The sequence below is a fragment of the Flavobacterium sp. Arc3 genome (genome assembly GCF_041431375.1).
Taxonomy (GTDB): Bacteria; Bacteroidota; Bacteroidia; order Flavobacteriales; family Flavobacteriaceae; genus Flavobacterium.
On sequence record NZ_JASMRI010000018.1, the window covers coordinates 57,672 to 98,417 of the forward strand.

34 protein-coding genes (1 of these 34 cut by a window edge) are annotated in these 40,746 nt (G+C 34.4%); 20 read left to right on the plus strand and 14 right to left on the minus strand.

Annotation, left to right across the window (positions count from 1 at the left end; translation table 11 throughout):
• Both QO200_RS13475 and QO200_RS13480 read left to right on the plus strand, forming a co-directional pair.
• On the plus strand, positions 1-102 hold the final stretch of the coding sequence (locus QO200_RS13475; protein ID WP_371540970.1) for a carboxypeptidase-like regulatory domain-containing protein. The gene continues 666 nt to the left of window position 1, outside the view; only the last 102 of its 768 coding nucleotides appear in the window; its start codon lies beyond the left edge, outside the window; its stop codon occupies positions 100-102.
• 128 nt (positions 103-230) lie between these two features.
• Positions 231-569: a DHCW motif cupin fold protein gene (locus QO200_RS13480; protein ID WP_371540971.1), complete on the plus strand. Its 339-nt coding sequence runs from the start codon at positions 231-233 to the stop codon at positions 567-569.
• A gap of 247 nt (positions 570-816) precedes the next feature.
• Here the strand turns inward: QO200_RS13480 and QO200_RS13485 are convergent, their stop codons facing one another.
• The gene (locus QO200_RS13485; RefSeq protein ID WP_371540972.1) at positions 817-2,280 is read right to left on the minus strand and encodes an aminoacyl-histidine dipeptidase; all 1,464 of its coding nucleotides are present in this window, start codon (positions 2,278-2,280) and stop codon (positions 817-819) included.
• 906 nt (positions 2,281-3,186) lie between these two features.
• Between QO200_RS13485 and QO200_RS13490 the strand changes: the two genes are divergently transcribed.
• Together QO200_RS13490 and QO200_RS13495 are read left to right on the plus strand one after the other, a co-directional pair.
• Positions 3,187-4,434 (plus strand): MFS transporter, encoded by a 1,248-nt coding sequence (locus QO200_RS13490; RefSeq protein WP_371540973.1) that lies wholly within the window; start codon positions 3,187-3,189, stop codon positions 4,432-4,434.
• A 478-nt stretch (positions 4,435-4,912) separates the two neighbouring features.
• Complete coding sequence (locus tag QO200_RS13495) at positions 4,913-5,893, plus strand: DUF3810 domain-containing protein (RefSeq protein ID WP_371540999.1); 981 nt, start codon at positions 4,913-4,915, stop codon at positions 5,891-5,893.
• 33 nt (positions 5,894-5,926) lie between these two features.
• On the opposite strand, the gene QO200_RS13500 is transcribed toward QO200_RS13495, so the two are convergent.
• Positions 5,927-7,231, minus strand: coding sequence for an NAD(P)/FAD-dependent oxidoreductase (locus QO200_RS13500; RefSeq protein ID WP_371540974.1), 1,305 nt, complete (start codon positions 7,229-7,231; stop codon positions 5,927-5,929).
• 255 nt (positions 7,232-7,486) lie between these two features.
• On the opposite strand from QO200_RS13500, the gene QO200_RS13505 reads away from it, so the two are divergent.
• Together QO200_RS13505 and QO200_RS13510 are read left to right on the plus strand one after the other, a co-directional pair.
• On the plus strand, positions 7,487-7,981 hold the full coding sequence (locus QO200_RS13505; protein WP_074723875.1) for an RNA polymerase sigma factor: 495 nt from the start codon (positions 7,487-7,489) through the stop codon (positions 7,979-7,981).
• A gap of 5 nt (positions 7,982-7,986) precedes the next feature.
• A complete protein-coding gene (locus QO200_RS13510; protein WP_371540975.1) occupies positions 7,987-8,619 on the plus strand; it encodes a hypothetical protein in 633 nt (210 codons plus the stop codon).
• Between the two features lie 92 nt (positions 8,620-8,711).
• Here the strand turns inward: QO200_RS13510 and QO200_RS13515 are convergent, their stop codons facing one another.
• Together QO200_RS13515 and QO200_RS13520 are read right to left on the minus strand one after the other, a co-directional pair.
• Entirely contained in the window at positions 8,712-9,521 is an 810-nt protein-coding gene (locus QO200_RS13515) for a lysophospholipid acyltransferase family protein (RefSeq protein ID WP_371540976.1), read from the minus strand.
• Between the two features lie 122 nt (positions 9,522-9,643).
• Positions 9,644-10,294 (minus strand): CoA pyrophosphatase, encoded by a 651-nt coding sequence (locus tag QO200_RS13520; protein ID WP_371540977.1) that lies wholly within the window; start codon positions 10,292-10,294, stop codon positions 9,644-9,646.
• Positions 10,295-10,378: 84 nt separating this feature from the next.
• On the opposite strand from QO200_RS13520, the gene QO200_RS13525 reads away from it, so the two are divergent.
• Complete coding sequence (locus QO200_RS13525; protein ID WP_371540978.1) at positions 10,379-10,813, plus strand: DUF4268 domain-containing protein; 435 nt, start codon at positions 10,379-10,381, stop codon at positions 10,811-10,813.
• A gap of 211 nt (positions 10,814-11,024) precedes the next feature.
• Here the strand turns inward: QO200_RS13525 and QO200_RS13530 are convergent, their stop codons facing one another.
• The 4 genes from QO200_RS13530 to QO200_RS13545 all read right to left on the minus strand — a co-directional run bounded on the left by QO200_RS13530 (position 11,025) and on the right by QO200_RS13545 (position 16,885).
• Positions 11,025-12,566 (minus strand): acyl-CoA carboxylase subunit beta, encoded by a 1,542-nt coding sequence (locus tag QO200_RS13530; protein WP_371540979.1) that lies wholly within the window; start codon positions 12,564-12,566, stop codon positions 11,025-11,027.
• Positions 12,567-12,569: 3 nt separating this feature from the next.
• On the minus strand, positions 12,570-14,012 hold the full coding sequence (gene accC, locus QO200_RS13535; protein WP_371540980.1) for an acetyl-CoA carboxylase biotin carboxylase subunit: 1,443 nt from the start codon (positions 14,010-14,012) through the stop codon (positions 12,570-12,572).
• Positions 14,013-14,016: 4 nt separating this feature from the next.
• Complete coding sequence (locus QO200_RS13540; protein ID WP_371540981.1) at positions 14,017-14,502, minus strand: acetyl-CoA carboxylase biotin carboxyl carrier protein subunit; 486 nt, start codon at positions 14,500-14,502, stop codon at positions 14,017-14,019.
• A 178-nt stretch (positions 14,503-14,680) separates the two neighbouring features.
• Positions 14,681-16,885 (minus strand): radical SAM protein, encoded by a 2,205-nt coding sequence (locus QO200_RS13545; protein WP_371540982.1) that lies wholly within the window; start codon positions 16,883-16,885, stop codon positions 14,681-14,683.
• A gap of 196 nt (positions 16,886-17,081) precedes the next feature.
• Between QO200_RS13545 and QO200_RS13550 the strand changes: the two genes are divergently transcribed.
• Both QO200_RS13550 and QO200_RS13555 read left to right on the plus strand, forming a co-directional pair.
• On the plus strand, positions 17,082-18,461 hold the full coding sequence (locus QO200_RS13550; RefSeq protein WP_371540983.1) for a T9SS C-terminal target domain-containing protein: 1,380 nt from the start codon (positions 17,082-17,084) through the stop codon (positions 18,459-18,461).
• Positions 18,462-18,470: 9 nt separating this feature from the next.
• Positions 18,471-19,175, plus strand: coding sequence for a T9SS type B sorting domain-containing protein (locus tag QO200_RS13555; RefSeq protein ID WP_371541000.1), 705 nt, complete (start codon positions 18,471-18,473; stop codon positions 19,173-19,175).
• Positions 19,176-19,248: 73 nt separating this feature from the next.
• On the opposite strand, the gene QO200_RS13560 is transcribed toward QO200_RS13555, so the two are convergent.
• Positions 19,249-20,529: an MFS transporter gene (locus QO200_RS13560; RefSeq protein WP_371540984.1), complete on the minus strand. Its 1,281-nt coding sequence runs from the start codon at positions 20,527-20,529 to the stop codon at positions 19,249-19,251.
• 240 nt (positions 20,530-20,769) lie between these two features.
• On the minus strand, positions 20,770-20,940 hold the full coding sequence (locus QO200_RS13565) for an SdpI family protein (RefSeq protein ID WP_371541001.1): 171 nt from the start codon (positions 20,938-20,940) through the stop codon (positions 20,770-20,772).
• Between the two features lie 433 nt (positions 20,941-21,373).
• Between QO200_RS13565 and QO200_RS13570 the strand changes: the two genes are divergently transcribed.
• From QO200_RS13570 to QO200_RS13605, 8 genes are all read left to right on the plus strand, one after another.
• On the plus strand, positions 21,374-21,982 hold the full coding sequence (locus tag QO200_RS13570) for an RNA polymerase sigma factor (RefSeq protein ID WP_371540985.1): 609 nt from the start codon (positions 21,374-21,376) through the stop codon (positions 21,980-21,982).
• A 90-nt stretch (positions 21,983-22,072) separates the two neighbouring features.
• The gene (locus tag QO200_RS13575) at positions 22,073-23,182 is read left to right on the plus strand and encodes a FecR family protein (RefSeq protein WP_371540986.1); all 1,110 of its coding nucleotides are present in this window, start codon (positions 22,073-22,075) and stop codon (positions 23,180-23,182) included.
• A gap of 161 nt (positions 23,183-23,343) precedes the next feature.
• Positions 23,344-27,057 carry a SusC/RagA family TonB-linked outer membrane protein gene (locus QO200_RS13580; protein ID WP_371540987.1) on the plus strand — a complete coding sequence of 1,238 codons (3,714 nt, stop codon included), beginning with the start codon at positions 23,344-23,346 and terminating at the stop codon, positions 27,055-27,057.
• Between the two features lie 9 nt (positions 27,058-27,066).
• A complete protein-coding gene (locus tag QO200_RS13585; RefSeq protein WP_371540988.1) occupies positions 27,067-28,548 on the plus strand; it encodes a RagB/SusD family nutrient uptake outer membrane protein in 1,482 nt (493 codons plus the stop codon).
• A gap of 13 nt (positions 28,549-28,561) precedes the next feature.
• The gene (locus tag QO200_RS13590) at positions 28,562-29,425 is read left to right on the plus strand and encodes a putative zinc-binding metallopeptidase (protein ID WP_371540989.1); all 864 of its coding nucleotides are present in this window, start codon (positions 28,562-28,564) and stop codon (positions 29,423-29,425) included.
• Positions 29,426-29,493: 68 nt separating this feature from the next.
• On the plus strand, positions 29,494-30,828 hold the full coding sequence (locus QO200_RS13595; RefSeq protein ID WP_371540990.1) for a DUF4302 domain-containing protein: 1,335 nt from the start codon (positions 29,494-29,496) through the stop codon (positions 30,826-30,828).
• A 183-nt stretch (positions 30,829-31,011) separates the two neighbouring features.
• Complete coding sequence (gene bshC, locus QO200_RS13600) at positions 31,012-32,601, plus strand: bacillithiol biosynthesis cysteine-adding enzyme BshC (RefSeq protein ID WP_371540991.1); 1,590 nt, start codon at positions 31,012-31,014, stop codon at positions 32,599-32,601.
• Positions 32,602-32,687: 86 nt separating this feature from the next.
• Positions 32,688-33,107, plus strand: coding sequence for a nucleoside-diphosphate kinase (locus QO200_RS13605; RefSeq protein WP_371540992.1), 420 nt, complete (start codon positions 32,688-32,690; stop codon positions 33,105-33,107).
• Positions 33,108-33,541: 434 nt separating this feature from the next.
• On the opposite strand, the gene QO200_RS13610 is transcribed toward QO200_RS13605, so the two are convergent.
• From QO200_RS13610 to QO200_RS13625, 4 genes are read right to left on the minus strand one after another with little or no spacing between them, the layout of a single operon-like run.
• Complete coding sequence (locus tag QO200_RS13610; RefSeq protein WP_371540993.1) at positions 33,542-33,973, minus strand: acyl-CoA thioesterase; 432 nt, start codon at positions 33,971-33,973, stop codon at positions 33,542-33,544.
• Positions 33,970-35,145 carry an acyl-CoA dehydrogenase family protein gene (locus QO200_RS13615; protein WP_371540994.1) on the minus strand — a complete coding sequence of 392 codons (1,176 nt, stop codon included), beginning with the start codon at positions 35,143-35,145 and terminating at the stop codon, positions 33,970-33,972. Before QO200_RS13615 ends, QO200_RS13610 begins: the two co-directional genes overlap by 4 nt.
• 28 nt (positions 35,146-35,173) lie before the next feature.
• Positions 35,174-37,321 (minus strand): 3-hydroxyacyl-CoA dehydrogenase NAD-binding domain-containing protein, encoded by a 2,148-nt coding sequence (locus tag QO200_RS13620; RefSeq protein ID WP_371540995.1) that lies wholly within the window; start codon positions 37,319-37,321, stop codon positions 35,174-35,176.
• 21 nt (positions 37,322-37,342) lie between these two features.
• Positions 37,343-38,548, minus strand: a complete 1,206-nt coding sequence (locus tag QO200_RS13625; RefSeq protein ID WP_371541002.1) for an acetyl-CoA C-acetyltransferase — start codon at positions 38,546-38,548, stop codon at positions 37,343-37,345.
• A gap of 137 nt (positions 38,549-38,685) precedes the next feature.
• Between QO200_RS13625 and QO200_RS13630 the strand changes: the two genes are divergently transcribed.
• The 3 genes from QO200_RS13630 to QO200_RS13640 all read left to right on the plus strand — a co-directional run bounded on the left by QO200_RS13630 (position 38,686) and on the right by QO200_RS13640 (position 40,682).
• Complete coding sequence (locus QO200_RS13630) at positions 38,686-39,342, plus strand: transglutaminase family protein (protein WP_371540996.1); 657 nt, start codon at positions 38,686-38,688, stop codon at positions 39,340-39,342.
• Positions 39,342-39,911, plus strand: a complete 570-nt coding sequence (locus QO200_RS13635; RefSeq protein ID WP_371540997.1) for a TetR/AcrR family transcriptional regulator — start codon at positions 39,342-39,344, stop codon at positions 39,909-39,911. Before QO200_RS13630 ends, QO200_RS13635 begins: the two co-directional genes overlap by 1 nt.
• A 420-nt stretch (positions 39,912-40,331) precedes the next feature.
• The gene (locus tag QO200_RS13640; RefSeq protein ID WP_371540998.1) at positions 40,332-40,682 is read left to right on the plus strand and encodes a DUF4339 domain-containing protein; all 351 of its coding nucleotides are present in this window, start codon (positions 40,332-40,334) and stop codon (positions 40,680-40,682) included.
• Positions 40,683-40,746 lie beyond the last annotated feature (64 nt).

Below are 40,746 nucleotides of genomic sequence, written 5' to 3' on the forward strand. Positions count from 1 at the left end.
TGTAATTACTCTGAATCGTTTATTAAAACTGCAAATGACCTACAAATAATGGACGCAATAAGCGGCTGTTATGAAGAATATAAAATTTTGAAGAAACGATAATTTAAACGTTTATTATCAATATTCAAAAATCAAGCAAAAAATTATCAATCCCCAATTACAAACGTAATTGGGGATATTTATTTAAAACACACTCCCTTTATTGTACTATTAATTATAACGCTAGAAACATGTCAAATATACCTTTCCAAACTATCGACTGGGGCACAATAGAAAAAATAGCATATCCTGGAGAAAAAGGAACTGCCTACTGGCAAACGATGCAGTTGGGCGGACTAAGGATTCGAAAAGTAACCTATTCCGCAAATTACTTGGCAGATCACTGGTGTCAAAAGGGACACATCGTGCATTGCCTCAAAGGAAACTTCATCAGTGAACTGGTAACGGGAGAAGAGATTAAACTTACGGCAGGAATGACATATGTAGTTTCAGATGATTTAAGTTCGCATCGCTCGATATCTGAGGCTGGTGTTGAATTATTAATCATCGACGGGGATTTTTTAAAATAATATTTAGAAGGAACCAAAATATTACATACATTTACTTACATTAAACACGAAAATCCAAATACTATTATCATGGCAAAAAGTCAAGACGCGAAGAAAACCGCCAAAAAAGAGCCTCTTAAAACGGCTAAAGAAAAGAAAGAAGAAAAAAGAGACAAAAAAAATGCTCCAAAAAGAGAGTAATTCTTTTAAATAACAAACCCTCATTTATTACTAAACGAGGGTTAATTTTTATAATTAAATCCAATTGCTATTTAACTGGAATATTAGCCAAAACCTCAACTAAGAATTTCCAGAATTTTTGAGATGACGAGATACTTGCTCTTTCATCTGGCGAGTGCGCTCCTTGAATAGTTGGACCAAAAGAAATCATATCCATATCAGGATAATTAGTTCCAAGGATTCCACATTCTAGTCCAGCATGACAAGCCACAACTCTTGGTTTTTCACCAACTTGTTTCTCATAAATAGGTATTAAAACATCCATGATTTCTGATTCTGTATTAGGAGTCCATCCTGGATAAGATCCTGAAAGTTCTACTTCACAGCCCATTAATTCAAAAGCTGATGTTAAGGCATTAGCCAAATTAAACTTAGCCGTTTCTACAGACGAACGCGTTAAACACTGTACAGACAACTTTCCTTCTCCTAAAACTACTTTGGCTATATTATTAGAGGTCTCTACTAAATCAGCAAAGTCAGCACTCATTCTATAAACGCCGTTGTGAGCAGTATACATTGCTCTTACAAAATAATACTGAGCAATAGACGGCATTACTTTTGCCGGTGTAGTATCCAGTTTCTCAAAAACCACCTCTAAATTAGGTTCAGTCGTTTTTAATTCTGTTTTTATATCATTAACCACTTGTTGCATGTCATACACAAAAGCTTCATCAAATACCGAAGCAATTATAACTTGCGCCACACTTTCACGAGGAATAGCATTACGAAGGCTTCCTCCTTTAATTTCTGATATTTGCAATCCAAAATTATCAAAACCATCAAATAATACACGGTTCATAATTTTATTCGCATTGCCAAGTCCTTTATGAATATCCATTCCTGAATGCCCACCGTTTAATCCTTTTACGGTAATTTTATATCCTACAGAACCTTCAGGAGTTTCCTCCTCATCATATTCAGCAGTAGCGGTAACGTCAATTCCACCAGCACAACCAATGTCGATTTCGTCATCCTCTTCCGTATCTAGATTTAAAAGAATTTGTCCTTGAAGAATACCTCCTTTTAAATTCAAAGCCCCTGTCATTCCAGTTTCTTCATCAATGGTAAACAAAGCTTCAATAGAGGGATGCGGAATATCCTTACTTTCTAAAACTGCCATAATTGCCGCAACACCTAAACCATTATCTGCTCCAAGTGTAGTTCCTTTAGCACGAACCCAGTCTCCGTCTACATACATATCGATTCCTTGTGTATCGAAATCAAAAACAGTATCTGAATTTTTTTGGTGCACCATATCCAAGTGTCCCTGCATTACTATTGCTTTACGGTCTTCCATTCCTGAAGTTGCTGGCTTACGGATAATCACATTGCGAATATCATCTTCAAAAGTCTCTAATCCAAGGCTTTTACCAAAGTTTTTCATGAACTCAATCACTCTTTCCTCTTTTTTTGAAGGGCGAGGAACTGCATTCAAATCGGCAAACTTATTCCAAAGTACTTTTGGTTCTAAATTTCTTATCTCTTGACTCATTTATTGTTGTTTGAAGTTTAACATTTTTAAACCTCAAAGTTACAAAGTTTAAATTCGTTTTCAGCCTTACAAAGCAATTTATCCCTTAAAATTAGTACAATCTTTTGGGTGTCCCAAAGTGTCGAAACCAACAAAAAAGGGCTTCCTTATCTCTTGCGTATATAAGCTGCCTTAGCAACCTTTAAAACACTGCACTTACTACTATATACATGTCTGCATACTACCATTTCTGAGAACAATGCAACCACATGAAGTGAGGTAAATTTAAAAAAACTCGAAGTTATGCTCCAACAGTGATTGCTTCGTTACTAACAATAAATAATTTTACAGTGTTTTTTCTTAATACTCTTCTATCGCTTTATTTTACCAGCAACTATTTATGCCTTTTTTATAATCAAGTAGCCTACTTGATAGTTTAAAGAAATAATAAATTGTGCAGCTATTCTTTGTATACGCTTACTACCCTTAAAGAGTTGCTGCGATATAAAACTCATATAATTTTCAATTTCTTATATGGTTTGAAAAAAATTCATGAATAACTAATCCATAATAAAAATTGCTTACAAATATTTATTTCCACTTTCTTAGAACAGACCGTAGTGATAATAAAAATGTATTTATTTACCTTTAAATTTTCCCTTTTAACAAAAAAACAACTTAAAAATCCAAATACTAAAAATGACACAGTATACAATTATTCTTAAATTAAGTTAATTCAACATAATTTTAAAAAAAATAGGAATTTAAAAAATAGGAGTCATTTTTTTATACCAAAAGAAAACCTAACCAACTAAATTTTATAGTGAGATGCTAAAAAGATAGATGTATTCGTAAATTTGAGAAAATATTATAAATTCATTTTCCACCCTATCTTCGTTGGCGGTTTTGAATTTTGGACTCCAAATTATGCAATCAAATACTACTACCGTTACCAAAAATCCTTACTTACTTGCTTGGGTTTTTGGATTGATCTTTTATCTTCTTGAATATGCCGTTCGTTCTGCACCAAGTGTAATGATTCCCGAGCTTTCACATGCTTTTACAACTTCAACAAAAGGAGTCAGCTCCGTTATAGGAATGTATTATTTAACCTATTCGATTACAAGCTTAATCGCTGGAATCGCTTTAGATAAATTAGGAGCAAAGTACCCATTATCTATTGGGACAATCATTGTAGGATTAGGTTGTATCTTATTTGCTGTATCGAGTATTTATGATGGCTATATTGGTAGACTACTACAAGGCGCTGGTTCTGCAATGGCATTTCCCGCTTGTGTTTATTTAGCTTCAAAAGCTTTTTCTCCACGTAAACTGGCGACTGCAATTGGCGTAACACAATCTTTAGGTATGTTAGGCGGATCTGCAGGGCAATTTATAATTGGACCCGCCATCAGAAACGGCTACAGCTTACCTTTTATATGGATTGGGTTAGGTCTCTTAATTATTGCTATCGGTATTTTCATTTTATACATTACTCCACAAGACAAGGTTGAATTGGCCGCTAAAAAGACAGAAAAAGGCGGATTACTATCCCCTTATAAAATTGTTTTCAGCAATTCGCAAAGCTATTTGTCTGGTGCGATTTCTGGATTATTATTTGCTCCCACAACTATTTTTGCAATGACTTGGGGTGTCGCCTTCTTTCAAAAAGACCGTATGATGGATTTTGAAACCGCTACACTTGTTAGCGCTTGTGTCGCCTTGGGATGGGCTGTTGGTTGCCCGTTAATGGGATGGATTGCAGATAAAATAGGTCGAAGAAAACCGGTTCTGATTGTAGGCGCATTATTCATGATTTTAAATTTATTGCAATTGCTTTATTTTCCAGAAATGTACCCCGCATATATAAGTACATTCCTTTTAGGAGTAGCTTCTGGAGCAGCAATGATACCCTATTCTATAATCAAAGAGAGTAATCCTGACAAAGTAAAAGGTAGTTCAACTGGAGCCATTAATTTCTTAACTTTTGGTGTAACGTCATTACTAGGACCTTTATTTAGTAATCTGTATGGAAACACTCTAGGAACAGCTATAGATAAGGAAATTCATTTTCAAAATGCAGGCTTGTTTTGGGTAATTTGTATTGGTATAGCTGTAATTTTTGCTTTCCTTTTGAAAGAAACTGGCAAGAAAAAATCGGAGATAGTTTTCTGAAAATTTAAGTTTACTTTTGCTGTGCCAAAGATTTAAACGCTATGGATATCCTTTATAAATCGTTGTTCTTTATCTGAGCAATAAAGCTAATATGCCCTTACATTTCTTATATGGTTTAATGAAACTTGAGGAGCCAACGGTTTCTAAGGCTATCCTTTTCGAAACAAAACTTACATAACTTATATCATAAACAAAAGTTTGCGTCTCTATGGGATTTCTCCTCAATTCACCGTGTAACAAAACTTATATGACTTATATGGTAAACAAAAGTTTGCATCTATCTGTATTTATCTTTCTGATTCTCTACGAAAAATAAATTTTCCGATTCTCTGCAAAACAAAAAGTTACTATATTTACCATTCACATAAAAATAGCAACGCCAATAAAATTTCGCTTCGTGAAACAAAAATTCATTCTTCCCTTTTTCCTAATTGTCCAAATAGTTCTTCTACAAATCATTTCTTTTTTCCCTGAAAGCGTGGAGCGTTATTATAGTAATGGCCTATATCTTAATATCTCTCACTTTTTAAGAACTATATTGGGGCGTATTCCTTTTTCGTTAGGAGATTGTCTTTATATTATTTTAATTTTCTTTTTTTTAAAATGGTTCTGGAACAAAAGAAAATCCTGGAAACAAAATTGGAAAGACAATAGTTTGCAGCTGCTCCGTTTTTTCTCCATATTTTATTTTTTGTTTCATATCCTATGGGCATTGAACTACTATCGCCAACCACTCTTTGAAAAAATGAAAATTAAAAGAGAGTACACGGATGCTGACTTGTTGGATTTTACAAAAAAATTGATTGCAAAAACCAACCAAATCCAAATCCAACTTACAAAGTCAGATAGCTTAAAAGTGGTTTTCCCTTATTCGCAAGAACAGGTTTTCACAATGAATTTAAATGGTTACAATAACTTGTCAAAGCAACATCATAACTTTCATTTTATAACTTTAAGCACTAAAAAATCATTGTTTAGTGTGCCCTTAACGTATATGGGATTTGGAGGATATTTAAATCCGTTTACAAATGAAGCGAATGTGAACTATTTAGGTCCGATGTATAGTTTCCCCATGACTACCAATCATGAAATGGCGCACCAAATGGGATTTGCTAACGAAACCGAATGCAATTTTATTGGTTTTCTAGCATCTGTGAAAAATGATGATTTGTACATAAAATATTCTGGCTACAGTTATGCTTTACGGTATTGTTTAGGCATTTTAGAATATAGCAATGAGGAATCATTTGACGAACTACTAAAAACAGTTCATCCCGGCATATTAAAAAACTATCAGGAAAGCATTAACTTTAGAAAGGAATACAAAACACCTATTGAAACTGGTTTTCATTTATTTTACGATCAATTCCTAAAACTGAATCAACAAAAAGACGGCATAGAGAGCTACAGTAAGTTTGTGAATTTGATGGTAAATTATTATAAAGACAATGAATTATAAAAATTGTTAATTATCAAAATTTAGAAATTATTTTTAAACCTCATCACTTGTAAATGCGGTGAAGCTCTTCTTTTTATAAGGTCTAATAATCAAACGCCCTTCCCGGTCAAAACGGATATAGTTGTAAACCCAATTTAAAAAAACCACAGCTTTATTTTTAAATCCGATGAGTGAAAATAAATGCACAAACATCCATACAAACCAAGCGAAAATACCACTGAAATGGTAATTAGGTAAATCTACTACGGCTTTATTACGCCCAATAGTCGCCATCGATCCCTTATCATTATATTCAAAAGGTTTCATTTGTTTTTTAGCTATTAATTTGATCAGGTTCTCCCCAAGCAATTTACCTTGCTGTAAAGCAGGTTGCGCCATCATAGGATGTCCTTGTGGGAACTCCTCTGTTTCCATAGAAGCGATATCTCCTACTGCAAAGATGTCATCATAGCCTTTTACCTGATTGAATTGATTCACACGGATACGTTCTACTCTTTCTACCAAAGAATTAGCATCCAGCCCCGCTATTACAGCTCCTTGCACTCCTGCTGTCCAGATTACGGTAGCAGTTTCAAAAGTTAAATCAGAATTAGTGGTTATGGTACGACCATCATAATTAGTCACCCGAACGTTCTTCCAAATTTTAACGCCAAGTTCCACTAAGAATTTTTCAGCAGCCAATGATGACTTTTCGGTCATGGTGTTAAGAATTCTATCCCCACTTTGAATTAGGTTAATTTCCATTTTTGCTATATCTAAATCAGGATAATCCTTTTGTAGAATCGCTTTTTTCATTTCGGCAAGAGCACCAGCTAGCTCAACTCCTGTGGGCCCAGCACCTACGAGTACAAAATTGATTAAACTATTCTTTTCGGCAACATCAGTAGTTAAGACTGCTTGCTCAAAGTTCTCCAGAATGAGGCTTCTGATATTTAATGATTGTGGTATGGTTTTCATCGCCATACTATAACGTTTAATATCTTTATTACCAAAATAATTAGTTTTTGACCCAGTAGCCATAACCAGATAATCATAGCTTAAATCCCCTATTTCGGCAATTATTTTTTTGTTTTTAGTATCTATTTCCTGAACATTTGTTAGACGGAAATAAAAGTTGTCATATTCCTGAATCACCTTACGAATGGGATAGGCAATAGAACCTGCCTCAAGACCACCCGTAGCCACCTGATATAATAAAGGTTGAAAAGTATGGTAATTGTGCTTGTCTAAAAGAACTACTTGTACTTTTTGATTCTTTAGTTCTTTGGCTAGTGCAATTCCTGCAAAACCACCACCAATAATTACGATTCTAGGTAAAGTTGAATTAGGGATATTCATAATTATTTTTTATTTCTAATTTTTAAAAATCAAATATACAAAGTTTAGTGTTTGTTGTTGAAATTTACGGCAACTGTAAATGTGATTTTGAAAAATATTCGTTGTAGGTAGCCCCGATGACAATGAAAATCCTCCCGTTTTTTAGGGAGATTGTAATGTACAGCGGGACGAGGCAAAAATGTTAAACTAACTCTTTGTGCTCCTAAAAATTGTGTTACTTTGTAACAAAATTGACTTGAAGTACACTAATCATTTATGAGTGAAAATCTAGAACATTCTTTTGTCACGCAATTGAAGGAAAATCAGAATATAATCCACAAAATTTGTAGATTATATACTGACTGTGAAGATTCTCATAAAGACTTATTTCAAGAAGTCACGATTCAATTATGGAAGGCTTTTCCAAAATTTAGAGGCGACAGCAAATTTTCTACTTGGGCCTATCGAGTAGCGCTGAACACGGCAATCACATTGTACCGAAAAAACAAACGATCATTATCTACCGTTGAGTACGAAGGCCGGCAACATTTTATTAAGGACGTAGAGTATAATTATGAGGAGGAAGAGCAAATAAAGCTTATGTATAAGGCTGTATATCAATTAAACGACATTGAAAAAGCATTAGTTTTTATGTATCTTGAGGATAAGGATTACCGCGAGATAGCAGAAACATTAGGGATTAGCGAAGTGAATGCTAGGGTAAAAATGAACAGAATAAAGGGAAAACTAAAAAAAATATTAAATCCTTAAGGAATATGAAAGAGCTGGATTTATTAAAAAAAGACTGGCAAAAGAACAAAGATTCTTTTGAGCAGATATCAGAAATAGAAATTTATAAAATGATTCATAAAAAATCGTCTTCTATTGTGAAGTGGATTTTAATCATCAGTATTATGGAGGTGTTATTGTGGACGTGTCTAAGCCTAATTTTTAATGCAGACGATTATCTTAAAAAAATAAATAGCGAGGGATTCGTTTCCTATTTAAAGATATTTACCTACTTAGGTTATGGAGTAATCGTAATATTCATTTATTTATTTTATAAAAACTACATCCGAATTTCAACAATAGCTTCCACAAAACAACTGATGAAAGATATTTTAAAAACTCGTAAAACGGTACAGTGTTATGTTTGGTACAATCTAGCAATGATAGTATTTGGTCTAATTATTGGATTTATAATCGCTTTATTTTACAATCCCGAAACTGTTGTTTTGAGAGAAAAAATTGAAAGTGATCCAAAAATTATGGCAATCACCGTTGGTATATTAGCCTTAATTACCATCGTATTATTTGGATTGTTTTGGTTGTTCTACAGACTACTGTATGGTATTTTACTGAGAAGGCTGCATGCCAATTATAAAGAACTGAAGAAGATAGACTTGTAGTAGAATTAATTATTTTTTTCAAATAAAAAACCCAGCAATTTTAAGTGATTGCTGGGTTTATATTATTATAAAAAAGGGATTTTCTTAAGTTATTAATATTCCCATTTACGAAGTGTATTTAATTTCTCTTGTTCTTCGACTTCTTCTAATGGAATTACTTTTAAGAAAGAGGAGTGTTGCTCGATTGCATACTCTACTTTCTCTACGATGTCGTCAATAGAATCATTTTCATAGTCAATTTCAAGAGGCTCTTTGATGATAAATGATTGAAGAATTCCCTTCTTTTTCATACGAAGCCCTTTTTTGTCAAATGAACGACGAAAACCGTCAATAACAATAGGAACCACTATAGGTCGGTGCTCTTTAATTATATGAGCCGTTCCCTTACGAACAGGTTTGAAAGATTTAGTTGTTCCTTGCGGAAAAGTGATTACCCAACCATCTTTGAGTGCTATTTTAATATTCTCCGTATCATTAGGGTTAACATCTTTTTTATCAGTAACATCCTTTCCTTTTTCACGCCAGGTTCTTTCTACCGTAATGGCACCAGCATAAGCCATTATCCTTGTCAACAAACCTGCGTGCATGGTTTCTTTGGCGGCCACATAATAGATGTTTAACTTGGGATTCCATAAGTACAATACATTTTTTATATTGTTTTCTCTCCCCTTTAAACTAGCGTTAAATACATGAAACATAGCAACAACATCAGCAAAATAGGTTTGATGATTCGATATAAAAAGCACGTTAGTGTCTGGTAAATTTCTAATAATCTCTGAGCCTTCAATCTGTAATTCATTGAAACCTCTATAACGCCTATGGGTAACGCCTCCGAAAATTCGAATCAACCATCTCTTCACAAAAAGAATGTGCCCAAAAGGATTTCTCTTAATTAACCCCATAAAATTGTGTGTTTATCTTGTAAATTTGGATTACAAACTTACGAAATTTATTTTTTGTACTCTATTGTTATAACTATGTGTTCGGTCGAAATAAGAAGCTTGATTACTCACTGCTTATCTAATCATTTCTCTGAATCCAAAACCGACTTCAACACATCTTTTAACTCACTAAGCATCATCGCGGTAGCGCCCCAAACAACATGCCCTTCAATCTCAAAAGCAGGAACATTAATATTCGTGGCATAAGAAGTCGTCATATTTGCCTCAATTATTATTTTGTCGCTCAGAAAGACCGATAATGGCAATTCAATGATACTAGAAACTTCAGTTGGATCAAGCACAAAACACACCTCCTCTTTACAGATACCAAAAAATGGATAGACCATAAAGTTACTTGGTGGTATATAGGTAGGCGTAAATAATTTAATAATTTCCATCTGATTAGGAAGTATTCCCACCTCTTCATGTGTTTCCCGTAAAGCCGTCACAGAATAATCTGCATCTTCTGTTTCCCATTTCCCTCCAGGGAATGCTATTTGCCCAGAGTGAACGCCTTCATAAGAGTTCCGTACAATTAAAACTAAATGTGTCATCCCATTCTTTGGGTAAAACAACATCATAACCGCCGCCATTCTTGGGTCTTTATTTTCACTAAATGCATTTTTTAAGCTTTCCATTCTTTCAAATGGAGCCATTTTAAGATGCGCCTCCATCGCAGGAAGTTTCGCTTGAGCGAAGTGAGGAACATATTCTAAAAAATGTTGAAAATCCATAATCAAAGTCTATTTTTGCATATTAAAGTAAATGTACTCTAGAAAATAATAGTTCGCAAATTTTCTAATAATCAAACAATCAAAATGTATAGCAAAGAAGAAACTCAAAAATTAAAGAGAGAGTTCTGGGTGACATTCGCAGAAAAATTCCCTCGTAAATGGGTGTTATATGACACAAAAATTAAAGACTTCTCTTTTAAGTTTTATGTAGACAATAAAAAAGCCCAAGTTTTAATTGATATTGAGCATCGAAATAACGAAACCCGAAATGCTTATTTTGATAAACTAGAAGCCTTAAAAAATATATTGGCAGACGAATTTATTGCCGATTTAGTATTTGAAAGAGACTACGTTCTTGAAAACGGGAAAACAATCAGTCGTATATGGGTTGAAAAACTAGGAGTAAGTGTTAGTAACAGAAACTACTGGGACGAAATATTTGCTTTTTATAATGAAAAAATGACTGCTTTGGAACTTTTCTATTCAGAATACGATGATTTTATAAAAGACATAGCATAGTCGAAAAAAACTGATTTTATTAATTTTGTTTTTCGTGCTTTCGACAGCACTGATATTATATTCTTACAAGTAAAAAAGCGATTATTAAATAGAATTTTTACTATTCAATAATCGCTTTTTTTTAATCCTAAAATAGAGTGCTAGTCGATCTTTAGAAACTACTTGTATCCTACAAACGAGAAGTGTAGTCTATTCTTATAACTTCTAAAGACTACAACGGAATATTTCCGTGCTTTCTATTAGGGGTAACACTTACTTTATTTTCAAGCATACTGTATGCTTTAATCAATTTTCTGCGTGTATCTTCTGGCAATATAACCTCATCCACAAAACCTCTTTGAGCTGCAGTATAAGGATTCGCAAATAACTTTGCATATTCCGCTTCTTTTTCTAAAAGTTTAGCTGCAGGATCTGCTGCTTCGTTAATTTCCTTCTTAAAGATAATCTCTGAAGCTCCTTTGGCTCCCATCACCGCAATTTCGGCAGTAGGCCATGCATAATTCATGTCGGCACCAATGTGTTTCGAGTTCATCACATCATAAGCTCCACCGTAAGCTTTACGGGTAATAACTGTAATTCTAGGCACGGTAGCTTCACTTAAAGCATAAAGCAGTTTAGCACCGTGTACGATAATGCCATGCCACTCTTGATCTGTTCCTGGCAAGAAACCAGGTACATCTACCAAGACTAACAAAGGAATATTGAAACAATCGCAAAAACGGGTAAATCGTGCCGCTTTTTTCGAACTGTTCACGTCCAAAACTCCGGCTAAGTACAAGGGCTGATTTGCCACAATACCAATGCTTCTTCCGCCTAATCTGGCAAAGCCTACAATAATATTTTCGGCATAATTTTTATGAACTTCATAAAAGGAATCTTCATCAATAATCCCTGCAATAACATTATGCATGTCATACGGCTTATTCGGATTATCAGGAATTATAGTTGCTAATTGTTCTCGTAGCTCATCGTTTAATTCATAAGGCAACTTTGCAGTCGTCTCTTTATTACTTTGTGGTAAATAGCTCAACAATTTTTTTAGATCTTCTAGACATTCTACATCATTTGCAGAAGTAATATGTGCCACACCTGACTTAGTAGAATGCGTACTTGCCCCTCCCAGTTCTTCTGAAGTTACGGTTTCATTAGTCACCGTTTTCACTACATTGGGTCCCGTCACAAACATATAACTGGTGTCTTCTACCATCATGGTAAAATCTGTCATAGCAGGAGAATATACCGCTCCACCGGCGCAGGGCCCCATAATAGCAGATATTTGCGGAATAACACCACTTGCTTGTACGTTTCTATAAAAAATATCAGCATAACCACCCAAAGAGCGAACACCTTCTTGAATACGAGCACCACCTGAATCGTTTAATCCAATCATAGGAGCACCCATTTTTACTGCCATATCCATAACTTTACAGATTTTTTCAGCATGTGTTTCAGACAAAGCTCCACCAAAAACGGTGAAATCCTGGGCAAAAACGTAGACCAATCTTCCATTGATGGTTCCGTATCCGGTAATTACACCATCGCCGTAATACTGCTCTTCTGCCATTCCGAAATCTGTCGTACGGTGTGTCACCAATATCCCAATTTCTTCAAAAGAACCTTCATCCATCAAATAGTTAACGCGCTCTCTGGCGGTTAATTTCTTCTTTTGGTGTTGTTTTGCAATTCTATCTTTACCTCCACCCATATGGGCTTGAACAATTTTATCGTTTAATTCTTTTATTTTAGACTCCATAATTTATTGATTTGGTAATCGTACTATTTTTTGATCTTCAAAATATTGCTTCAAAGCGATCATCGCGGCAATTTCAGCTTCTTGTGCCAATTGATTTTTCAACAAGTCAGCACTGTAATATTTTTTCACAAAGTGCGTGTCAAAATTACCAGAACGGAAAGCGTCGTGTTCACAAACAAATTTACCGAAAGGCAAAGTAGTTTGAACTCCTTCTACCAAATACCCATCAATTGCTTTGATCATAATTTGGATAGCCTCTTCTCGGGTTTCGCCATATGTGATCAACTTAGCAAGCATTGGGTCATAATAAATTGGTATATCCATTCCTTGCTCAAAACCGTTATCCACACGAATACCTTCGCCAACAGGCAATTGGTACACATCTAAATGTCCAACACTTGGAAGAAAATCATTCATGGGGTCTTCTGCATATACACGCAACTCTAACGCATGTCCCTTTATTTTTAAATCTTCCTGCTTGATTTCTAATGCTTCTCCCCTAGCAACCTTGATTTGTAGTTCTACTAAATCCAGTCCAGTAATCCATTCGGTCACGGGATGCTCTACTTGCAAGCGAGTATTCATTTCAAGAAAATAGAAATTATTATTTTCATCCAATAAAAATTCTACAGTTCCTGCTCCTAGATAATCACAAGACTTGGCAACTAATACGGCTGCTTCGCCCATTTCTTTACGCAATTCTGGTGTTAATACCGAAGAAGGAGCTTCTTCTATTACTTTTTGATGGCGACGTTGTATGCTACATTCTCTTTCGAATAAATAAAGAATATTCCCATGACTGTCAGCCATGATTTGTATTTCGATATGACGCGGAGATGCAACATATTTTTCTATAAAAACAGAACCATCACCAAAAGCATTTATAGCCTCGCTTATTGCTCTTTTCATTTGGCTTTCAAACTCTTCTTCATTCTCCACAACACGCATCCCTTTACCGCCACCACCAGCAGAAGCTTTAATCAAAATAGGAAAGCCTATTTCTCTGGCAACTACTTTTGCTTTTTCAATATCGGTAATCGCTTCGTCTAAACCGGGAACCATCGGAATGTTGTATGCTTTAACTGCTTCTTTTGCAGCTAACTTACTTCCCATTATATGTATGGCTTTCGATTTAGGCCCTATAAAAATGATGTTGTTTTGTTCTGCTTTTTCAGCAAAATCAGCATTTTCACTCAAAAAACCATATCCTGGATGAATGGCATCCACTCCTAATGATTTGGCCACTTCAATAATTTTATCCCCTAATAAATAAGACTGATTCGAAGGTGATTCTCCTATCCAAACTGCTTCATCAGCAAATTTGACATGTGGTGCATTTCTATCGACTGTTGAATAAACAGCCACTGTTTTAATACCCATTTTCTGGGCGGTCTTCATTACTCTAATGGCAATTTCTCCCCTGTTGGCAACTAATATCTTTTTCATATGCTTATTCAAATTCAATTAATAACTGCCCTTTATCTACAGCATCTCCTAACAGTACTGATATTGATTTAATAATTCCGTCACGTGGAGAAAGAAAACTGTTTTCCATTTTCATGGCTTCCAGAATTAACAGACTGTCGTTTTCTTTTACTGTCTGTCCCACTACCACACTAATTTCCAATATCAATCCCGGCATAGGTGCTTTGATCGCATTGATCTGCTTGGTCAATCCTACCTCAAATCCCAATTCATGTATAAGCTGATCTAAATCATTAGAAATAGCAACAGTATAGCTGTTGTTATTTACTTTTACAATATAGGTTTTATGATTAAAATCAGCCGAAAGAATCTCCGCTTTGTAGGGTTTGTTTTCGTGTAGTACATGGAATGTTTTAGCATCCATATTTACAGCGTCGAGCTGCGAAACTTGTTCTTTATCAAAATCAAATTGAAAAGAATCATTTACTTTTACTTTATAGCTATCACTCATTAATGCAATTTTTATGGTCGTAAAAATAAGTAAAAGAAAACGTTTTCGTAATATAAAAAGACAGATTTATGCTAAAAAGGTATAGTTATACAACTATATTTTGAAAATATAAATTTCATTCCTTCCTTTAAACTTTCGAGTTATGTAAAACTCTTTTATAAAAAAGCTAGTGTGATCTTTAAAGAACCAATAACCCAAACTCCCTTAAAGTGTTAATTGGCTTTGAGTACCAAAACAATTCGAAGTCCTCCAGATTACTCTCGAAATCGCTCTTAATTTCCTGAAAAGTCAGAATTTTAATATTAGTTACTGCTATTTTCTGAAGCATAGCTACTAACCATTCTCCTTCTTTCTTATTTGTTTGAATGCTAAAACTTTCTTTTTTGTCATGAAAAGTCAAAGTCATCATTTCCCAAGAATTTCCTTTTTTAGATTTGGTAAAATGATCAACCGAAGGCTTTCCTCCCAACCAAACAATTTTGGCTGTTGCTTTTATATTAAAGTCTTCCGCTACTTCCAAAGCATTAAAGATATAGTCTTCGGAAATTTTAGTCTTCGGAATTTTAAATTCAAACCAGTCCTGCAGTTCATAGTCGAAACAGATTCCGTGCATAAAATTGAATAATGATTTTTTGAGTCCAAAACTAAACTTGTCGTGATCTATTCCTGTGGAGTCAATATAGTTAATATCATTATTAGCAAAAGTCCCTATGACTTCCGTTTCTTTAACAACGCCAAATTTCTCTGGATACATACCTACTGGACTGTGTGCCGTCATGGCAAATTGATGCCAAAAACCAGACTGCAATACTCCTGCTTCAAACAATTGACGCACCATTTCCAGACTGTCCACCGTTTCCTGAACTGTTTGAGTTGGATAGCCATACATCAAATAGGAATGTACCATAATCCCTGCTTCGGTAAAATTGCGGGTGACTTTGGCTACTTGCTCCACCGTTACTCCCTTGTCTATCAATTTCAACAAACGATCTGAGGCTACTTCGAGACCTCCAGATACGGCAATACAGCCCGATGCCTTCAATAACAGACACAAATCTCTGGAGAAGCTTTTTTCGAATCGAATGTTTGTCCACCAAGTCACTGATAATTTTCTTCGAAGTATTTCGAGTGCCAGCGCACGCATCAAAGCGGGAGGAGCAGCTTCATCTACATAATGAAAACCATTTTCTCCTGTTTGCTCCATCATTTCCTCCATACGATCGCAAAGTAAACTAGCCGCAACTGGTTCGTAGATTTTGATGTAATCCAATGAAATATCACAAAAAGTACATTTCCCCCAGTAACAACCATGTGCCATCGTGAGTTTATTCCAACGTCCATCGCTCCACATGCGGTGCATAGGGTTTACAATCTCGATAACCGAGATGTATTTATCCAAAGGCAAATCAGAATAATCTGGCGTGCCCACTTGTGCTTGCTTGTAATCTGGTTTTAGGGAATTATTTTTGTAAACTACTTTGCCATCTTCTAAAAGAAAAGTTCTTTTGAAGGAGTTGTGATTCGGGTTTTCAATATTGGCTATTAATTCCTCAATAGGCACTTCGCCATCATCTAATGTAATGTAATCGAAAAACTCAAAAACACGTTCGTCCGAAAGAGAACGCAATTCAGTATTTGGGAAACCGCCTCCCATGGTAATTTTAATTTCAGGATGGTAGTTTTTAATCCATTGCGCTGATCTAAAAGCACTGTATAAATTCCCAGGAAACGGAACAGAAATTAAGAATAATGTAGGTTGAATAGTTTCTATTCGTTCTTTTAGAATCGAAAGTAAAACTTCATCAATATAAGTTAGTTCTTGTTGTAAAGCTTCGTACAATTCGTCGAAAGAATTGGCTGATCTACCCAAACGTTCCGCATACCGGCTGAAACCAAAATTGTCATCCACACATTCTACAATAAAATCAGAGATGTCTTCGAGGTACAAAGTGGCCAAATGTTTCGCTTTGTCTTGCGTCCCCATACTTCCAAAAGCCCAATCGAGTTCTTCCAACTGAGCAAAACGAGAAGCCTCCGGCAAATAATCTTCTTGGCAGATTTGCAAGGCCAATGTTGGATTTTTTCCTTGCAGAAAACGAATTACCGCATCAATAGTTTTGATGTATTCATCCTGCAATGCAAAAATACGTTTGGAGTTATCTGAAATCGTGTTTTTTGAATCTTGAAACTTTAAACCTGAAACTTTAAACAAATTTAAAAGCCCATCTTTCGAAAACAATTTCAAAATCACTTCGATCCCTAAATCTGCCTGAACAGAATCAATGCTTTTGGTATTCAGAAACCCTTTTATGTAAGCGGTTGCTGGATACGGTGTATTCAGTTGGGTAAAAGGCGGCGTAATGAGAAATAATTTGGTTTTCAAAGGAAATAAGTTTTGTGCAAAAATAAGGGTTATTTGTGTTCTTTCCACGAAAAGATTAAAAGACAAATTTATTGTGGTTGTATTAATTTTAAAAAAGTGTGTCATACTAAAAAACTATTTGGGTTTCTACATATTTATCTATATTTACAATCTACACTTCAAAATAATATTTTGCTTCCAACACGTTTAAAGATCTATGTTTAAAAACTACAAACTCGGTATATTTGCTTTAATAATTTTATTCGCTCTCAATATAAAGACCTACTCCCAAACAATTCAGTGGCAAAACACGATTGGAGGTAATGATACAGAATGGGCTGATTTTATAGAAGTATCAAAGGATGGGAATTATATTTTGGGAGGATATTCTCACTCTAATATTTCTGGTGATAAAAGTGAGAATTCGAGAGGCGCAAGTGATTATTGGTTACTAAAAATTGATGACGTTTCTGGTAATTTATTATGGCAAAAAACAATTGGAGGAAATAATTATGATCATTTAACTTCTGGAAAGGAAACAACCGATGGTGGTTACATCCTTGGCGGATACAGCTCTTCAGGAATATCAGGAGAAAAAACTCAAAATTCAAGAGGAAATGATGATTATTGGGTCGTAAAACTAGATGCTAACAGAAATATTATTTGGGATAAAACTTTTGGTGGAACCGGGGTAGATCGATTAACATCAATTATTCAAACTTCTGACGGAGGCTATCTTATTGGAGGATCTTCGAATTCTGATATCTCAGGTGAAAAAGCGGACAATTCTCGCGGAAATCTTGATATGTGGATTATTAAAATCGATGCATCTGGAAATATAATGTGGCAAAAAACATTTGGAGGCAGTAATTCTGATTGGGTTCAATCTATTGTCAAAACTCCAGATGGCGGTTATATTTTAGCGGGATCATCGCATTCAGGGATTTCAGGGGACAAAACTGATAACTCACGAGGTGGAGGCGATTACTGGATCATAAAAATTAATTCTCTAGGCTCAATCATATGGCAAAAAACTTATGGAGGGGATAATGGTGATTATTTAAAATCTATAATAGCTACCTCCGATGGCAATTATATTTTAGGAGGAGACTCTTTTTCAAATATTTCTGGAGACAAAACGGAAAAAACAGTAAACAACTCAAATGACGTTTGGCTTTTAAAAATAAACGGCCTAGGGCAAATATTATGGCAAAAAGATATTGGCGCAGATAGTACTGAAGCATTTGCTGATATTCGAATGACCTCCGATAATGGCTTTATTCTTGGCATCATGTCCTACTCGGGAATTTCAGCATATAAAACCGAAGCTTCAAGGGGAGACCGAGATTATTGGATAGTGAAACTAGATTCAACTGGTAAATTTGAATGGGACAAAACGGTAGGCGGTGATAATCTTGACCAGCCTCAATCTATTGTGCAAGCAAAAGATGGAGGATATGTAACATTGGGATGGTCTCAATCTGATAAATCAGGAGACAAAAGTGAAAATAAAAGTGGGTTGCAGGATTTATGGGTAGTTAAGCTTAAGCTATGTTCTCAAAGTTTATCCGCAAGTAGTAATTCTCCAATTTGTTAAGGTAAAACCATACAACTCTCTGCTAATGGTGGAACAAACTATTCTTGGACAGGTCCAAATGGCTTTTTATCCACTGAACAAAACCCATTCATTCTTAATGCAGCTCCATTGCAAGGTGGTCAATATACATGCACTATAACAGGAACTGGTGGATGTGACGATACAAAATCTACTATTGTTGTAATCAATAGTCTATCAGAACCAGTAGCAACTTCACCGCAATCATTTTGCATTACCGAAAATGCATCTTTAAACAATATAATTATAAACGGCCAAAACATAAAATGGTACGATTCTCTGACAATAGGATTACAAATTCCTGAAACCACAGTATTAAAAAATGGAGGTAATTATTACGCTTCACAAACTATAGCTGATTGTGAAAGCAATCGAATTTTAATAAACACCCGACTTTTAGCGGTTGCAGATTGTGATTTAATAATAGATGATGATACATCATTAGCATACCCAAAATACTTTACCCCAAACGGCGATGGCTTTAACGATACCTGGAAAATCAAGTTTTCAGATTTAGAGACGACACTAAGTATAAAAATATTTGACCGATACGGTAAATTCCTAAAAGAATTAACTCACAACAACTCTTGGGACGGGATGCTCAATGGTCATGAACTTCCGGCTACTGACTATTGGTTTATAGTAACCAGAGTAAATGGAAATGAGTACAAAGGTCATTTTAGCCTAAAACGATAAAAATAAAAAGCGCAAAATTGAATAAACTTTGCGCTATTTTTTAAAATTTTCGTGAATTTGTGTTTATCCAAATTTAAAACTTATGTTCCTTTTTGCTAATTACCAACAAAGAAAACAAAGAGATACAAGCTGCGAAAGTCAAATAAAAACCTACGTAAGTTAAACTATAATGTGTTGCCAACCAAATCGCAATCATAGGTGCAAACGCGGCTCCAATAATCCCTGCCATATTAAATGCTAAAGAGGTACCTGAATAACGAACATTTGTAGGAAATAATTCTGATAAGAATGTTCCTAATGGACCATAAGTAAATCCCATCAAAGCCATTCCCACACATAAAAATAGTGTTACTAGAACAGGACTCCCTGAATTCATGAAAAATGAAAATACAAAACCAAATAAAGCAATTGCTGTTGTAGCATAAATAAGCATTTGTCTACGCCCAACACGATCTGCCATGAGTGCCGAAACAGGAATAAACAGTGCAAAAAACAACACCGAAAACAACTGCATTAGCAAAAAATCTCTTTTAGAATAACCTAAATCTGATGTTGCCCAACTCAATGTAAAAACCGTCATTAGATAAAAAACTAAGAAAGTCGTGATAGCAGCAAATGTTCCAAAAATCAACTGATTTTTATAAAATTTTATAAGAGTAAAAAAGGGAACCTTCACTTCTTCTTCTTTTTTTGCGTTTTCAAAAGCGGGAGTTTCGGTAATTTTTAATCGGATATAGAAACCAACTACGACTAATAACGAACTTGCTATAAAAGGAATTCTCCATCCATAATCAAGAAAATCTTGAGAACTCATAGTATCTGTTAAAATCAAGAAAGTTCCACCAGAAAGCAACAAACCTATTGGCGCACCTAATTGCGGAAACATACCATACCATGCGCGTTTATTAGGCGGAGCGTTCTCGATAGCTAACAACACGGCTCCACCCCATTCACCGCCTAGACCAACACCTTGGCCAAAACGGCAAAGCATCAATAATAACGGCGCTGCAATTCCGATACTCGCATAACTAGGTAAAAAACCAATACTCACCGTTGAAATTCCCATCGTCAATAAAGCAACTACTAATGTCGTCTTGCGACCAATTTTATCTCCATAATGACCAAAAACTGCCGAACCAAGAGGTCGAGAAAGAAAAGCTATAGAAAAAGTAGCTAAGGATAGTAAAACCGAATTGGTACTATCTGCAGATGGAAAAAATAATTGAGGAAAAACTAAAACTGCCGCATTAGCATAAATATAGAAATCAAAAAACTCAATCGTTGTACCAATTAAACTACCAAAAAGAACATGTTTTAATGAATTTTCTTTTTTCGGATGTGAACTATCTTTCATAGGAAGGTAAAATATTTTTGTAAAATTGATGTTATTTTTCGAAAGTAACAAATGAATTTAGTCCCAATAACATTGACTTTTCAAGAAATCAATCCTGCTCTTTTAACTCTATAAATTTGAAATAAGAATAAACAATTGGCACCAAAGATATTACTACTACTACTACTACTACAAAAACATAAATAAAAATAGTTTTAGCAATTGTCAGACTACTCAATACTATTATCAATCCTCTGACAATCACAAATTACCTACAATAGCATGTGGTAACTTCCAAACTTCCTTACTCTCTAATCTCCGAGACGTTTTTATTCCAATAAAATAATTGGGCTGGATTACTTTAAAATAATTCCCTACTGCTATAAATAAAGCACCAAGTGGAATAAAAATAAAATTTGAGTTTCTTTCAATAAGAACTCATGACTGCACTTTATATACTAAAACAAAAAACGATTTTTCCCGATTATTGAATGACTATTTAGTCATATAAATAAATCTAATTTCTCCCACACCAATGCATTTCAAAGTAAAAGAACTAAAGTCTTACACTGGGATCTTAAAAAACAAACCCAATTATTATCCTATTAAATACATCATATTTATGCTATAAGAAACAATACACTTCAATAACATTTAACGAGCTGTGATAAAACTAATTTCTTTAAATAAAGAAACCTATAATTATAACCTTCAAATTTACGAATCAAATATTTTTAATCTCCTTTTATAACTAAATCATCTAATTTAATATAGTTTTAGCATATTTATTTGCTCATCTATATTTTTAACCGTAAAATTACATAATATTAACATATCCTTAATAGATAAAATAAGATCTTCTGCTTTGAAAATAGAATCAAAATATACTACAACTCTTGATGACTCCGCACTATGGAGCCAGCTAAAAGCAGGAGATGAAAAAGCTTTTTCAGTGCTTTTTGAAAAGTATTACGAGCATTTACTACGATATGGAAATTCTTTTTCAAACCACTCTGAAAAAGTTCAAGACTGTATTCAAGATGTATTTGCTGATATTTGGTTATATAAACATTCTTTGAGCGACACCGATAATGTAAAAGCATATCTATTATCTAGTGTTCGAAAAAGAATTGCTAGATTACAGGAACGCGACCATATTTTTAGTAAAACAACTTCAACAGATACGATTCAATTTTTATTTGATTTTTCGATCGAACACCAATTAATTATCGACGAAAGCACCGCCGATAAGGTACGTCAACTTAACACACTAATTAATCTTTTACCTTCTAGACAAAAAGAAGCGCTGTACCTTAGATACCACCAGGGACTAAGTGTAGAGCAAATTGCTGATATGTTGGACGTCAATTACCAATCAGCTAATAATTTATTACACCGCGCATTACTCAACTTACGCAAAGAATGGAACACCAACATTCCTTTACTAATACTATTGTCTTACAGTATATTATAATTTTATCTTAAATAAATTAAAATAAAATCTTAATTTACTGAGTATATAATAAGAAAACTGTCCTTTATCTCTTTGTAACCTTATTTTTAGATGCAAAAACGTAATAAATATACCGAAATAGAAGATTTTTTATCTGATGAATCATTCCAGTCCTGGGTACGCACAAATGCGGACTTTGAAAACTGGGAAGAATGGACATTAGAAAATCCTATTCGAGCCAAATTAGTTGAAGAATCCAGACAATGGATCTTAGCAATGAAGGTTCCTGAAAATAACTTACCCACATCAATTATTCAAACGGCATTAGTAGCTACTTGGAATAAAATTGAAAATAATGAAACTTCAAAAAATAGAGAAATAAAATTATGGAATAATAATTGGCTAAGGTCCGTTGCGGCAGTTTTGGTTTTTGGTTTAATTACTTCATGGACCTACAGTCATTTATTTATCCCTACGAACTCTACTCAAGTTTACAATGAACTTATTCAAGAAAATAATGATGAGGGGCTTGTTGAACAAACCAATAATTCAAATAAGTCGCAAATAATTACTTTATCCGATGGAAGCTCTGTTTTATTACAACCACAAAGTAAATTGAGTTACCCCAAAAATTTTGTAGGAAACGAAAGAAGAGTCTATTTATCTGGTGAAGCATTTTTTGAAATTAGTAAAAATCCTAAAAAACCATTTCTAGTCTTTGCCAATGAAATCGTTACTAAAGTAGTTGGAACTAGTTTTAGGATAAGTGCATTTTCGAACGAGCCAAATGTAGAAGTGCTTGTAAGAACAGGAAAGGTGAAAGTGCAGTCTAATGAAAGTATATCAAGTTCACATAAAAAGGAGGAAATCACATTGCTTCCTAATGAAGCACTACGTTTTACTCGAAAAAATTCAACGTTCGATAAAATCACAGATATTACAAAAGATAAAACTTTAATCCATTCTGCTCGAACTATAGAACAATTAAGTTTTGATTTTACTGACATTCCCGTTAGTCAGATCTTCAAAACAATGGAACAAGCTTATTTAGTAAACATTGAGTTTCCTAAAGACAAATTAAAAGAATGTCATCTTACGACTTCACTAATTGACCAGCCTCTACCAGAAAAACTTAAAATCATTTGCAAAGCGCTAGGAAACAATACAAGTTATGAAATGAACGGAAACCAAATCATCATCTCTTCAGATGGTTGTAATTAATTTATTTAATGCCTATGTAACATGACCTAAAAATAAAAAAGCGCCGAAAATGCTCTAACATATTCGACGCTTAAGTGAATCAAATTGTCTTTCTGTAAAAAGCAATTTGTGTTGTCCCTATAATACCCGTTAAAAAGTACTAATTAAAACAAACCAAAATTATGAAAAAACCTGTTGTAAAACAACGATTACTCTTCCGAATCATGAAAATAACGTTATTTCAATTACTGTTGGCCTTTGTGTTTTCCACTGTTACCATGGCAAATAGTGTTAAAGGTCAAAAGAAATTAGACACTAAAGTTACTCTTAATATTGAAAACTTAAGCTTATACAATGCTTTGGTTCAACTTGAGAAAACAGCGAATGTTAAATTTTCATATAATTCAAGAATAAGTCAGCTGAATCAAAAAGTGAGTTACAAAGCAAATAATGAGTTATTATCATCAATACTTGCTAATATTTTACTACCGCTTAATATTAATTATTCTGAAGTAAGTAATCAAATTATATTGCAAAATACAACTGCGCAAACTAATGGTTTATTAAGTTCAAACTTACCGAAATCGTTTCTAGACAATACTATTTTTGCTATTACTGCCAAAGGAATAGTTATTGACGAAAGTGGAAATCCTTTACCTGGAGCTACGGTAATGGTAAAAGGAACTAAAATATCTGTATTGACAGATTTAAATGGAAATTTCACCATTGATGTACCTGCAAACAGCAGCCTACTTGTTATTTCTTACATAGGAATGGAAACACAGGAAGTTGCAATAAAATCAACTCCAATTACAGTAATTCTGAGCGAATTTGGACAAAAATTAAATGAAGTAGTAATTACTACGGGATATGAGAAAACATCCAAAAGAACTTTTACAGGAGCTATAAGCAAGATCACTGGAACAGATTTACTAGTTGAAGGTGTTGTAGATATCAGTAGAATGATTGAAGGTAAAGCAGCCGGAGTAACGGTTCAAAATGTTACTGGTACTTTTGGTACAGCCCCAAAAATTACCGTACGTGGTTCTTCTTCTATTTTTGGAGATACAAAGCCACTTTGGGTAATAGATGGTATTGTTCAAGAAGATATCGTAAATCTTTCTTTTGCTGATTTAGCATCAGGAAATTCAGAAACTCTATTGAGTTCTTCAATTGCAGGATTAAACCCTAATGACGTTTTAAGTATTGAAATATTAAAAGATGCATCAGCAACTTCTATTTATGGTTCAAGATCTTTGAACGGTGTTGTTGTTGTGACTACTAAACAAGGAAGACGTGAGTCTCCATTAAGTGTTACCTATTCATTAGAACAAACGGCAAGAACAGTTCCTAACTACAGTCAATATGATATTTTGAACTCTCAAGAAACAATGAGCATTCTTAAAGAAATTGAATCAAAAGGATTCCTTGGTTTACCTGAAACCTCTCAAGGACGTTACGGAGGTGTTTACAACATTCTTGCAAACGCCATTAACACTTATGATCAAACTAGTGGAACTTATGGTGTTAAAAATGATGAACCAAGTAGAAATGCTTTCTTAAAAAAATATGAATTAGCAAATACAAACTGGTTTAAAGTTTTGTTTAGACCATCTATTACACAAAACCACTCGCTAAGTTTTTCTGGTGGAGGAAAAAACAATGCTTACTTTGCATCTCTTGGTTTTTACCATGATCCAGGATGGACACTTGCTGACGGTGTAAATCAATTGACATCAAATATTAAAAACACTTTTTTTATAAATGATAAGTTTAGCCTAACGTTATCAACTCAGGCATCTGTTAGAGATCAATCAGCTCCAGGAAGTTACGACAGTCTTAAGGATGGTGTTAGCGGAAGCACAACTAGAGATTTTGATATTAATCCATTTAATTATGTTTTAAATACAAATAGAGCATTAAGACCTTATGATGACAATGGAAACTACGAATATTATAGAAACAACTGGGCTCCAATAAATATAATTGAAGAATTACAAAACAATTATATGGACATTAAGGTTAAAGACATTCGCTTTCAAGCAGATTTGGCTTACAAAATAAATCCAAAGTTGACGTATAACTTCACAGCTAATGCTCGTTATGCTAATACAACTAGAGAACATAATATTCTTGAACAATCTAATATCGTGGGTGCATATAACGCTCAAGAAACTACAATCGTAAGAGATCAAAATATCTTTTTGTACCAAGATCCTGACGACTTAACTGCTCCAAAAGTTTCTGTTTTACCTAATGGTGGTATCTTAAGAAAGTTTTCAAATGAATTAACTTCTTATAACATTAGAAATAGTTTTAACTATAAAAATGTATTTAACAACAAACATGAGCTAGAAGCTTTATTTGGTCAAGAACTTAGGTCTGTTGATAGAAATAGTAATAATTTTACTGCTTTTGGTTTACAATATGACAGAGGATTAACTGCTTTTACAGATCCTAGATTATTAGAAAAACTAATAAACGGTGGAGAATCTTATTATGGTTTTAATGAAGAAAGAGAAAGAACTGTTGGTTTCTTTAGTAAAGTAGGATATACTTACGACAGACGCTATACTGGATCGATCACTGGCCGTTATGATGGCTCGAACAGACAAGGAAATAGCGCTTCTTCAAGATGGCTACCTACATACACTTTTAGTGGAAAATGGAATGTTATGGAGGAAGACTTCATGAAAAATGTAAAAGCAATCAATACATTAAGCTTAAGAGGTTCTTACGGTCTAACTGCAACAGCAGGTCCAGCAACCAACTCATTAGCTATCTATAAAAGTTTCATTACTGATCGTTTAAACTTATCAGATAGAGAAACAGGATTGAACATCGATGAACTTCAAAATGGAGATTTAACTTGGGAGAAACAATTTGAAACTAACATTGGTTTAGATTTAGGTTTGTTTAACAATAGAGTTCAGTTTACAACAGATGTTTATAGTCGTAAAGCATTTGATTTAGTAGATTTTGTTACCACTTCAGGAATTGGAGGGCAAAAATTAAAACAAGGTAACAATGCAGATATGGAAACAAAAGGTATTGAGTTTTCACTTTCTACAAAAAATTTAAATAACACAAGACTGAAATGGTCGACTTCTTTCAATTTCTCTGTTTATAACCAAGAAATCACAAAGTTACAAAACGAGCCATCTGTTTTAGGTTTAGTTGACGGTACAGGAGGAAATTCAGTAGGTCACCCAAGAAATGCTTTGTACTCTTACCAATTCACAGGATTGAACACTCAAGGATTACCCACTTTTGTAATGGCAGACGGAATAGTTGACAATGTTACAGGTGCCAATTTTCAAGATACGGAAGATATTACAAAATACTTGAAATATGAAGGTTCTATTGAGCCAAATAAGTCAGCAGGTATCTCTAATACTTTTACCTATGACAATTGGTCTTTGAATGTGTTTATCGTTGCTGCTGGAGGAAATAAAGTACGTTTAAATCCGATCTATTCTGATCAATATGATGACTTGACAGTATTTACAAAAGAATTCACAAACCGATGGATAAATGCTGGTGATGAAGCTTTAACAAATATTCCTGTAATTGCAGATCAAAGATTGATTGCAAATTATGCTTCACAGTCAAAAGATTTGACAAGAGCTTATAATGCATATAATTTTTCAGACGAGCGTATTGCTGATGGAACTTTCGTAAGATTGAAAAACGTATCAATAAGTTATGAGTTTCCTAAAGATTTAAAGAAAAAATTGGGTCTTAATCTTTTCTCTATGAAAGCATCAACAGCAAACCCACTTTTAATCTATTCTGATAAAAAACTTAATGGTCAAGACCCTGAGTTTTATAGATCAGGTGGTGTTTCTCAACCAATCACGAGCCAATATACATTCTCTATTAACGTATCATTTTAATAAAAAAACATGAGAAAAATAAAAATAACCCTAACCCTCCTTGTAATATTAGGACTTAGTAGCAGTTGTGATGATTTTCTTTCTGAAATTCCTGACAACAGAACACAATTAGATACCCCAGATAAAATATCTGAAATATTAGTTAATGCATATCCTGAAGCTAGCTACATGGACTTTGCTGAAACAATGACTGACAATGCGTCTGACAGTGAAAACCTGCCTGCTACGACTATTAAAAACAGTCAAAATTACAATTGGCAGATGGCTGACGATATTACAAGAGATACTCCTGCATTTTATTGGGATGCTTGTTATGTTGCCATAGCGCATGCAAATCAAGCAATTGAAGCCATAAGTAAGCTTGGTAACCCAGCTAACTTAAATGCACAAAGAGGAGAAGCTTTTATGGCTCGAGCATACTCACATTTTATGTTAGTAAGTATCTTTTCACAAAGATACAATCCAGCTACAGCTGCAACAGACCTTGGAATTCCTTATGTACTAGAACCTGAAACTGTATTGTTAAAAACATACACTCGAAACACCGTAGCTGAAGTATTTGCTAATATTGAAAGTGATATTGTGGAAGGATTAAAATACGTGGGAGATGATTATACTCAACCAAAATTTCATTTCAATAAAGCAGCGGCAAAAGCTTTTGCAAGCCGTTTCTATCTTGTAAAAGGAGACTGGGATAAAGTAGTATTAAATTCAAATGATTTAAGTAGTCAACCAGTAGGTAAATTGAGAAGTATTGCAGATTACAATCTTCTAGATACTACAACAAGATTTAACATCTATTCGCAAGCTTCTGAAAACACTAATTTATTAGTGGTATCAACTTCTTCTTTGTACAATAGAACAATTAGAAGCAATAGGTTTGGTTTGTCAGGTGCTGAAAGAAATACCGTTTTTGGAACAGCAACTAATTTATTTAATAAAAGTTGGTTAGTTAGTAGTTTTTCTAGCAATGGTTCTATATCAATATATTTACCAAAATTTGTTGAATACTTTAAGTACACTAATGCCAATGCAGGTATTGGTCTTCCATATGTAACAAATGTTTTATTGAGTAATGAGGAATTATTTCTTAATAAAATTGAAGCGCACATCATGAGGAATGAGTTTGCATTAGCGAATACCGAAATGGAATACTTCTTCTCTATACGTACAACTGGATATTCAGCAACTACAGATAAAGTAACTGAAGCAAAAATTGTTGCTAAGTACCCTGTCATAACTGATGAATATACTCCATTCTATACTTTAACACCAGTTCAGGCTTCATACATCAAAGCGGTTGCTGAGTTAAGAAGAATAGAATTTATACATGAAGGACTTAGATGGTTTGACATCAAGCGTTTTAACATACCCGTAACGCACAAAATCTACAACCAACCAAGTAATATATTAGTAAAGGATGATAAACGTAGAGCTATACAAATACCTTTACACGTAACTAATACAGGAGTTGAAAAAAATCCAAGTTAATTAAAACAGAGCTATGAAAACATTAAATAAATATAAGACAATAGTATTACTATCTGCGGTAGTACTTCTAGGGGCTTGTTCAGGTGACGAACCACTAAAAGAAAGCCAATTAGATTTATCAACACCGTCTAAAACAGCATTAGACAATTGGATCGATACTAATTATCTGAACCCGTACAACATCAATGTTCAGTATAAATGGAATCAGAATGCAGTAGACAATAATAGATTTTTATTTCCTCCACTACAGTCTAAAGTACAACCAGTACTTGAAATTATTCAAAAAATATGGTTGAACAGTTATAAAACTGTTGCTGGACCTAATTTTGTAAAAATTATTGCTCCAAGAGAATTTGTTCTTGTAGGGGGAGTTAATTTAAATACAACAGGAACCGTTACCTTGGGTTTAGCCGAAGGTGGTAAAAGGATAACCTTCTTTGAAACTGACAATGTTAATAAAACTAATCGTGCAAATATCAAGCGTTTTGTTCATACTATACAACACGAATATATTCACATTTTGAACCAGACTAAGCCGTTTGACGAAAAATCATTAGCTAAAATCACACCTTCTGGTTATTCTTCTGCATGGTATAACACTACTGATGCAGCAGCACTAGAACAAGGATTCTTAACTGCTTATGCTAAGTCAAATATTAATGAAGACTTTGCAGAAACTGCTGCAACGATTCTAATCAATTCAAAAGCTGAATATGCTGCGATTCTTGCTGGAATTACAAGTACGACTGCCGTAACAAGTATTAAAGCAAAAGAAGCTATAGTTGTAAAATATTACAAAGATGCCTACGGAATTGACCTTTATCTGCTGAGAGACGAAGCAGAGAAAAACACAACAGCTGTAATTAACGGAAATTAGTAAGTTAAAGAGGCTCTTAAAAAAGTCTATTTTAAAAAATCTATTTTATAACCACATAAATTAATAGTATGAAACTTAAAACTATAATTAACTATCTATTCATCGCCGTTTTAGCGATGCAATTAGTTTCCTGCGACAATAAGGAAACCTTAGATTCTCCATTTAATGCGACTCCTACAGAGCGATTAAATGCACAACAAAAAGAGCTTAATGATGTATTAGAATCATCAGAGTTTGGATGGAAAGCCATCTACTTTACAGATGCTACACAATTAGGCGGCTTTACTCACGTATTTAAATTTAAAGCAGGAAAAGTTGACATGGCTTCTGATTTTGATGATGATACTGCCATATATTCTAGTGAGTACAGTATCGACTTAGGAAGTACTGTTAGCCTTGTTTTTACAACAAAAAACAGAATTCACTTACTATCTGATTCTAATAATTATCCAATTGCCTCTTTACGTGGTAAAGGATACAAAGGAGATTTTCAGTTTTTATACTATGGTCAAGATAATGGACAAATTGTTTTTAAAACAAATAGAAGTTTTGAAGAAGTTCGTTTTGTAAAAGCCACTGCCCAAGATTGGACTAATTTAGCTAAAAATAGAGCTATGATACCTAATGTTGTCGGAGCTACAACAAGACCTTTGTTTCGCCTTTTAGAAACTAATAATGGTAGTAAAATCAGTCAGTTTGATTTTACTTTCACAGGTGCAACACGATTCGCTACGGCAAATTCTATAGAAACTGGTTCAAGTGTGAGTTATAATATGGGAATTGCCTATACTCCTACAGGTATAATCGTTAATCCCGCTGTAAAAGTAGGAACACAGACGCTTTCTGAGTTTACTTATGACGCTACGACTGGAAACTTTATTGCTACAGGAACAGCTGGTGTTACTGCAACAATCAAATACACTACTCAACCATTAGTGTTAACAGATGACTACAAGCCATTATTAGCTGGAAATCCACGAACAATATATGGTTATATAGCTGCAAATTTAGCAACAGCACCTACCAATTCAATACTTTGTAATAACTTATTGAATGCAGTAAATGCCGCTGTAGCATCAACACAAAAAATAAATAGAGTATCCTTCTATTTTAATGATGGTGCCAATGGTAGTTATATTTCTTATTCTTTCCTAGGTGGTAAATCAACATTATACCATTTTGTAACTGTAACCGAAGATCCAGTTAACAAAACAATTATTCTTAAAGACAATGGATGGCTTGGAGGAAGTGAGCCTGCGCTTTTAAAAGACTTGGACAAACAATTATTAGATCCTAAAGGACTATATGTTAAAAAAGAAAAGTTTACAATCACCTATTCTAACTCAATCTACACATTTACTACTGCATCAAATAATTTTAGAATAACAACATATGCATTGTAATAATTAGAAAAACTATATCACGAAACTGGCTGTCTTTTTAAGACAGCCTTTTTTTTACAATAAATCTAAAATATAACCTTAAAACAACATAATTAATTTCGACAATTCACAAAGCTTTCATAAACCTAAAAAGCCTAACTTTACTTTTAATTACTTTAGCAATAAATTTAGAAATTCTTACTTATGCCTACAGACTGTATCAGCTATCAAAACTCAGGATATTTCTCCTCGTTGATGAATGATTATTTAGATCAAAATAACAATTTACACGCTTTATATAACCGTTTCCCAACACTTGAAAATTTTGAAGCACAAATTCTTGAAAAAGAAAAGAATTACGATGATTCAAATAGATTCACTTTAGTTTCAGTACTGCAAAAACAATACGCCGCTATTGAAACTTCTCACCTGACACAACAGAATATTGAAGCTCTAAAAGTGACCAATACTCTTACCGTGACAACTGGACATCAATTAAATTTATTTACGGGTCCCTTATATTTCTTATATAAAATCATCTCCACGATTAATCTTACCAAGGAGTTAAAAGCAAAATATCCTGCTTACAACTTTGTCCCTATTTATTGGATGGCGACGGAAGACCATGATTTTGAAGAAATCAATTATTTCAATTTCAAGGGGAGAAAATTCAGATGGAATAAGGAAAGTACGGGACCTGTCGGGAGATTATCGACCGAAGGACTGTCAGATGTCTTTGAACTATATTCCCAGGAATTAGGCTCAAGCACCAATGCCGAAACCTTGAAAAATTTATTTGAGGACGCCTATCTTAAACACGACAATTTAGCGGACGCCACACGTCATTTAGCAAATTCGCTTTTTGGAGCACAAGGTCTAGTAATTCTTGATGCCGATGATGCCGATCTAAAGCGTAGTTTTATTCCTTTTGCAAAAGAAGAACTTTTACACCAAACTTCCCATAAGGCAGTACTTGAAACAACTGAGAAATTAAATAAGTACAACATACAGGTCAATCCACGCGAAATCAATTTGTTTTATATCGAAGATAAAATGCGGGAACGCATTATTATGGAAGACGGGAAATACAAAATAAACAATACCAAAATTGAATTTTCTCCAGAAGAAATCTTGACATTATTAGAAACCAACCCAGAGATGTTCAGCCCTAACGTGATTATGCGTCCACTATATCAGGAAGTCATTTTACCTAATCTTTGTTACATTGGCGGGGGTGGAGAAATTGGGTATTGGTTGGAATTAAAATCCTTTTTTGATGCGGTAGACATTACTTTTCCAATGCTATTAGTTCGAAATTCTGTTCTTTTATCTACTGAAAAGCAAGCTAAAAAAGCAGATAAGTTAGATTTGACTTGGAGTGATTTATTTTCTAAACAAGCTGATTTAGTAAATGATAAAACAACACAGCTATCTGAATTCCCAATCGATATGTCTACTTTAAAAAAACAATTGCAAGAACAATTTAAAGCATTGTACGAAATAACAAAACTAACGGATAAGTCGTTTGTGGGAGCTGTAAAAGCACAGGAAGTAAAACAAACTAAAGGACTGGACAATCTAGAAAAGCGTTTATTAAAAGCACAAAAACGAAAGTTGAGTACTATTTTGGAACGTATAACCGACTTACAAAACGAGCTGTTTCTAAATAAAAGTTTGCAGGAACGTCAAGCTAATTTTTCAGAATTTTATTTGGAATCAGGTGCTAATTTGATTCCGAAATTAATCGAAAGACTTAAACCATTAGAAAATAAATTCGAGATCATTATCGTTTAATTTTTTTACTGTCACTATAATAAAGATTTTGTAAAATAATTACATAAAAAAACACTATTTTTGCACAAAATCTAAAAAAAAACAAAATGGCTACAAATAGAACATTTACAATGATTAAGCCTGATGCTGTTGCTAACGGACACATCGGAAACATACTTGCAATGATTACAACTGCAGGTTTCAAAATTGTTTCTTTGAAATTAACTCAACTTACTGTTGCAGATGCTCAAGCATTTTATTCAGTACACGCTGCAAGACCATTCTACGGTGAATTAGTAGAATTTATGTCAAGAGGTCCTATTGTTGCTGCGATTTTAGAAAAAGACAACGCTGTCGAAGATTTTAGAACACTAATTGGTGCTACTAATCCAGCTGATGCTGCCGAAGGTACTATCCGTAAAGCATATGCTACTTCTATTGGAGAAAATGCAGTTCACGGTTCTGACAGTGATGAAAATGCAGCTATCGAAGGTGCTTTTCATTTTGCAGGAAGAGAGCAGTTTTAATCTCTGAATAAACATAAAGTATTTTAAAATAATAATTAAATGCTATAAAAAAGTCATTCAACATTAGTTGATTGTACTAAAAATATAGACGAATTGATTATTAATTATAATAAAAATGAGCCCGATATTGTATCGGGCTCATTTTTTTATAGGCTCAAACTCACTCGAGAGCAACTATTGTATTTTACATGCTTTTTATTTTATTGATTCATGCCCCGCATATCTATTCCCAGTAACTTTACGCTGTGATTTAAAATGTGCAACAGCATAAAAATCCATTCGTTGAGGACCTTCTATTCTTATGAATTCTAGATCCGTTTTACTTAACGTACGGCTGCCAAGCACACCCAGCCACAAACAATTGAAATCTAAAACTTTAGTTGTTTCTAATGGTAGATTTTCTTCCCAATTTATTTACTCTTTCACCTTAAAAATCAAAAACGCTCTAAATTATTTATTAAAACTATTACTTCTTTTGGGACCAGAATTTTACTTTGGGTTTTGAAATCAAATAAAATAACCTCGTGGGTTTTTATTGCGGCCAATTTTTGGCTTTTTTCACTATAATAAAAAGATTTTAGGACGATTCTGTCATCCCTAATTTCTTCCGTTTTTGTACCAATATGAATTGTATCGGGATAGGTTACCGGAGCAATATATTTAACCGACTGAAAACCTAAAATAATACCTGCTTTCATTTTCTCGCCTTCAGAGGAAAAGAATCCAAGTGCTCTAAAATAATCAATCCTGGCTGTTTCTCCCCATCGAACATATACCACATTATTAACGTGTTGCAATGCATCCATTTCTCCCCACTGCACTTCAATAGTCGAAATAACAGGGTACTGTTTTAAAATATCTTTCATTTTTTTAATAGGTCTTTAAACAATCCGCGGGCGATTACTATTTTCATAATTTCATTAGTTCCTGCATAGATGCGGGCAACACGATTGTCAGCATACATACGTGCTATGGGATAATCCCACATATATCCATAACCTCCAAATAATTGTAAACATTCATCCACTACGCTTCCACACATATCCGTTGCCGAATATTTAATCATTGAAGCAGTTTCAGTAGTCAATTTATGATCCACTAATAACTCTATACAGCGATCTAAGAAAGCCTGATGTATTTGCATTTGGGTAGTACATTCGGCTAGTTTAAACTGGGTATTTTGAAACCCGGCAATCTGAGTTTTAAAAGCTTCTCTTTCGGTAGTGTAAGCGATGGTGTTTTCAATGGCACCTTCGGCTGTTGCTACTGCAAAAATCCCTACTGTTAGACGTTCACGTGCCAATTCTTCCATCATGATTTTAAAACCCATTCTCTCCTCGCCCAATCTATTCTCCTTTGGTACTTTTACATTATCAAAAAATAACTCGCAGGTGTCTTGAGATTTCATTCCTATTTTCTTGAAGGGAATTCCTTTACTGAAACCTTCCATTGCTGTTTCCATAATAAGCAAGGTAACTCCTTCCTGATCTGTATTGACATTTGTTTTTACTGCTACAATAGCCATGTCGCACATAAAACCATTGGTGATAAACGTTTTTTGCCCGTTTACTACATAATGGTCGCCTTTATCTTCAGCAGTGGTTCGAAGTGCTTTCAAATCACTCCCACAATTAGGTTCGGTCATCCCTATGGCAGTAATCATGTCGCCTTTGGCCATTTGCGGCAAATACTTCTGCTTTTGAGCCTCTGTTCCATATTTCAATAAATAAGGAGCTACAATGTCAGAATGCAGTGAAAAACCAGGGCCGCTAATTCCTTTTTTAGCAAACTCTTCTATTAATAAGGCATTAAATGAAAAATCAAGTCCTCCACCTCCGTACATTTCTGGCATATCAATGCACAACAATCCTAATTCCCCAGCTCGTTTCCATATTTCACGGCTTACCATACCCTCTTTTTCCCATTCATCAATATGATCTATAATTTCATTCGAAATGAATTCCTGAATCATTCCTTGCATCATTTTATGTTCTTCTGATGCGTAAATCTTTCTTTCTATTAGTATATTCTGTAACATATATTTTAGTTTTTTGATTACTTTATTTTTAATTTTCGTAGAAAACACGGTTGTTTCCTGCATTTTTTATTCGCTCTTTTAAACTTTCTGGCAACTTAAATCTCGCTCCATATTTAGAGTCTAATTTCGCACTATACAAAGCAAATTCCTTGGCTCCTACATAATCAATGTATGACATGACGCCTCCTGTATGTATTGGAAATCCTAATCCTAAAATCGAACCTACATCAGCATCTTTGGGTTCTTGAAGCACTCCGGAGTCTAAGCATTTATATGCATCGATGACCATGGCGAATAATAACCTTTTACCCACTTCCTCTTCATCATAACTGGCTTGAGGAGGGTAGATTTTTGACCATTCTTTCCAAATCGATTTCTTTTCTCCTTTTGGATAATCATATAAACCTCTGCCTTCTTTTTTACCTGTTCGCCCATGAGTTTCAATAATAGTGACCAAAGTCTGTCGTAAATTAATTTCATGTGGCGTTAAATTTGGGTCTTCACTCATTATTGCCAACATTAATTTCAAATTAATCTCATCTGAAATCGCCAAAGGACCTACTGGCATACCTATCTTTCTTGCCACATTTTCAATTACGGCAGGTGGTACCCCTTCGGTAAGCATTGTAATTCCTTCATTTATAAATTTTCCAAAAACTCTTGAAGTAAAAAATCCCCGACCGTCATTTACGATAATAGGTACTTTCCCAATTGCTATTACATAATCCATGGCTGCTGCCAATGTTTTTTCGCTTGTTTCCTTACCTACAATTACCTCTACTAACTGCATCTTCTCTACTGGTGAAAAGAAATGCAACCCTATAAATTTATCTGGTCTAGAGGAGGATTTCGCAAGTTGGGTTATCGGAATCGTTGAAGTATTCGAAGCATAAATCACCGTTTCATTAATCACTTTTTCGGTTTCGACAGTAATCGTGTTTTTTAGTTTTTCATTTTCGAAAACGGCCTCAATAATCAAATCACAAGACGCTAAATCAGTATTTGAAGCTGAAGTTTTAACTTTTTGCAATAGCGCATCAGTTTTATCTTCAGTTGTATATCCGTTTTGTAGTTTTTTCTGCTCTTGTATCTTTATATAGTCTTTCCCACTTTCTGCTTTTGCTACACTCACGTCTTTCAGCACCACATCTATTCCTGCCTTTGCATTAACATAAGCAATCCCTGCTCCCATCATTCCTGCTCCTATAACTCCAATTTTTTTGAAAGAAACCCGGTCATAGCCTTTGGGTTTTGATTTCCCTCGGGCGGCATCGTTTATAAAAATAAAGGAAGCCCGAATGATATTTTTGGTTTCCTTACTGAATAAGGTATCCACAAAATAGCTTGCTTCAACTTCTAATGCTTTATCAATGTGGCAGGCTGCTCCGTAATAAATCGCACTGAGTACATTTTTTATATGTGGTAAATTTCCATGAGTTGTTTTATAAGCCATCGCATTCGAAACACTGAAAAATTCAGTAACTCCAGAAATTTGTCCCACACCCATTGGAGTTCCAGGTACTTTAAATTTTTTGTTATCCCAAGGTTGCATACTAGTTCCCTTTGTACGTATCCAGTTTTTAGCCAGCATTACGATATCGTCGTCAGGACTGCAAATTTCATCTACAAGGCCATCTTTTAAGGCTGGTTCTGCAGTTAGTTTTTTGGATTGTGTAATGTATTGGACCGTTTTCTGTGGGCCAAGCATCCTCAAAAAGCGTTGTGTACCTCCCGCTCCAGGGAACAAACCAACAGAACATTCGACCAATCCGATATAACTTTTTGAATGGGTACTCATGATCCGGTGATGGCAAGCTAATGCAATTTCGCATCCACCACCAAGTGCAAGACCGTTTATCGCAGCTACAACTGGTTTGCCACAAGTCTCCATTTTTCGTAAATAGGTATTGGTTTGCATGAGCATATCAAAACATTCCTTTTTTGATTTATCATAATTTAAAAACCATTTTAAATCACCGCCAGCTATAAAATCCTTTTTGGCGGAAGCAATAACAATCCCTTTAACGGCATCATCTGTTATGGCTTGGTTTATAGTCAAAAAGAATTCGGCCATCGTAGATTCATTCATGATGTTTACCGGTGAATCTGCGACATCCCAAGTAACAACTGCAATGCCTTCACTATCAACACTATATTTTATATGTTTATTAATCATAATCTAAAGGATAATTAGTTTCTAAATACGTTCAATAATCGTTGCTATTCCCATTCCTCCACCAACACATAAAGTTGCCAAAGCGGTACTTTTATTTTGACGTTCTAATTCGTCCAAGGCAGTTCCAAGAATGATGCAGCCTGTTGCTCCTAATGGATGCCCCATCGCTATTGCTCCTCCATTAGTATTTACAATTGAGTGATCGATATTAAAATGATCCATTAAACGCATTGGAACGACTGCAAAAGCTTCATTAACTTCAAAAATATCAATATCACTCGCATTCATTTTGGCATTGCGCAATGCTTTATTAGTAGCTGGAATTGGCCCTTCAAGCATTATCAAAGGCTCACTGCCCAATACAGCTCCCATTCTGATTATTGCTCTTGGTTTTAACCCGAGCTTCTCCCCTATTTCTTTGGAACCAATCAACATTAATGAAGCACCATCCACAAGCCCAGAAGAGTTACCTGCATGATGCACATGATTTATTTTTTCGACCTCTAAGTATTTATCAATCGCCGTTTGATCAAACAATTGTTCACCCATTTTTTCAAATGCTGGAGATAAATTAGATAAAATATCTATAGTGGTATTTGCTCGAATGTATTCATCTTTTGCCAAATGAACCAGGCCATTTATATCAGTTACTGGAATTATTGATTTATCAAAAAAGCCGTTTTGTTGTGCAAACGCTGCACGTTTTTGAGAGTTTACCGCAAAGCGATCTACATCGTTTCGGGAATATCCATATTTCGTCGCTATCAAGTCAGCCGAAATTCCTTGAGGAACAAATTTTCCAAAAGCGGCATCGGGTTCCATTAACCAAGCAGAACCGTCAATTCCCATGGGCACTCTAGACATGGATTCTACTCCCCCAGCAATAATCAACTCAGACCATCCTGATTTAATCATAGCTGCAGCCTGATTAATTGCCTCTAGTCCAGAAGCACAATAACGGTTTAGAGAAACGGCAGAGAGATGACCCCCATAATTAGAACATTGTGCAGCGACTTTGGCAACATTTCCTCCTTGTTCTCCTACCTGAGTGACACAGCCTACAATTAAATCTGCAACAAAACTAGTGTCTAAATTGTTTCTTTCTTTTATAGCGGTCAACAAGGTAGTTAATAATTGAACTGGACTGACCGCTGCTAAAGAACCGTTCCCTTTTCCAATCCCCCTTGGCGTCCGAACTGAATCGTAGATATATGCTTCCATTTTTATTAATTATAAGTTACCACTTGGTAACATAATTTAAAAAATGTTACCATACGGTAACAAATATACTCTAATTTATCTAAATTTAAATTATTAAAGCATTATTTTTGCAGCTTACTAGAAGGTTACCTAATTTATTCGCTATGGAACAATACACTCAAGAAACCTATCACTTTGATTTAGCCGACGATAAAATACAAGCTATACATGCCTCTTTAACCACAGATGAAGCAACAACACCTAAAGAATTTGCGATAAAAGCTTACAAATACGTTCGCGATAACTGGCCGTATTATCCTTATCGCTTTAGTTTAATAAACGAAGAATGGCGTGCCTCTGAATTAACAACTCACAAAAGTGGTCATTGTATTGACAAAGTAATTATTTTGATTGCGATTTTAAGAGCAGAGAATATTCCGGCTAGACTTGGATTGGCAAAAGTAAAAAACCATATAGCGGTAGATCAAATTGTCGAAAAATTTGGTTCAGACGTGCTCGTACCTCATGGTTATATCGAAATCTACCTGAATAACAAATGGATAAAAGCAACTCCCGCATTCAACAAGGAACTCTGTGAGATGCTCAATGTAAAAGTTCTAGAGTTTGACGGAGAAAATGATTCTATATTTCAAGAATTTGATGAAAGTGGAAAAAAAGCTTTTATGGAGTACCTTGAAGATTACGGAACTTTTAATGAAGTACCTTTACCATATATGTTCCAATTATTACAACAACATTACCCCCGCATAATTGAATCCGGAATAACATTAGGTGGTGTATTACATCTATCCAAATTATAATGAAAAAAGACAGAGCAGCTACCGAAGAAAAGATTTACAAAGCCTTTTTGGATATTTTAAAAGAAAAAGGCCCTCAGGGAGTAGGGATAAATGCAATAGCTAAAGAAGCTGGAGTTTCTAAATCATTAATTTACCGTTATTTTGGTGGGATGAAAGGCTTATTGTTACGTTTTGCCGAAAAAGGGGACTTCTTTAAATCTTTATTAGTCATTGATGATAAAAAGGATAATTTAGAAAACTTAAAAGGTTTCATTAAAGAAGGAACCAAAGAACTTCGACAAAACACTTTAACCCAAGAAATTCTGCGCTGGCAATTGATTGAAAATAATGAAGACACTAAAAGTCTTTTTAAGTATTTCAATGCACAAGTAGGAAAAACATTTACTACAAATACAAAAGACGAATCCCTTAACGCCGCTTTTCATCTGATGTTAGGCGGTTATGTCTATTTTACACTGTTATCAAAATTTAATAAAACATTTATCGCAACAGATTTAACCTCAGAAAAAACTTGGGAAAATTTTGACGATGCAATCGCCAAAACAATTGAACTATTCAGTAAAACGTAATATGAACCTAAAATCACTCCCTCTTATTGCAACCAAAATCTGTTACGACTGAAGACCTATCAATACACTATCTTTCTGAAAAGCACAATTATAAAGCTTTACAAATCTGTCAAATTACTCAGATCATGACTGAAAGGCTAAAATAAGCAGCGCAACTTCAGTCACACAATCGAGACTTAAATAGGAGTAATGTCATTTTAAAAACACAAATAGGAATTTTCGAAAATAGTTACATAATTACTATTTAGTATCACAAAAGGCATGTTGTTTGCTTTATAATAAAATGGGGTTCTGCTTTTGACTCAGAACTATATTTTTTTTTTGACTAATCTGTTTAAAATAAAGAATATAGTAAGAACAAAAATGGAGGATTATCGCAGAATCAAATTAAAATTAATAGCATCCTATAAAATAACGCCTATGAATACCTATTACTTACATGACGGAACAATACTTAGCGGTCCTTTTAATTTTGCCGAATTAAAAGCAAAAAAAATAACCAAAACCGCTTCCGTGTGGTGCGAAGGAATGGAAGATTGGAAACAAGCAGGAGAGGTGGAGGAATTAAAGAAATCATTGTTTTCCATACCCCCGCCAATTAAGTGTTTCGTTGGCCCTCCAACACCTTCAAAAAACGAATCTGAAAATGAAATTAAGAAGTTTGCACGTGTAAATAAAAAACCCTTATTTCTGGTTGCTGGAATGTTAGTTTTAATTATCGGAACCTTAATTTTTAATACTATACTAGAGAGTAGAACGGATCAAGTCTAAATGTTGTGGGGAAATATTAAATTTCGATATTTGTGTTTATAAAATATGTCTCAATGCAAGATTC

What these genes read in the sequence shown, in the direction of transcription:
- QO200_RS13615 (WP_371540994.1), bottom strand. Translation starts at nt 35,145, where the DNA reads ATGTTACAGAATATACTAATAGAAAGAAAGATTTACGCATCAGAAGAA.
- QO200_RS13610 (WP_371540993.1), bottom strand. Translation starts at nt 33,973, where the DNA reads ATGAAAGATATTTTAAAACAGTACCCTGTTATTTCGACTATTGAAGTG.
- QO200_RS13580 (WP_371540987.1), top strand. Translation starts at nt 23,344, where the DNA reads ATGAAAAAACCTGTTGTAAAACAACGATTACTCTTCCGAATCATGAAA.
- QO200_RS13515 (WP_371540976.1), bottom strand. Translation starts at nt 9,521, where the DNA reads ATGGGGTTAATTAAGAGAAATCCTTTTGGGCACATTCTTTTTGTGAAG.
- QO200_RS13635 (WP_371540997.1), top strand. Translation starts at nt 39,342, where the DNA reads ATGAAAAAAGACAGAGCAGCTACCGAAGAAAAGATTTACAAAGCCTTT.
- QO200_RS13500 (WP_371540974.1), bottom strand. Translation starts at nt 7,231, where the DNA reads ATGAATATCCCTAATTCAACTTTACCTAGAATCGTAATTATTGGTGGT.
- QO200_RS13605 (WP_371540992.1), top strand. Translation starts at nt 32,688, where the DNA reads ATGGCTACAAATAGAACATTTACAATGATTAAGCCTGATGCTGTTGCT.
- QO200_RS13490 (WP_371540973.1), top strand. Translation starts at nt 3,187, where the DNA reads ATGCAATCAAATACTACTACCGTTACCAAAAATCCTTACTTACTTGCT.
- QO200_RS13620 (WP_371540995.1), bottom strand. Translation starts at nt 37,321, where the DNA reads ATGATTAATAAACATATAAAATATAGTGTTGATAGTGAAGGCATTGCA.
- QO200_RS13510 (WP_371540975.1), top strand. Translation starts at nt 7,987, where the DNA reads ATGAAAGAGCTGGATTTATTAAAAAAAGACTGGCAAAAGAACAAAGAT.
- QO200_RS13585 (WP_371540988.1), top strand. Translation starts at nt 27,067, where the DNA reads ATGAGAAAAATAAAAATAACCCTAACCCTCCTTGTAATATTAGGACTT.
- QO200_RS13550 (WP_371540983.1), top strand. Translation starts at nt 17,082, where the DNA reads ATGTTTAAAAACTACAAACTCGGTATATTTGCTTTAATAATTTTATTC.
- QO200_RS13540 (WP_371540981.1), bottom strand. Translation starts at nt 14,502, where the DNA reads ATGAGTGATAGCTATAAAGTAAAAGTAAATGATTCTTTTCAATTTGAT.
- QO200_RS13575 (WP_371540986.1), top strand. Translation starts at nt 22,073, where the DNA reads ATGCAAAAACGTAATAAATATACCGAAATAGAAGATTTTTTATCTGAT.
- accC (WP_371540980.1), bottom strand. Translation starts at nt 14,012, where the DNA reads ATGAAAAAGATATTAGTTGCCAACAGGGGAGAAATTGCCATTAGAGTA.
- QO200_RS13595 (WP_371540990.1), top strand. Translation starts at nt 29,494, where the DNA reads ATGAAACTTAAAACTATAATTAACTATCTATTCATCGCCGTTTTAGCG.
- QO200_RS13505 (WP_074723875.1), top strand. Translation starts at nt 7,487, where the DNA reads ATGAGTGAAAATCTAGAACATTCTTTTGTCACGCAATTGAAGGAAAAT.
- QO200_RS13590 (WP_371540989.1), top strand. Translation starts at nt 28,562, where the DNA reads ATGAAAACATTAAATAAATATAAGACAATAGTATTACTATCTGCGGTA.
- QO200_RS13530 (WP_371540979.1), bottom strand. Translation starts at nt 12,566, where the DNA reads ATGGAGTCTAAAATAAAAGAATTAAACGATAAAATTGTTCAAGCCCAT.
- QO200_RS13485 (WP_371540972.1), bottom strand. Translation starts at nt 2,280, where the DNA reads ATGAGTCAAGAGATAAGAAATTTAGAACCAAAAGTACTTTGGAATAAG.
- QO200_RS13480 (WP_371540971.1), top strand. Translation starts at nt 231, where the DNA reads ATGTCAAATATACCTTTCCAAACTATCGACTGGGGCACAATAGAAAAA.
- QO200_RS13525 (WP_371540978.1), top strand. Translation starts at nt 10,379, where the DNA reads ATGTATAGCAAAGAAGAAACTCAAAAATTAAAGAGAGAGTTCTGGGTG.
- bshC (WP_371540991.1), top strand. Translation starts at nt 31,012, where the DNA reads ATGCCTACAGACTGTATCAGCTATCAAAACTCAGGATATTTCTCCTCG.
- QO200_RS13560 (WP_371540984.1), bottom strand. Translation starts at nt 20,529, where the DNA reads ATGAAAGATAGTTCACATCCGAAAAAAGAAAATTCATTAAAACATGTT.
- QO200_RS13520 (WP_371540977.1), bottom strand. Translation starts at nt 10,294, where the DNA reads ATGGATTTTCAACATTTTTTAGAATATGTTCCTCACTTCGCTCAAGCG.
- QO200_RS13640 (WP_371540998.1), top strand. Translation starts at nt 40,332, where the DNA reads ATGAATACCTATTACTTACATGACGGAACAATACTTAGCGGTCCTTTT.
- QO200_RS13630 (WP_371540996.1), top strand. Translation starts at nt 38,686, where the DNA reads ATGGAACAATACACTCAAGAAACCTATCACTTTGATTTAGCCGACGAT.